Raw genomic sequence first — 57,671 nt, 5'->3', positions numbered from 1 at the left:
TTATCCTAATAATTTTTCGACTAATGGGTAAACGAGAGGTCGGCGAATTGTCTGTAATAGATTTAGTCGTATCCATTTTAATGGCTGAGGTTGCTGCATTTGCACTTGATGATTTCGAAAGTCCTTTATTTAAAGTAATTTTACCCATCATCATATTGTTTTTCATTCAAATAATAACGGCATATATTTCACTCAAAAATAAAAGATTCCGTGACCTAGTTGATGGTGATCCGGTATTGCTTATAAGGGATGGTGTCATTTTAGAAAGTGAAATGCGCAAGCAACGCTATAATTTAGATGATTTGTGTCAACAATTACGCGAAAACGGAAATGCTTCCGTTACAGATATTGCTTATGCCTATCTAGAGCCCTCCGGCAATTTGTCCGTATACCAAAAAGATGAAAAGGCATTTGTTTACCCACTTATTATCGACGGTGATATTCAGGATAGGCATTTAAAGGTCTTGCATAAAGATACTGATTGGTTAATGGCAGAGCTTGCTAAAAATAATATTACAGATAGTAACACTGTATTTTTTTGTGTTTGGGAGGAAGATAGGCTTCATATCCAGCTGAAAGAATCTTAAACTTTCTTGGCCAGCTTACGAAGGTAGCGCAAATCAGTTATGCGCAACTGATTGGTAAATAGTAAGAAAGTAAATAGTAAAAACAAGGTTACACAGCTACTTAAAATAAAGGGCAGTGGCATTATTTGCATCAGGAAATACTGAGTAACACAAACAGCAATAAAGCAGCTATATGGCACTACAAACATTCTAAAGCCAGCACGCAAATTTTTGCGCTGTCTTACTGTTGCGATATGCAAGAATGAAGTTAATAAAACGCCAAAGCCAATTGCTACAACGGCACCTTTTTCTTGTATTCCAGGCTGAGAAGCAAGTACGAACATAACAAAAAGTTTACCAAGACCTCCATAAATGGAGTTCATCATTGCTGCACGAGCCTCACCGATTGCTTGTAAGATAGAATTCAATGGACTCTGTATATAATAAAAATAAAAAATGGGGGCCAATATTTTCACATACCCACGATTTTCTTGTAAGTGAAAGAGCTTCATAGCTAAGTCGTCTCCATGAACGAAAAAGTATGTAGCAGCCACACAGCCCACTAAGGATGATAGTCGTAATGATACAGAAATGCGCTCCTGTAGAAGCGGTATATGCTGGCGTGCAACGGCATCACTAACAGCCGGTATAAGGACGATCGAAAGTGCAGCAGATACAAAGGCTGGGAATAATAATAGTGGGACTAGTACACCCGAAATAACCCCATATAAAATGGTTGCTGCGGAGGCCGTCAACCCAGCCATTGTTAAAGCCTTTAAAAAAATGATTGGCTCTAAAAACCAAGTAAAAGATCCAAACAGCCTGCTTCCAGCAGAAGGAAGGGCAATCCGTAACATCGGGGAGGCAGGATAAGCCTCGATTTTGTTTTTCCGTGTCAATAATCTTTTCTTTGAGACAATATAATGCATCCATAAATACAAGAAAGCAACAACTTCAGCTAGAAGCGTAATACCCATAGCAGTGGCGGCTGTAACGGCAGCGTTATCATAGGCAGCGACAAACGGCAGTGTAAATGTGATGAAGCTAATGCGAATAATTTGTTCAATCATTTGAGCCCAAGCTGTTGGTGTAATTTTCGCAATACCCTGTAAATAAGCGCGCAATAATCCAGAACCAACTGACACTGGTACAGCAAAGAGTGCAATCCAAAGCGTGAATGTTGTTTGTTCATTATGTAAAAGAGTAGTCGATATATATGGTATAGTAAGTGCAACAATCGGCATAAAGATGATCATTCCAATAAATGACCAAAGTGTAGCCGTACGCATAACACCAAAGATGCCTTCGCGTTTGTTTTTTGCTAGTAACTCTGCTACAATTTTTGCCACAGCGATAGGTAGTCCAAGTTGAATGAGTGAGATGAAGAAAATGAACGCCGGATAGACGGTCATATAAATGCCGACTGCCTCTTCACCAGCGATACGCATAAACTGCATTCTATAAAAGAAGCCAAAGAGTTTCGATAAAAAAATTACGAACATTAAAAATAGTGTACCCCGTACAAAAGAACTCATGCCATCCGTCCCTTCTCAAGCCACAAAAATTCATTTACACTATTTGTATGCAGACATGTCTTACGATACAACTTTGATTGGAGATGATTCAAAATGAGTATGCAGTATGAGCAACTATTTGAAAAAATTCGTCCTGCAATTGATAGTAAGATGGAAGAGTTTAAACATTATCAATACGATGCGATTACAGCAGAAGAGCTATGGCGTTTCTGTATAGAAAAAAAATGGCGCAAAAAAAATATTGAACAATTACGTATACATGAAATTATCTCCACTATTTTTTCAGTATCACCATCCGATATCGTATCATTTAATCAAGTAGAATTTTTACAAAGTAATGATTGGTTTACAGAATTAAATACGGAAGAGTTAAAAATGCTACTTGGTCCGGTTAAAACTTAAGAAGAAAGTGTGAAATTTGTCAAATAATAAAAGAATACTAAAAGTGTTGAATTGACACCAAGCGCAACGTGTTTCATAATGAGTGTGTTGCGCTTTTTTTATTTGTATAAGTATATTTATTCAAAAACCTCCTAATAATTCTTTTGTAAATTTGGAGGATTACACCTATACAAATACAGAGATAAATTTGCGCGTTATGAACGATTGAAATAAGTAGAGCAACCTTTTTGAAGCACAGGCAACATTATTCTAAAGGAAAAGGAGGAATAAACGTTTCAAAAGGACTTGCTATTATACTTGTTTGTAGTGTAAGGACTTGCCTTACACAATTCGAGGAGGATTTATAAATGAAACTAAAAAGTCGTATAGTTGCATTCGTACTACTAATGGTTATTTTTACAGCAACCATCGGTACGACTGTAGGCGGCGTCTTAAAGGACATTAAGCTAGGTCTTGACTTACAGGGCGGGTTTGAGGTTCTTTATGAGGTGAAAGAATTACACAAGGGAGAAGAAATTACACAGGGTGTTTTGTCGGCAACAGCAACAGCGCTTAGCCAACGTATAAATGCTATCGGAGTAAGTGAACCGAGCATTCAGGTTGAAGACAAAAATCGAATTCGTGTGCAATTAGCGGGTGTCGAAGACCAAGAATCAGCACGTAAATTATTGTCTACAACTGCAAATTTAACATTCCGAGATGTCGATGACAATATTTTGCTGGATGGTAATGACTTAAAGCCAGGTGGCGCTAAGGATTCCTTTGACCAGCAAAATCGTCCAATTGTTTCCCTAACATTAAAAGATGCGAAGAAATTTGCTGATATAACTAGTAAAATTGCCGCTAAACCAGCAGGTCAAAATTTACTCGTTGTATGGTTAGACTTTGAAGAAGGTGTTGATTCGTATAAAGCTGAATCACAAAAAGCGAAGCCTCGCTATGCATCTGCAGCAACAGTTAACCAAACATTAAATACAACAGATGTAATGATTAGCGGGAATTTCACAGTTGAAGAAACAAAAAATCTAGCGGGTATTTTAGATGCTGGAGCACTACCAGTAAAGCTTAATGAAATTTATTCTACTTCAGTAGGTGCACAATTTGGTGACCAAGCACTGAAAAGTACAATTTTCGCAGGTGTTGTGGGCGTAGTAATAATTTTCTTATTTATGCTATTCTACTATCGTTTACCTGGCTTTATATCCATTATTACACTTGCGATTTTCACATTCCTAGTACTAGTTGTATTCGATTGGATTAATGCCGTGTTAACACTTCCAGGTATTGCAGCTATCGTGCTCGGTATAGGGATGGCAGTTGATGCGAATATTTTAGCAGCGGAGCGTATTCGTGAAGAACTACGAGTAGGTTATTCAGTTAAACAAGCATTCCAAATTGGCTCGAAGCAATCTTTATCAGCAATTGTTGATGCACAGCTAACTACATTATTAGCAGCTGCTGTATTATTCCAATTCGGGACAAGCTCTGTAAAAGGGTTTGCGACAACTTTAATTATTAGTATTTTACTAAGCTTCTTAACTGCTGTTTGGGGTTCTCGTGTACTATTAGGTTTACTAGTCAACAGTGGCTATTTCAACAATCCAGCGTGGTTTGGTATAGCCAAATCTAAACAGCATAGCTTAGATGAAAATATCGGAACATTAGATTTATCAACGAAATTTGATCGTTTTGACTTTGTACACAACCGTAAGAAATTCTATACATTCTCATTAGCTATTCTTGTAGCCGGTTTAGTGGTTCTTGGTATATTCCGTCTAAACCTTGGTATTGATTTCCAAAGTGGTACTCGTGTGCAAATTGAAACGGATCAAACTTTAACTAAAGAAGAAGTATCTAAATACTTAGATAGCATCGGCTTCCCATCTGAAGATATCGTTTTGGCAGGTGAAAAGAACAACTCTGCGGTTATCCGTTATAAAGATGATCTATCGCAAGCAGAAATTTTAAAATTCAAAAAAGAAGCGGGCGAAAAATATGGTCATGAACCTGGCGTAAGTACAGTATCACCAACTGTCGGTAAAGAGCTTGTGAAAAATGCTATTAAAGGATTATCATTTGCAGCTATCGGTATCATTATCTATGTAGCGATTCGTTTCGAATGGCGCATGGGTGTTGGAGCAATTGTCTCGTTACTACATGACGTATTCTTAATAGTTGCTGTATTTAGCTTTATGCGCTTAGAAGTCGATATTACGTTTATTGCAGCTGTACTAACAATTGTCGGTTATTCGATTAACGATACGATCGTAACGTTTGACCGGATGCGTGAAAACTTAGATCGATATGATACGATTAAAGACCGTGAAGTATTAGCGGATATCGTTAACAAATCATTACGTCAAACGATGGGTCGATCTGTTAACACAGTGTTAACGGTTATCATTGTTACTGTGTCACTTCTTATTTTAGGTGCACCGTCGATTCAAAACTTCTCAATCGCGTTATTGATTGGTTTAATCACAGGTATGTATTCTTCCATTTGTATTGCTGCACAAATCTGGTATTCACTTAAAGTTCGTCAAATGAAAAAATCAGATGGGCAAATACACAAAAAAGAGAAAAAACAATGGGGTACTGACGAACCTACTGTTTAGCATAACTCTATAAACAGGGAAAGGAAACATTTCTTTCCCTGTTTTCTTATAAAAAAGAATCTGTTACTTTCTTAGGAAAGCAGCAGATTCTTTTTAAATTTTGCCCCATAATTCCGTAACATCCGCCGGAGACTTTAGACCGATAGATGTTTTTTGCGACAGCGGCAGATATTTTTTGCGCGACAGCAGCAGATATTTTTGTTTTCGCTACGAAATCATTTACTGAATGAAGGTAAATGGTTTGAATTCACTATTATATAAATTCAAAAGTTCTTTCAACATTTTCTTTTTCTCTGAATTGATTGACAATTTTAAAAGTTTGGCATAAAATAAGGCTAACTTTTTTGTTCGATACAAGGTAGTTGGTCTCGGGAGCGAGGTCAGCCTTAGAACAGATGAGCTGAGTTTAGATGAGAATAGCTGAGAAATTGTTGAATAAGAGTAGTAGCATAAGTGGGCAATTAAGAGAGTCAGTGGATGGTGCGAACTGATTTGTAGCTTATGTGAATGGACTTATGAGAGTCGCTAATGATCTTCATCCAGTAGGTTTACAAACACCTACTGAATAAAATGAATGCCTCTGGATGTTATTATGCCAAGGCGAAATTTGATGATAGCGAACGGATTCCCCACGTTATAGGGGGTGCTTCGACTTAGACAAATCTTTTTGCTAAGAAAAAAGGTATGTCAATTTTATTGACGAACTAAAGTTGAGCACATAAGGGAGAGCAAATATGCTCTAATATGAGGTGGCAACGCGGTCTTGATCGTCCTCTGCAATTAGGAAAAATCCTTTTTGCAGAGGACTTTTTTTATTGCTTTATACTTCCAAAAGCTAGGATATACAGGGAAGGACCCCATCCGGAACGGAAATCAACCCACACAATGATGCTGATCCTTTTTATTCAAAAAACGATTCAGCTGCTAAACAGTTGTAAGTCCAAGGGCAGTGATTTTAAAGAAAAGGAGCTTGGTAATTATGCAATCGACGAGTTCAAGAATAAAAATGAAAACAATTAATGCCGATTCTTTAACGCCGATTTTAATTTTTAGACGCCTAAAAGGAAATCTAAAATTTTTACTTGAAAGTTCAGCGCAGCATGAAGGAGCAGGTCGTTTTTCTTTTATTGGTGCTAATCCAAGAAAAACGTATAAAGGCTTTGGAGATGAAATTCAGGAATATTCACATAAGACCGGAAACACCTATACACATAAGGGCGACATGTTTGTATTATTGAAAAGATTAATGCCACGTATTTCCAATACGATACAATTCCCATTCTCAGGCGGAGCGGTTGGCTATGTTGGTCGTGATGCCATAACAACATTATCGACTGATCAGGATAAAGTGCAACTACCAGATGTGCATTTCCATGTGTATGAGACGATCATTGTGTTTGATCATGTAACAGATGAAGTTACTTTAATTTATACGAATATTGATGCAGAAAAAAAAGAACCCAATTTAGAAGAGTTGGCAGAGCAGCTTTTAAAAGGTAGAGAGGATGAGGATAAAAGTTGTAGTTATGAAACTTTTGAATCGTCTACGAATGAACAATTTACAACAACTCTAACATCTATCAAAGCTACATTAGATGAAAATATGACAAGGGCCATCCTATCAAAGTGTTTGTTAGCAAATTTACAAGGAGATGCTTTCGCTTTATATCGTCAATTGCGTAAAAAACAACCTGCCCCGTATATGTATTATGTAGAGTTTGAGGATCATGTTGTTTTAGGAACATCTCCTGAAAGCTTAATTCGTGTAAAAGGTGAGCGTGTGATGGCAACACCAACAGAGGGGACATTTCCTAGAAGTTCCACAAAAGGTGAAGATTTAGAACTTGAACGAAAGCTCTATGAAAACACAAATATTAGGAAGTCACATGCTGTACTTGTTTCAGCCGTGCAACATGAATTACAGTCTGTGTGCTTCCGAGATTCCATTCAAATCATAGAGGCGATGAGAATTGAGCGTTCAAAGCATGCATTACACATGACATCGAGAGTTGAAGGACAAATATTACCGATGCTTCATGCACTTGATGTATTAGCTGCGACATTACCATCCTTTGCATCAACAGTTATTCCGAAGGATCAGGCAAAGGACTATTTAGAAAAATCTAGTCGAACTTTAAGAGGAGCACTTGGATTTATTGGTTTTAACGGTCATCTTGATTTTGCTTTAACAGGGAAATCCATTGTTATTGAAAATGAAACGATGCATATGCAAACAACTGTAACGGTGACCAAATACACAAATGTCGATGAAAGTTTAACACAAATAGAAGAGGACGAGCAGGAATTTTTGCAGCTACTTGAAAAAGAAGGAGGCTCACATTAATGGAAGATATTCGTCAAAAAGTACAACGACGAGAGCATTTAATGTATGAGGAAATGCTACAGGCAGCAACATGGATATTCCAAAATGACACACCGAAGGAAGAAATCGCAAGCTTTTTAACGGCATTATCTGTCAAAGGTGAAACAGCACATGAAGTAGCGGCATTAGCTACCATTATGCGTTCGTTTGCACTAGACGTACCAGCAAAGGCAGGTGTCTATATGGATAATTGCGGCACTGGTGGTGATGGTCTTAATACATTTAATATAAGTACGGCTTGCGCCTTTGTGTTAGCAGGGGCAGGTGTCAAAATGGCGAAGCACGGTAATCGTAAAATTTCTTCGGCATCAGGAAGCGCTGATGTTTTGGAAGCACTCGGTATTCATACGAATATTTCCATTGAGCAAACTGTTGAGCTATTAGAGAAAGAAGGAATTGCCTTTTTATATGCTCCAAATGTCCATCCAAAATTAAAGCGAATTGGTGAGGTCCGTCGCGCACTAGGCAAGCCAACTATATTTAATCTTGTCGGCCCACTTACGAATCCAGTGCCTTTATCGACGCAATTTACCGGCATTAACCGTCCGAATTTTGTCATGGAGTATGCTTCCGTATTACAAATGCTCGGGCGTAAACGTGCAATGGTCGTTTCTGGGCCACTAGGTTTAGACGAGGCGTCATTAGCTGGCCAAAATACTTTTGTCTTAGTAGATAAAGGAGACTTGATTCCTTTTTCTTTAACTCCAGAGGATGCGGGTCTTAGCTATGCACCAATAGAGGCCATTCGTGGAGGCAATGCGGATGAAAATGCCGCAATTATGCGTCAATTATTAGCTGGTGAACAAAGTGCTTACTTTGACACAGTTTTATTGAATGCTGGTATTGGGTTGTTCAGCTATGGAATTGCTGAAACCGTTAAAGAAGGTGTAGAAATGGCGAAGGATAGTATTTTCAGCGGGCGTGCCCTTCAAAAATTAGAGGCAGTCGTTGCTTATAGTGAGCATATTAACAGAGTGGAGGTCCAACAATGAATATCTTAAATAAAATTCTTGAACAAAAAAAGATAGAAGTTAGTGCTTTACTTGAACAGCCCGATCCGTTAGCTAATTTTACAGAAAAGCTACGACCGTCTTTATTTGAACGATTGAGAAAGGCTGAGACATTACAGGTTATTTCTGAAATGAAGCGCGCCTCCCCCTCAAAGGGGCTAATCGCACAAGGGGCAGATCCAGTGGCGCAGGCAAAAACTTATGTAGAAGCTGGAGCGGCGGCCATTTCTGTTTTAACAGATAAAAAGTTTTTTAAAGGCTCCTTTGATGATTTAGCCGCAGTTGCAAATGCTGTTCAAACGCCACTTCTTTGTAAGGACTTTATGATTGAGCGTGTTCAAATTCGATTTGCAAAGGCAGCAGGTGCATCTATTATTTTACTAATTGTAGCCGCGTTAACAGATGAGGCATTACGCGATTTATATAGCTATGCAATAAGCTTAAATCTAGAGGTATTAGTGGAGGTGCATGATTTAGAGGAACTTGAACGTGCTATTGCAATTGGTGCCAAGCTGATTGGCGTCAATAATCGAGACTTACGTACGTTTGAAGTGAACTTAGAGCGAACACGTGAAATTGCTAAAGTTTTTCCGTTCGGGGAAGAGAAAGTTTTAATAAGTGAAAGTGGGATTTGGACGCAAGAAGACGCTAAAGCGGTGGCGGCTATGGGAGCTAGTGGCGTTCTTGTAGGTGAGTCATTAATGCGCAGTGGTAATCCAGGTATTACGCTAAAAAGTTTACAGGTCAATAAGGTAGGTGCATCTGTATGACGAAGGTGAAAATTTGTGGACTGAAGGAACAACAGCATGTGCAGGCGGCAATAGAGGTAGGAGCGAATGCCATTGGTTTTGTCTTTGCGCCAAGTAAACGACGAGTGACGGTTGAACAGGCACAGCAACTAGCAAAACATGTACCGGAGGGCGTTTTGAAAATCGGCGTTTTTGTCAATCCAAGCGTAGAGGAATTACGCACAGCGGTAGAAAGTGTACCTTTAGATTATGTGCAGTACCACGGAGAAGAATCTCCAGAGTTTATTCGTCAGCAAGGTTATCCGGCCATTAAAGCTTTGTCTATAAGAAGTGTTAAAGATGTTCAGGCTGCTGCTAAATATGATGCAGACTATTACTTATTTGATGCACCAGGGACAGATTTTAAAGGTGGTAGTGGTCACACGTTTGATTGGACCCTTTTAGAGACGGTAGGGATTCCGCGAGAAAAGCTAATTTTAGCAGGTGGTTTGCAAGCTGAAAATATAGAAGAAGCCGTATCACTTGTGTCGCCATTTATGGTAGATGTATCGAGTGGTGTAGAGACAGACGGTGTAAAAGACATAGCCAAAATAAATGCATTTTTACAGGCAGTGAGAAAGGGTGAGCATAATAGTGAATTCAATTACAAATAGTGTACCGACAAAGGAAGGGCGTTATGGAAAATTTGGTGGACAATTTGTTCCCGAAACATTAATGACCGCTTTGTTGGCATTAGAGACGGCCTATGATGAGGCAATGAATGATCAAACTTTTACTGAGGAATTGGCCTATTATTTACAACAATACGTTGGTCGTGAGACGCCATTGTATTACGCAGAAAATTTAACAAAAGAGCTAGGCGGCGCGAAGGTTTATTTAAAGCGTGAAGATTTAAATCATACTGGAGCCCATAAGATTAATAATGCGATTGGTCAAGCGCTTCTTGCTAAACGAATGGGTAAAAGGAAAATAGTGGCAGAAACAGGTGCGGGACAGCATGGAGTGGCTACGGCAACTGCATGCGCATTATTGAATCTTGAATGTGTTGTATTTATGGGTGCCGAGGATATAAAACGCCAACAGTTGAATGTGTTTCGCATGGAGTTACTCGGTACAAAAGTAGAGTCTGTAGAAACAGGATCAAAAACATTAAAGGATGCTGTCAATGCTGCGTTGCGCTACTGGGTGACAAATGTTGATGATACTCATTATATTTTAGGATCAGCTTTAGGACCGCATCCATTCCCGAAAATCGTGAGGGATTTCCAGCGTGTAATTGGTGTTGAAACTAGGGAGCAGATTTTAGCTAAGGAAGGATGTTTACCAGATGCAGTTGTTGCTTGTATAGGTGGTGGTAGTAATGCAATCGGTATGTTCCATCCTTTTGTCGACGATGAAACTGTTGCGCTATACGGGGTAGAGGCTGCAGGTAGTGGTATTGAGACAGGAAAGCATGCAGCAGCAATTGCCGGTGGACAGCTAGGCGTTTTACACGGTGCATACATGTATTTATTACAAGATGAAAATGGCTTCGTGCAAGAAGCACATTCTATTTCAGCTGGTTTAGATTATCCAGGGAAGGGTCCAGAGCATTGTTATTTACATGATATTGGGCGCGTTAAATTTGATGCGATTACAGACAATGAAGCACTTGATGGTTTGCAGTTACTGTGTAGAACAGAAGGTATACTACCTGCACTAGAAAGCTCTCATGCCATTGCCTATACAGCAAAACTTGCGAAGACAATGTCTACAGATGACATAATAGTTGTGTGCTTATCCGGCCGAGGAGATAAGGATGTTCATACTGTCCGTAAAGTATTAGGAGGAGATATGTTATGACAACATTACAGCAGGCAATTGAAGAAGCGAAAATCGCTGGGAATAAAGCATTTATACCATATATTATGGCCGGGGATGGAGGGCTAGAAACTTTGAAGCCTACGATTTTGAAGCTACAGCAAATGGCTGTAACGGCCATTGAAGTTGGTATACCGTTCACGGATCCTGTAGCGGATGGACCTACGATAGAGCAAGCAGGTGAGCGGGCTTTAGCAGAAGGTGTGACATTACGTAAAGTGCTAGAAGTATTAGCTTCATTTAAAAAAGAAATTCAAGTTCCGTTAGTTGTTATGACTTATTTTAATCCTGTTTTAGCTTTTGGGTTAGAGGCTTTTGCGAAGGCTTGTGTAGCTGGGGGCGTTAAAGGATTAATCGTTCCAGATGTACCGCTTGAAGAAAGTGCCGTTTTATGTGATACATTAAATCCTCATGGTATCGACATCGTTCAACTTGTCTCGTTAACAAGTCCTCCAGAGCGAATTGCACGTATCGCGGCTGCCAGTCAAGGCTTTGTCTATGCTGTGACAGTCAATGGAATCACAGGGGCTCGTACAACCTTTGCGAATGATTTACATGATCATTTTGCTCGCTTACGTGAAGCCAGTCAAATACCAGTACTAGCTGGCTTTGGAATATCAACGCCCGAGCAAGTGGTAAATATGGGGGCGCTTAGTGATGGTGTAATCGTTGGCAGTGCGATCGTGACAGCATTGCATGAAGGTAATTTGGAGAAAATTGAGGCGTTAGTGTCTGCTTCAAAAGATGTGATTCATAAGTCTACTCTTTAATGGAGTAGGCTTTTTTCTGTTGAGACTGATTTCCAAGGCTTTGACGGTTCTATTTGTCGCTCTGATTGCTTTCATCGGGTAAAAATCTGATGGTTAAAACTATCAATCTGACAGATAGTGCGGATAGGCTAGATTTTCGGTATAATAGCTTTCGTGAGGAAGTGAAAAGATGATTCTATCAAAAAAGAGATGGCGAGTAGAGCGCCCAGACGCTAAACTTGTCCAAACATTACAAAATGACCTACAACTTTCTGCAATTGCAGCAAAAATTTTAGCAGCGCGTGGCTGTGAAACAACTGCTGATGCAGAGAGTTTATTAAATATGACAGAAACAAGTATCCATGATCCGTTTTTAATGCAAGGTATGGCAGAAGCTGTAGCACGTATTGAGCAAGCGCTTGATAATGGAGAAAAAATCCTAGTTTATGGAGATTATGATTGCGATGGTGTCTCAAGCACGACAGTCATGCTGAATGTGTTGCTTGATCTCGGTGCCGATGTATCGTTTAAAATACCAAATCGATTTATTCACGGTTATGGACCGAATGAAGCGCTATTTCGTGAAGCACATGAAGAGGGCGCTCAGCTAATTATAACCGTTGATAATGGTATTTCAGGTATTGAACCGATTCGTGTCGCGAAGGAACTAGGTATGGATGTTATCGTTACAGATCACCATGAACCAGGCGATGAATTACCACCTGCCGATATTATTTTACATCCTCGTATACCAGAAGGACATTATCCATTTGGCGAGCTTGCAGGCGTGGGGGTAGCTTTTAAGTTAGCGCATGCTCTATATGGAGAACTACCAACGCATTTAATGGAATATGTAGCTGTTGGAACAGTAGCGGATTTAGTACCATTAGTTGATGAAAATCGCTACCTAGTAAAACGCGGAATAGAAGAACTGCGCCGATCACTCAGCCCTTGGGTACAAGCAATGTGTGAAGTAGCCAGTGCAGAGCAAGCAAAAATTAACGAAGAAACAATCGGTTTTTACTTTGGACCGCGCTTAAATGCAGTTGGTCGACTAGGAGAAGCGGCGCCAGGTGTCGAGCTATTAATGGCTGAGGATAACGCTAAAGCAATAGAATTAGCGAAGCAGCTTAATACGTGTAATAGTGAACGCAAAGATATTGTAAAGAGCATTACAGATGAGGCGATTGCTCTCATTGAATCAGATAAAAAAATCGGGGATTCACTCGTGTTAGTTATTGCTGGAGAAGGCTGGAATGCTGGGGTAGTAGGGATCGTCGCGTCTCGACTTGTCGAGCTCTATTATCGTCCTACGATTGTACTGTCACTAGACTATGAAAAAGGAACAGCTAAAGGCTCAGCTCGTAGTATTGAGGGCTTCCATTTATATAATGAATTAGCGAAGAATCGTGATATATTACCTCATTTTGGTGGGCACCCTATGGCAGCAGGGATGACATTATCCATTGAGCATGTGGATGAGTTAAGATCACGCTTAAATGACCAAGCAAGAGCGTGTTTATCAGAGGAACAATTGACACCCGTACTTAATATTGACATACCGTTAAAAATGGATGAAATTTCAGCGGATGCTATTGAAGAAATTTCAACGCTTGGTCCATATGGTACTGATTTTCCGAAGCCTGTTTATGTGCTCGAGGATGTGGAGATATCCTCCATGCGGAAAATTGGAGCAGCAGAAAATCATATAAAAATGGAATTGACGGATGGCTATGAAAAATTGGATAGTGTCGGATTCAATAAAGGACATTTACATGACGAATTAACCTATGGAATTAAAGTATCATTTACAGGGGATTTACAAATTAACGAATGGCAAGGGCGTAAAAAAGCACAATTTATGATTGAGGATGTCCAAACGACTGAATGGCAATTATTTGATATTCGTGGTATTCGCCAAACATCCCGCTGGTTAAATACGGTTCCAAAAGAGGAGGCAACATTTATCGCCTTCCGTTCAGAAACAGTTACTTACTACCAGTCGTTAATTGGTGTACCAATCCTAACAGTGGATCCTACGCTTTCAAATGTAGAACAAAGCAATTATATCGTCCTACTGGATTTGCCACAAAATGTTCAAATGTTAGAAAGTGTCTTACGAAAAACTGCTCCTTCCCGTTTATATGCACATTTTTATATGCCTGATTCTCAGTACTTCAATGGATTGCCTACACGTGAGCAATTCTCCTGGTATTATAAGTTTTTAAAAAATCGCCCTGCCTTTCCATTAAATATGCATTTGGCGGAATTGGCTAAACATACAGGTTGGCCGTTAGACGCATTAAAATTTATGACACAGGTGTTTTTTGAACTTGATTTTGTTAAAATGGAGAGTGGACTGACGACTGTCAACGTGAATGCACCAAAACAGGCACTTACAGAGGCACCGTCTTACAAACAGCGTTCAGAACAGATTGAAATGGAGCAAAAGCTAGTATATGCCCCTTATATAGAATTAAAACAATGGTTTGATGAACGATTACATTAATATACGATTAAGTTTCGTAGGAGGAACAATAACATGGATTTAAAGCAATACGTAACAACGGTTGAAAACTGGCCGAAAGAGGGCATTAGCTTCAAAGATATTACAACAATTATGGATAATGGTGCTGCATACAAATATGCAACAGACCAAATCGTAAGTTACGCAAAAGAATTAGGTGCTGAAATTGTGGTAGGTCCTGAGGCTCGTGGCTTCATTATCGGATGTCCAGTTGCTTATGCGCTTGAAATTGGTTTTGCGCCTGTTCGTAAGCCAGGAAAATTACCACGTGAAGTGATAAGTGCTGACTACGGTCTTGAGTACGGTAAAGATACGCTAACAATGCACAAAGATGCGATTAAACCAGGGCAAAAAGTATTAATCTGTGATGATTTACTTGCGACTGGCGGTACAGTTGAAGCGACAGTGCGTTTAGTTGAACAATTAGGCGGTCAAGTTGTTGGCTGTGCCTTCCTAATCGAGTTAAAAGAGCTGAATGGTCGTGCAAAACTTGGCGACTTAAACATAAAAACACTTATTGAATATTAAAAAATGATTTGGACGATTGGAGTAAGACTGACGTCCCACAGAGAAAGCGCTTAGCCGGAACGGAAATCAATCTCTCGTTTTATAGAAGAGTCATACAATAATATGAAAAGCGTCACATTTTTGTGGCGTTTTTTTATTTTATATTAATCGATATAGTGAACATTAAAAATTTTTAAATTCAAAAATAAGGGAGAGTTAGCTTTGTCATATTAGGTAATTGATGCTTTTACAGCAACAAAATTTGGTGGTAATCCAGCAGTTGTAGTGATCCATGAAATTATGAAAAATCCATTTTGAACAATCATTTTTCAAAATGGATTCTTTTGTTTAGGTTCGTTTTTATTCTTCATCATTAGATTGAATTATTTTTTGGATAGTTTTCAATGTTTCATAAAAATCATTGTATTTTTCTAAGCCGATATCATTGATAATTCTTTCTTGGATATCTTGCCAAATAGGAGCAGCCTCGTTTAATTTTTCAACCCCTTTATCAGTTAGTGTAATGACCTTTGCTCGAGCATCTTGCGGATCTCTTGTTAATTCTACATAGCCATTTCGCTTTAACAAATTAATATTACGTGTAATGGTTGTTTGATCGAGCAGTAAAATTTCACCTAGTCGACTAATGGAAACTGATTGTTGAAGATCGATATTTGCTAGCATTGAGTATTGTGTAACTTTTAAGCCAGTGGGCTGTAGTAAATTATCATAAAATTGTGTTACGAGTCGCGTTTTTTTTCGAAGGTTTGCACATACACATATTTGTGTGTAATCTTTATTCTTCATTGGTCCGTACTCCTTTTCGAGTTGGTTCACTATTATAGTAGCCCTATTGATTTATTTTGTTAAGTTGGAAAATGTTTCTTGACAGTAATAAAAGTGATTACTAAGATTATATATGTATATACATGATTTTAGGAAGTCATTTACCCTAGTAATACATGCATATACATATAATTGAGCTGTAATCTTTTTCATTAAAGAGCATATTAAAAAATCTTATAAGAATTGAAGGTGTCAAGATGAGGCGTATTCATTATAGCTGGTTTATTTTAGTCGTAACCTTTTTCTCCATTATTGTTGCAGGGATTACAATGTCGTCATCAGGAGTTTTTATAGACTCCTTTGAAAAAGAATTTAATTGGGATCGATCTATAATTGCTTTAGCTTTTGCAGTGAGTCTATTTTTATATGGTTTTTCGGGTCCGTTTATGGCGGCGTTACTAGAAATAACGGGTTTAAAGAAAATGATGCTAGGTGCAATGGCTACATTATTTATTGGCATGATGCTTACGCTTTTCATGACTCAATCATGGCAGTTAATCGTTTTATGGGGCGGTATTATTGGTTTAGGAGCAAGTCTTTTTTTAACGGTGTTAAGTCCTTATGTAGCTAATCATTGGTTTGTGAAAAGTAGAGGATTGGCAGTAGGGATTTTAACGGCGAGTACTGCAACAGGGCAGTTAATTCTCTTACCATTATTGGCGATTATTATTGAATATCATTCCTGGCGATGGGCGATTGGTTTAATGCTTATTCTAAGTATTGTTATGTTCATCACCATTTCAATATTTATGAAAAATAAACCACAGGATATAGGGATTCTTCCTTATGGACTGGAAGAAGATCTAGAAATGCAACAAGAGAATCATAAGAAAAATCCGATTAGTATTGCTTTTAATGGTTTATTTGAGGCAATAAGGAAGAAAGAATTTTGGCTATTAGCGGGAAGTTTTTTTATTTGTGGACTGTCAACTAGTGGGTTAGTTGGTACTCATTTTGTTTCTTACTGTATTAGCTTTGGTGTCCCTTTAGTAACCGCTGCATCCTTTCTTTCCTTTATGGGAGTGTTTAACCTTGTAGGTACTACTTTATCCGGGTGGCTGTCTGATCGTTTTGATAATCGATGGTTATTGTTTTGGTATTACCTTTTAAGAGGAATGTCTCTGCTTTTACTCCCGTATGCATTAATGCAAGGGTCGCTAACTTTACTGACAATCTTTACAATATTTTATGGATTAGATTGGATTGCTACAGTACCTCCAACGATTAGCATTTCTAGACAAATTTTTGGTACGAATAAAAGTGGCATTATTTATGGGTGGATTTTCGCATCACATCAAGCAGGAGCTGCAGTTGCTGCCTATGGTGGAGGCCTCATTTATAAGTTTTTCAATTCATATACTTGGGCCTTTTTCCTTGCTGGAATGTTCTGTGCATTGGCAAGTTTATTTGTCATCATCGTGAAAAAACAAACGCCCCATCATGCCAATATTTGAACTAGCTACTGGCTTTGCTTAGGGCGATACACTTGACTATCGTCGGTTCTCAAATTTTGTCAGCTAATATTGATATGCGCCGCAAACAGAAGAAAGAACGCTGCTAAAGTATAAAGATGCGCCGCAAACGAAAGGAAGACCGCTGCTAAAGTATAAAGTTGCGCCGCAAACGAAAGGAAGACCGCCGCAAAAGCAAAAAGTCGCGCCGCAAACGTTAGCCGCCGCTAAAGTATAAAGCTGCACCACTAACCGAGCAAAGAACGCAAGAAAACCCGAATTTCCGCAGCTATCGATTTCACGTATAGAAAACATTTGTTGCTGTTGCATAGTGACAGCTTCGTTTTCGCACCACCTGACACCTTAATTTCATTGAAGCAATAGCTATCACAACATGAAGTTGAAGCCAATATCATATTGGTTTCAACTTTTTTCATTAAAAATTTTTTGACACCGTCCAAACAAAAGTTTATAATGTAAACAAATATAACAAAAGGTGATGCTATGAATGAAAGAGAACAGGCGGTCCTTGCATTAATTCGCCAGAATCCGTTTATGTCTCAACAAGAGATGGCCGATAAGATGAATCTGTCTCGACCAGTCCTTGCTAATTTAGTATCGAGCTTGACGAAACAGGGGAAAATTGTAGGCCGTGCGTATATTTTACCTGAGGAAAATGAAATCATTTGTATCGGTGGAGCCAATCTTGACCGAAAATTTCATGTGAAGGGGAATGTCCAGTTCGGTACATCTAATCCTGCAAGCTCTTCATTTAGTGTAGGGGGTGTTGGACGAAACATTGCTGAAAACTTAGGCAGATTAAATCATCAAGTAACATTGCTGACTACTGCCGGCAAAGATGCTGATTGGCAAGTGATCCAAGAAGCTTCGGAGCCATTTATGAATTTACGTTATGTGGAGCAGTTACCAGACGCTTCGACTGGTTCCTATACCGCGATTATGGATGAGCAGGGCGAGCTAGCATTAGCGGTAGCGAATATGGAAGTATATGATCTTTTATTGCCAAGTTTGCTAAAAAAACATGAGGCAATGCTCATGAACGCAGGCTGCTTTATTATGGACTTGAACTGTCCAAAGGAAACAGTGGCTTACATACAGCAGGTTGCAATTGCCCGTGACATTCCGTTTGTCATCGTACCGGTATCTTCGCCAAAAATGAATCGATTACCTGATACGTTGCAAGGTGTAACATGGTTTATTTGTAACACAGATGAAGCAGAGACGATTGTTGGTCAGAAAATCGAAAACTCTGTGCATTATGAAAAGGCTTTACAGCAACTTCTTACATTAGGTGCTGACCACGTAATTATTACAGCGGGTAGCAAGGGTGTGTATGCAGCTTCCGTTACAACGAAGCCAAGCAATTACGTGGCGAAAGCTATAGAAAAAATTGAAGATGTAACAGGTGCCGGGGACGCCTTTGTAAGTGCTGTAATCCACAGCTGGCTTACTGGGCAATCCTTTGCAACATGTATTGACGCAGGCTTAACGAATGCCAAAAATACGCTTGCATCCCCATATACAGTAAGACCTGAGCTATCAGTTGATTTGTTAAACAGTGAAATGGAGGAATAACAACATGAAAGAATTCATCGTATTATCAGAAGAAGTAAAAGCAGGACAAGCAAAAGGCTTACCAATTGTAGCATTAGAATCAACAATTATTTCTCACGGAATGCCATATCCACAAAATGTTCAAACAGCACGTGAAGTAGAACAAATTGTTCGTGATAATGGTGCAGTACCAGCAACAATTGCTTTAATCGATGGTAAAATTAAAATTGGTTTATCAGATGAAGAACTTGAAATGTTCGGTAATGCTCAAGGCGTAGCAAAAGCATCTCGTCGTGACTTAGGCTATCTGTTAGCAACAAAAAAATTAGGAGCGACGACTGTAGCAGCAACAATGATTTGTGCGGAGCTAGCTGGTATTGAAATTTTTGTAACTGGCGGTATCGGCGGGGTACACCGTGGTGCTGAAACAACAATGGATATTTCAGCAGATTTAGAAGAATTAGCACAAACAAATGTTGCCGTAATTTGTGCGGGTGCTAAGTCTATTTTAGATATTGGTTTAACTTTAGAATATCTTGAAACAAAAGGTGTACCAGTTGTTGGATATGGTACAGATGAGCTACCAGCATTCTATACACGTCAAAGTGGTTTTGCTGTAAACTTCAAGATTGATACACCAGAGGAAGTGGCAGAAATGCTACGTGCAAAATGGCAATTAGGCTTAAAAGGCGGAGCTGTCATTGCTAACCCAATTCCAGAGTCTGACGCGCTTGAGCATTCATTTATTACAGGAATTATTGAAAAAGCTTTAGTAGAAGCAGAAGAAAACGGTATTCAAGGTAAAAACGTGACACCGTTCTTACTTGGAAAAGTGAAAGAATTAACAGAAGGTAAAAGCCTTGATGCCAATATTGCATTAGTAAAAAATAATGCGGTAGTTGGGTCAAAAATTGCTGTAGCGTATAATAAATTAAGTAAATAACCTATGGATATAGAAAGAGACCCTTTGCGGAATATTGCATTCGCAAAGGGTCTTTTTATTCATTTCCTAGAATATATTTCCCATTTCTCACATTGTTCACGAGAATAACTAAACAAAATGACACAGTTACTTTACAATAGCCCATAATATTTTATACAATTAAGTTTATATCTAATCTGAAAAATTTGACGAGCAAGGTGGACATGTTATGGCGAAAGAGCAAATTTTGACTCCCGAGGACGTTTTTGAGTTAGTCAAATCCTACATGAATGAGGAAAATGTCGCATTCGTAAAAAAAGCATATGAATTAGCAAGGGATGCCCATATTGAGCAATTCCGAAGCTCAGGTGAACCGTATATTATTCATCCTGTGCAAGTAGCTGGTATTTTAGCTGAATTGCAAATGGATCCTGCAACAGTTGCGGCTGGTTTTTTGCATGATGTTGTCGAGGATACGGATTTTACGCGTGACGATTTGGTTCGTGAATTCGGCGAAGAGGTTGCGGTGCTTGTAGATGGTGTAACAAAGCTAGGAAAAATTAAATATTTATCTAAAGAAGCGCAACAAGCAGAAAATCATCGAAAAATGTTTGTAGCGATGGCGCAGGATATTCGTGTCATTTTGATTAAACTGGCAGACCGCCTACACAATATGCGCACGTTAAAGCATTTACCTGCCGAAAAACAACGCCGTATTTCAAAAGAAACGCTTGAAATTTTTGCACCACTTGCGCATCGTCTTGGGATTTCGACTGTTAAATGGGAGCTTGAGGATACGGCACTTCGTTATTTAAATCCACAGCAATATTATCGCATTGTCAGTCTTATGAAGAAAAAACGTGATGAGCGTGAGGCATATTTAGATAATGTAATGGGTGAGATGAAGTCACAGCTTACAGATGTTGAAATTGAAGCAGATATTTATGGTCGCCCAAAACATATTTACAGTATTTATCGTAAGATGGTGTTACAAAAGAAACAATTCAACGAGATTTATGATTTATTAGCCATTCGTGTACTTGTCGATAGTATTAAAGATTGCTATGCCGTACTTGGAATTGTGCATACATTATGGAAGCCAATGCCAGGACGTTTTAAAGATTATATTGCGATGCCAAAACAAAATCTATATCAATCCCTGCATACAACAGTAATTGGTCCTTATGGTGACCCGCTAGAAGTTCAAATTCGTACGAAGGAAATGCATAAAATTGCCGAGTACGGGATTGCAGCGCATTGGGCTTATAAGGAAGGTAAAAAAGTTGATAATGAAAAACAAAATGTCGACCAAAAATTAACGTGGTTCCGAGAAATTTTAGAATTCCAAAATGAATCTTCTAATGCTGAAGAGTTTATGGAATCTTTAAAATTTGATTTATTTTCTGATATGGTCTATGTTTTCACGCCTGAAGGAGATGTTATTGAATTACCAGCAGGCTCTGTACCTATCGACTTCGCATACCGTGTGCATTCAGAAGTTGGAAATCGTACAATTGGCGCGAAAATTAATGGTAAAATGGTACCGCTCGATACACCGTTGAAAACGGGCGATATTATTGAAATTTTAACGTCTAAGCAATCATTTGGTCCGAGTCGTGATTGGCTGAAAATAGCTCAATCTTCTCAGGCGAAAAATAAAATAAAGCAATTTTTCAAACGTCATCTTCGTGAGGAAAATATCATCAAAGGTAAAGAGATGATAGAAAAGGAAATCCGTGCTCAAGGTTTTGATGTAAAAGAAACAATGTCAGCGGACAATTTGAAGCGAGTATGTGAAAAATTTAACTACACAAATGAAGAAGATTTATATGCTGCTGTCGGCGTGAATGGAATTACAGCTCAGCAAGTTGCTAATCGTCTAGCGGAAAAGCGCCGCAAAGAGCGTGAACAGGAAGAAGCACTTGAGAAAATTGAGCAAAAAATGAAAAACCCTATTCCGCAAAAACGTACAGAATCGGGTGTTATCGTAAAAGATATCGACAATATGCTAATTCGACTTTCGCGTTGCTGTACGCCAGTTCCTGGAGATGAAATTGTAGGCTTCATTACGAAAGGAAGAGGTGTTTCAGTGCACCGTGCTGACTGTCCAAATATTCAAGTTGATGATGAGCAGGAGCGCTTAATAGAAGTTGAATGGGAACATGGGCTTACTCCAGAGAAAAAAGAATACCCTGTCGATATTGAAGTTTCAGCTTTCGATAGACCAGGGATTTTAAATGAAATCATGCAAATTGTTAGCGAAACAAAAACGAATATTTTAGCAGTGAGTGGTCGTGCAGATCGTGATAAAATGGCAACAATTCATTTAACGATTTCAATTTCAAATATTTCGCATTTGCATAAAGTAGTGGAACGTATTAAGCAAACACCTGATATATATTCAGTACAACGTGTTATTAACTAATTCGTTGGTTAGGCAGAAGCAACTTTGTTATGTACTTTTTGTTGCATACAATAGGAGAATTGAGGTTTTAAAAAATGAAAGTAGTTTTACAACGTAGTAAAGCAGCCTCTGTTACGGTTGACGGAAAAGTAACGGGAGCTATTGATAGCGGTTATGTTCTTCTTGTTGGCATTACACACGGGGACACGCAAGAGGATGTTGAATATTTAGCGAAAAAAGTAGCAAATCTCCGCCTTTGGGAAGATGCTGATGGAAAAATGAATCATTCTATTTTAGAGCATGGAGGAGCTATTCTATCCGTCTCACAATTTACATTGTATGGAGATGCGAAAAAGGGGAATCGCCCAAGTTTTACGAGTGCAGCAAGACCAGAAGTTGCAGAACCGTTATGGGAGGCTTTTAATAATGCCTTATGTGAACACGGTTTACGTGTGGAAAAAGGAATTTTTGGTGCAATGATGGATGTTGCACTGACAAATGATGGCCCTATCACCATACTTCTTGAATCTAAATAAATGGTACATTTCCTATGATTCCTTCATACATTAAATAGTATGGTTAGTTTTGTAGGAAGGAAGTGTATTAAGAATGACGCAGGTAGGAAGCATATCAAATCCATATTTATATGAAACTCTTAATATGATGATTGGTCAGGTAATTGTAGTGCAAACGAAGAAAAATATTCAGCAAGGAAAATTAATCTCTGTATTACCTGACGATATTGTTTTAGAGGTTAACCGTACGCCATTATTTATTAGTATGAAGGAAATGGTATGGGTTACGCTAGCAACAATGAAAAAATAAGCGCATAAAGGACCTCTATACTCTTAGACTATGAGTTGGAGGCCTTTTTTCGTTTTAGCAAGTGTAAGTACTTGATAGTGAGTACTGAAGATAAACATAACTTAGAATTGATTAGTTCCATTAACGAATACTTCTATCAAGGAAGAGTCATATACTCTTAATGAACTAGTAAAAAATAAATAGCTGCAAAGGAAGTACTAATCTACTGTCCTTTGCAGCGTATTTATCTCATGCAAAAAGTATAATGGATTTTTATTGCTCTTCGTTAAAGTAATTTAAAATACCTTGGTAGATACCGAGAGTAGCTTGTTCACGAAATTTAGCACTTGTAATAACACGTTCCTCACTACCATTACTTAAGTAGCCTAGCTCAATGAGAGCAGCTTGTTGACGATTTTCTCGTAAAACTAAATAATTTCCTTGTTGGGTTCCACGATTCTTTAAATCGATTTTATTGGAAAGTCCTTTATTTATTGCCTCTGCAAGACCTTGTTGATTACTATTCATATAATATGAGGTGAAGCCATTAATGGAGCTATCGTCTGTTGCATCATAATGAATACTTATAAAAGCATCTGCCTCGTACTGGTGTGCAATTGATACACGTTTACGAAGTGCAACATATTCATCAGATTCTCTTGTCATGACAACATTTGCCCCAGCAGCACTCAACTTTGAAGCAAGAAGAGATGCCGTTTTCAATGTAACTTCCTTCTCATCTGTGCCTCGTTGTCCGGTTGTGCCATGATCATTTCCTCCATGTCCAGCATCTACGACAATCGTTAGCCCATTTAAAGTGCCTTTCTTGCGTGGTTTAGATTTATCTTTTTTACTAGCAGTAGAGGCTTTGCTCGACGAAGTAGTAGTAACGACCCAGTTTGCCACAAATGCAGTTTTGTCATCTACTTGTATTTCATAAAAATCATTTTTAGCGCCTACAATAGGGTAGGTTTCACCAGCATCTACTCGTGCAACAACATCAGCAGTTGTTGTTGAATCTGTTCGTAGGTTTGTCCCATTATAAATGATTGTGACAGATTCAAGCTCTGAGGAAGAAGAAGCAGATTTTGATGTCGGTTTTTCTTTATTTGAAAAAGTACCATAAAAGCTATAAACCCAACCTGCTTTATTATCGTTATATTGAATTTTTACCCAGTTATGTTCTTGAGCCAGCACTTTAAAGGTTTGTCCATTTGAAGCTGTTCCTATTTTTTTAGCATTTAAGTCGTGATTTTGGCGCACATTAAGTGCATCCACTAAAACTGTAAATGTTGTATCTTTGTTGATTTTTTTTGCAGATACCTCAACTTTAGGTTCATTAGCCTCAGCCGTAACCTTTTTTTCAGGTAGGTCATTGATTGTAACATAGTCAGTAGATACCCACCCAACTAGTCCGTTCCAATCTATTTTTGCCCATTCGCCATTTTTTTCAATGAGTTTAGCTTGGCTGCCTATAGATAATTGTCCAAGAACTGCTGAAGATATGTCAGGCTCAGTACGAATATTTAGACGATCGACTTGTGAAATCAACGTTTTATCAACTGTTTGTTTATCGTTTATGGAAGCTGTTAGCCAAGATGCTACCCAGCCTTCGTAATTGCCTGCTTTTACTTGAATCCAGTCACCCTCACGACTAATAGAAGTTAGCGAATCACCCTCATCTAATGTCGTAATGATTGGATAAGACAGTCCAGGTCCCTCACGTAAATGAAGAATCGTTCCAGTTACTTTTAAATCACTGGTGTCTGCTAGTGCTCTTTGAATATTATTCATACTTGGAATCGCGATCATTAACACTAGTACGAAGATGATACTAATATTTAAAAGTTTTGTCCTCATCAGATTCCTCCTATCTTGTGCTATTTTACCATGCTTTAGTAATAGAATTCGTGGGAAAAAGGTAATGGAATTTGTTATTTTATCGAATGTATTGTAAAAAAAATAAAAACAGTTGACATTGCCTTTTGTTGTGACTAACATAAAGGGTAATCAAAAAATGATTAACCGCTTATGACCAAGCAAGTAGCAGATACCTCTATTGGAGAAGAGAGGGAAAGACCTAGGCTGAAATCTTTCCTACAAAAATGTATATTGTGAATAACACTTGAGAGGCTTTTTTCTGAAAAGTAATGCTTAGTAGGAAAAAACGGAATCGGCCGTTATCCGATTAGGAGGAGGACGCATGAATTTGATGCGTCAACTAGGGTGGAACCGCGGAAGCTTGTACAGCTCTCGTCCCTTGCAAAACGCAAGGAGGCGAGGGCTTTTTTTGTGGACAAAAAACGAGAAGTCCAGAAGACAGCTTGCTCATAAGCAATTTATAAAGGAGGTTTTTTTCTATGAGTTTTAAAGTGCCACGAGGGACACAAGATATTTTACCTGGTCAATCAGAAAAATGGCAAAAGATAGAAGCGGTTATCCGTGATATCTGTCGTGTCTATCGCTACAATGAAATTCGTACACCAATTTTTGAGCAAACAGATTTATTTGCACGTGGTGTCGGCGAAACAACAGATGTTGTTCAAAAAGAAATGTATACTTTTGAAGATCGCGGTGGCCGTTCGTTAACATTACGTCCGGAGAATACAGCTGGTGTAGTTCGTGCTTATGTTGAGCATAAAATGTTTGGTGCACCTGATCAACCAGTAAAGCTTTCATATTTAGGACCAATGTTCCGTTATGAACGTCAACAAGCAGGGCGCTACCGTCAATTTGTTCAATTTGGAGTAGAAGCAATTGGTTCAGCTGACCCAGCGATTGATGCAGAAGTTATTGCACTAGCAATGGATGTCTATGAATCAGCAGGTTTAAAGGATTTAAAATTAGTCATTAATTCACTTGGTGACAAAGAAACACGTGATACACACCGTACAGCACTGTTACAACACTTCGAACCACATATTCATGAGTTTTGTTCAGACTGCCAAAATCGTTTACAAAAAAATCCACTGCGTATTTTAGACTGTAAGGTAGACCGTGAGCACCCATTAATGCAATCGGCACCTGCATTAACTGATTTCCTAACAGAGGAGTCAGCAGCTTATTTCGCTCAAGTTAAAACATATTTAGATACATTGGGAATTTCGTATGAGGTCGATCCAAATCTTGTAAGAGGTCTTGATTATTACAATCATACGACTTTTGAAATTATGTCAACGGCTTCTGGCTTTGGAGCAATTACTACACTATGTGGTGGGGGTCGCTATAATGGCCTTGTGCAAGAAATTGGTGGACCGGAAGTACCAGGTATCGGTTTCGCATTAAGTATTGAGCGTTTGTTACTTGCGCTTGAAGCTGAAGGTGTTGAATTAGATACAGCATCAGGACTCGATGTCTATATGATCGCTATGGGCGAAGAAGCGAAGCTAAAAACTGTAGAATTAACAAGTACCTTCCGTGCTAAGGGCATTTCCACAGAAATGGATTATTTAGATCGCAAAATGAAAGCTCAAATGAAATCAGCAGACCGTTTAGGTGCAAAATATACGATTGTTTTAGGGGAAACGGAGCTTGAAGAGCAAGTAGCTACTGTTAAACATATGGAATCAGGTGAACAACAAAAAGTAGCGTTCTCAGAGTTAGTGAACTACCTATTAAAACAATAAGCGAAACTGTTAAAACGTAAATCGTTTTATAAATCAATACAGGATTATCTGTTCATCATTTGGACAGATAATTCATCTAATGAACCCGCTCATTTTCCTTGGCATCCATTCACTACCTAGTAGGAACTGTATGCTACATAAGTAAAACAAACGGTTCATCACTTGAAAATGGGGAATGACATTTTATGAAAACGTATGTCATGTGGATAAATCAACCCTAAGTAATGATGAGCCAAATAAATTTTGGAGGAATTAAATAATGGCAACAAGAACACATGCTAGTAATGAACTTTCAGAAGCATTAAAAGGCGAAAAAGTCGTACTAAAAGGTTGGGTACAACGTCGTCGCGACCTAGGTGGTTTAATTTTCATTGATTTACGCGATCGTACTGGAATCACTCAAGTAGTATTTAGTCCTGATGTTGCAGAAGCGCATGCTCTAGCCGATAAAGTGCGTAGTGAGTACGTAATTGAAGTAGAAGGGACAGTTATTCTTCGCGCAGAAGATCAAATTAACCCAAATGTACCAAACGGCAAAATTGAAGTAGAAGCAACAAAATTAGTCGTTATTAATACAGCAAAAACAACACCTTTCCAAATCGAAGATCGCACAGATGTATCCGAAGATTTACGTTTGAAATATCGTTATCTTGACCTGCGTCGTCCTGTGATGTTTGACACTTTCAAAATGCGTTCAGATGTGACTCGTACAATTCGTAACTTCTTACAAAACGAAGGCTTCTTAGAAGTAGAGACACCAATTTTAACAAAATCATCTCCAGAAGGAGCTCGTGACTATTTAGTACCATCACGTGTTCATGAAGGTGAATTTTATGCACTACCACAATCACCACAGCTATTTAAGCAATTATTAATGGTGTCTGGTTTCGAAAAATACTTCCAAATCGCACGTTGTTTCCGTGATGAAGACTTACGTGCTGACCGTCAACCAGAGTTTACACAAGTTGATATTGAAACAAGCTTTTTAACACAAGAAGAAATTATTGAAATGAACGAACGCTTAATCCAAGCAGTTATGAAAGAAGTAAAAGGTATTGATATCCCTGCTCCATTCCAACGTATGAAATATCAAGAAGCTATGGATCGTTATGGCTCAGATAAACCTGACGTACGTTTCGGCTTAGAGCTAGTCGCTTTAAATGATATTTTTGATGGCTGTAATTTCAAAGTGTTTGCTGATACAGTAGCACAGGGCAAGCAAGTAAAGAGTATCAACATTAAAGGTGCGGCAGACAAATACTCTCGTAAAGACATGGACGAGCTAACAAAATTCGTTGGTATTTACGGAGCAAAAGGTCTGGCTTGGTTAAAAGTAACGGAAGAAGGCTTAAACGGACCGATTGCAAAATTCTTTGACGAAGCTTTAGCAACTGCATTAATCGAACGAATGAAAGCTGAAGTGGGCGATATTTTAGTATTCGTTGCTGATAAAGCATCTGTTGTAGCAGCATCTTTAGGTGCACTTCGTACGAAATTAGGTCAAGATTTAGGCTTAATCGACGAATCAGAATTTGCATTCCTATGGATTACAGATTGGCCATTATTAGAGTACTCTGAAGAAGACGGTCGCTATTATGCAGCGCACCATCCATTCACACGTCCATTTGATGAAGATATTCCATTAATGGAAACTGATCCTGCAGCTGTCCGCGCGCAAGCATACGATATCGTATTAAACGGCTATGAGCTTGGTGGAGGCTCGCTACGTATTTATGAACGTGAATTACAAGAAAAAATGTTTAATTTACTTGGTTTCACAGAAGAAGAAGCAAGAGCTCAATTTGGCTACTTATTAGAAGCATTTGAATATGGTGTACCGCCACATGGAGGTTTAGCATTTGGTCTTGACCGCTTCGTAATGCTACTTGCTGGCCGCACGAACTTACGTGACACAATTGCATTCCCGAAAACAGCAAGTGCAAGCTGCTTATTAACAAATGCACCAAGTGAAGTTTCTTCAGAACAATTAAATGAGCTAAATTTAGCAATAAAAACATTTAAAAGATAATGAATACTCCTAAATACCTGGATTCTCTAGCAAAATTTGTTGAGAATCTAGGTATTTTTTGCGTTTTCGCATGGCTGGAGATTTTTTTGAGAAAATAGATTGAATTATCAGATAAAGAGTGCTATTATTACTGTAATACGAATCCTGATGTGTTTGTTTAATTGCTAGCTCTACTTAATAGTTTTGACCGAACACTTTAGAAACGGGAGCCTTCATTTTGTAGTCGCAAACAAGCCCCACGCGGAGCGGGACGTTTAAAGCTGCAAAGCGGGCACCCCCCTGCGAATTGCGGGTTCAAGACGAATGTTTCTTGGCATAACGGCACAATCGGGATTCGTCATACATAGTAAATAACCACAAAGAGGAGCAAAAATTAGCTCCTTTTTTAGTGCGAAAAAATGGTTATTCAAAAAGAGAACGGAAAATAACTCCAAGTTATGGCGATAAATCTAAAAAATTTAGAAAATATAAAAAATACTTTTTATTTTTGTAAAAGTGTCATATAATTGGTATAGACAACTATACCAAGTTAAATAATAGCTTGGAAACTTCAGCAAGCTCCTCAAAAAAGATTAGGGGGTGATTATTTGAAGCATACACTTTTAATTTCCAATGTTACGATAGTCAATCATGATGAAGCACCGTTTAAGGGCGATTTATTTATTGATAATGGTAAAATTATTAAAATAAGTAATAACTTATCTGACCAGGCTGAGCATTATATTGATGGCAAAGATAAAAATTGGATACTACTACCTGGCTATATTGATATGCACATACATGGCTCAGCTGGGCATGATGTGATGGACGCTACACAAATAGCATTACATCAAATGGCACGTTCTTTAGTACAAGAAGGCGTTACAGGCTTCCTTGCTACTACAATGACACAATCTATAGAAGCGATTGAAAGCGCTTTATCCAACGTTGCTCAATTTGAAAATAATGATGATGAGGCAAGCTTATTAGGTATACATGTAGAGGGGCCATATGTATCGAAAAAACGGGCAGGAGCTCAGCCAATAGAATACATTATATTACCGTCTGCTGAGCAATTTACATTCTGGCAGAAAATAAGTAAGCAACGTATTAAACAAGTTACAATTGCGCCTGAGGTAGAGGGAGGCTTTACGTTTATTGAATCGTTAAAAGATTTAAATGTTATTGCTTCCATTGGCCATTCTGACGCATCAATTGAGGAAGTGGATAAAGCAGTAGCATTGGGAGTAAGGCAGGCCACACATTTATATAACCAAATGCGCCCTTTCCATCATCGCCAACCGGGTGTCGTTGGTGCAGTGCTATTAGAAGATCAGGTGAAGACTGAAATTATAGCTGATTTCGTGCATAGCCATCCTCAGGCTGTAAAGCTAGCGTATCGTATGAAAGGAGCGAATGGTATCATTTTAATTACAGATGCGATGCGGGCAAAAGGCTTACATTATGGTGATTATGATTTAGGTGGTCAAACCGTTCATGTTTCTAAGGATGGGGCTCATTTATCTAATGGGGCTTTAGCGGGCAGTGTGCTAACGATGGAGCAGGCAGTTAAAAATATGAAAGCAGTTACCGATTGCTCATTGCAGGAAATTGTCGCAATGTCCTCTACGAATGCTGCTAAGCAATTACAGCTTGCAACTAAAGGTCATATTGCAGAAGGATATGATGCAGATTTTGTATTACTTGATGAACATTTAAATGTACAAAAAACTATTTGTCGGGGTAAAGTTGTATTTGAGAAATGAAAGTAAAGAGGCGATAAGGATGGTGCAACACTTGTTAGATAAAAATTCTCATATACCTATCTATATACAAATAGAGGAAATCATTAAACAACGTATTTATTTAGAAGAATACAAAATCGGTGAAAATATACCTTCTGAGCGAGAGCTTTCTATGCAGTTTGATGTTAGTAGAATGACTGTTCGTCAATCAATCACAAATTTAGTGAATAGCGGGTTGCTGTATCGTGAAAAAGGGAGAGGTACATATGTCGCTAATCCAAAATTAGAACAACCACTAAAAGGATTAACAAGTTTCACAGAGGATATGCGGGCTAGAGGGATGGAACCAAGCAGTAAAGTTTTACGCTTTGAAAAAATCGTACCACCAATTGATATTGCTAGAGATTTAATGTTAGAGCCGGGCGAAGAGGTGTTCTTCGTTGTACGAATCCGTAGTGCAGATTCCAAGCCAATGGCAATCGAAAGAACGTATATTCCTGTGAAAGTATATCCAGAATTAGATGAAAAGAAAATAATGGGGTCATTGTATGCGTTAATCGAAGCAAAATTCCATCAAAAAATTGGAAATGCTATTCAGCAAATGGAGGCAGCTATTGTTCCAAAAGAGGATAGTAAATTTTTGCAAATTAATCATACTGCACCTGTGTTAATTATTAAACGTACAAGTTATTTATCTGATGGAGTTCCGTTCGAGCTTGTGCGAAGTACTTATCGAGCTGATCGATACAAATTCATTAGTGAAATTAAAAGGTGATCCAATGGATGCATATTTTTTAGAAATTCAAAAGTTAATGCAGGTCGTGAGGGAGCAAGAATATGCCCAAATAAAAGAGGCAGCACAATTAATTATCAAAAGGCTTCAATGCGGAGGAATTGTCCAATTATTTGGTTGTGGCCATTCTCATCTTTTAGCACAGGACGCATTTTATCGCGCGGGAGGACTTGTACCTGTACGTCCTATCATCATTGAACCTTTAACTTTACATGCAGGAGCAATGACATCATCTAAAAACGAGAAGGACCCGACTATCATTGAACGGTATAAAGATCATTTTGATTTTCATGAAAATGATGTTTGCATTGTTATTTCAACATCCGGACGAAATCAAGCACCGTTAGATGTGGCTTTTTTAGCGAAAGAAACAGGAGTGCTAGTCATGTCCCTGCAATCACTTGCTTATTGCGAACAGCCGACTCGTCATCAAAGTGGACAGCGCTTAGAGGATGTAGTAGATATAGTTATCGATACGCATATACCAATAGGAGATGGGTTGCTGCATCACCATGATATACAGTATGCACCATCCTCTACAGTGATCGGTTCATTTATTTTAAATGCATTATTTAGTGAAATCATAGAGAGTATGGCTTTGTCTGACAAAATATTACCAGTTTTTAAAAGTAATAATGTTGATGCTGATTTGTCTCATAATGAGGCTATGATTACCAGTTATCAACATCGTATTAACTTTAAATGACATGCGGAGGGATATCGATGAAGAAAATGTTTAAAATAACTGCGCCAGAGGGACTACATGCTAGACCAGCAGCATTATTGGTAACGGCTGTAACACCGTTTGAGTGTGACGTTCAGTTAACGTATAAAGAGAAATCGGTCAATTTAAAATCAATTATGGGTGTTATGGCACAAGGGGTAGCACCTGGAAGCATTGTAGAAATTTCAGCAGAGGGATCTGATGTCGAGAAGCTATTTCAAACAATAACAGAAGTAATGGTTTCAAAAGGAATTGGTGAGGAATGTTAGAAATACAAGGAATTGCTGTTTCTCGAGGCATTGCCTTTGCAAATGCGTATTGTTTAAAGGAACCAGATTTAACTTTTGAAGAAGTTAAGATTACTGATGTCCATGCTGAACTGGAAAGATTTAAGGCAGCTATTATAAAAACGAAAGTGGAGCTACAAGAAATCCATGAAATAGCGCAAGAGAAATTCGGTGCTGAAAAGGCGGCTATTTTTGCGGCACATCTATTAGTGCTAGAGGATCCTGAAATGCTTTTATCTATTGAAGCGAAAATTCAATCTGGGGTGAATGCCGAATTTGCATTAAACGAAGTATCGAATATGTTCATTGCAATGTTTGAAGGGCTTGATAATGTTTATATGCAGGAGCGAGTCGCAGATATTCGAGATGTGTCTAAACGGGTATTAACCCATTTGTTAGGGGTTGAAATGGTGGATATGAATCGTTTAACCTCTGATGTTATTATCGTTGCTAGAGACTTAACACCTTCCATGACTGCGATGCTAGATACAACGTATGTCAAAGGGTTTATAACGGATATTGGTGGCAAAACATCTCATTCTGCTATTCTCGCACGAACGTTAGAGATTCCAGCAGTAGTTGGGACGAAAAATGCCACGGAAGGTATTCAACATGGAGCACCAATTATTTTAGATGGGACAAATGGCAAGATTTTTGTCAACGCTTCATCGGAAATAACTAGCTTTTATTTGCAGCAACAACATTTACACAATGAGGAGAATGAAGAACTTCTTCGCTATCGTTCATTACCAAGTTTGAGTGCAGATGGTTTTTCAGTAGAAATTGCAGGGAATATAGGAAACCCTGAAGATGCGGATATGGTCATCAATGCTTGCGGAGATGGTATCGGCCTGTTTCGTACAGAGTTTTTATATATGGAACGTCAGGAGCTACCAACTGAGGAGGAGCAGTTTCAAGCATATAAAAGTGTACTTGAGAAAATGCAAGGCAAGCCAACGATTGTTCGGACATTAGATATTGGTGGCGATAAAAATCTACCATATTTAAAGCTTGCTGATGAGATGAACCCTTTTCTTGGCTATCGTGCAATTCGGATTAGTTTAACTCAACAAGAAATGTTTCGCGTACAGATTCGTGCATTACTAAAAGCAAGCGCTTACGGCAATTTAAAAATTATGTTTCCGATGATTGCTACATTGGACGAATTTAAAATGGCGAAGGCAATATTGCTTGAAGAACAACAAAGTTTGAAGAGTGATGGATACCTTATATCTGAAAAGCTAGAAGTAGGAATGATGATTGAAATTCCATCGGCAGCCATCATTGCAGATGTATTTGCAAAGGAAGTAGATTTTTTCTCAATCGGTACAAATGATTTAATCCAATACACGTTAGCAGCGGATCGCATGAACGAAAATGTTTCTTATTTATATCAACCGTATCATCCTGCTGTTTTAAGACTGATAAAAAATGTCATTGATGCAGCACAGCATCATGGAAAATGGGTAGGTATGTGTGGTGAAATGGCAGCAGATGAAATAGCGTTACCGATTTTACTAGGATTTGGATTAAATGAATTTTCCATGAGTGCTTCCTCTATATTAAAGACTCGTGCACATCTCGCTAAGCTTTCTAAACAGCAGCTAACACCACATAATGAGCGCATTTTACAACTGTCTACGGCCTCAGAGGTCGAGGAATATGTCAAAAATAATCTATTAAGTTTATCTTGAATTGCACGAATATTCAGTATGGAGAAGGGGTGATCTAGCGTATGGAAATAAAAATAATACCGCCAAATGATTATTTACAAATACATCAATTAAGAGATTATTGTTTTCCGAATAAGTATACGGGTGCGCGGCGCGATGATTTTCACTATTGGATTGAGCATAGTACAACATTGGGTGCTTACGATGAAAATAAAGTAGTTGGACAGTTATTCATATTGCCACTAAATATGACAATTCATGGTGAAAATTATAAGATGGGCGGAATTGGTTTTGTTGCAACATATCCTGAATATCGGCAACAAGGTATTATCAAAAAGCTTATGACAGAGGCCCTGAAGAAAATGCGAGAGAATGGGCAGAGCATATCTGTGTTAGCACCATTTTCGGTATCCTTTTATCGTTACTTCGGCTGGGAATTATTTTTTGAAAAGCTATGTTACACCATTCCACAAATGCTGTTTCCTTCTTTCGGAAAGCAGCTGGACGTAGTAAAACGTATGAGCTTTGAATGGCCAGATCGTGATCTTTTTCAGGCGATTAAAGATTTTCATAATGCACAGGCGTTGTTCAATAATGGAAGTATGTTACGAGATGATGCTTGGTGGAAAAGGATAGAGAGAAGGATGCCTGATAGTCATTTTGCGGCATATTTTAAGGATGATAATATTGCAGGTTATATTCGCTATATCATTCAGGATGGAACGTTTGAGATTCATGATTTTATAGCTGAGGATTTACTAGCAGAACAAGCGATTTGGCGTTTTATAACGTCTCATGCAGCGAGTGTGAGTAACATTAAAGGAGTTACTTCAAACAACCATCAATTTGGCTTTTATTTTAATGAACCACAGTTTAAAAAGGAAGTCGTTCAGGATGTAATGGTAAGAATAGTAGATGCTTTGATGTTCATGCAACATTATCCGTGGGGCGATATTCAGGAGCCATTATATATTCAAATTAAAGATATATTTTGTAGCTGGAATGAGCATGCATATAAAATAAATAAAAGTGGAGATGTCTCCATAATTGAGACAAATTCTAGTCAAAAAGTGCATATGTTAACATTACCAATTAATCTTTTTTCAGCGATGATGGTGGGCTATCTTTCTGTAAAGGATGCTGCCTTGTATGCAAATGAAGAATTGGCTGAAGACATTATTGATCGCTGGCAGCAAGCGTTACCCTCTAATAAACCCGCATTCTATGAATACTTTTAAGTCGTGTATATGTTGAAAAAGTAGGTATGAATGTAGTTGGTTCTGAAAAATTAAATTTTTTTGAACTTTTTTCTGGACTATACCAGTTAGGTGAATCCATTCTGTAGTCTGTAACAGAGTTATAGCCCAATTTTTAAAGTCTTTGTATAAGGGAGTAAATGGTGTTAAAAGTATATTGTGGTATATACCAATTGATGCTATTCTCATCTTAAGAAAGCGATTTCATAGTTAAAAAATCATAAAAATAAAGTTAGTCAAAAAGACAATCTTATCATGAAAAGGAGTGCTTTTATGAAAAACATTATGCTAGTTTGCGTGGCGGGAATGAGTACTAGTTTATTAGTATCAAAGATGCAAAAAGCTGCACAAGAACAAAATATTGAGGCAGATATTTATGCGATTGCTGAAGGTGAGGTTGACAAAGTATTAGCTACTAAGACGGTGGATGTGCTGCTACTAGGTCCACAAGTCCGTTACTTAAAAGGAACATTTGAAAAAAAATACAAGGCAATGAATTTTCCGATTGATGTCATTAATATGGCGGATTACGGCATGATGAATGGCGAAAATGTTTTAAATCAAGCGTTACAGTTGATTGGTTAAGGGGGCAACGACAATGGAAGAAACAGTTTTGATGGAATCCATAATGGGACTGATTGTGCATAGTGGTAATACGAGAAGTGAATGTATGGAGGCTATCCAGCTAGCAAAAAATGGACAGATTCAAGAAGCAAAGGAAAAAATACAGGTAGCTAACGATGCATTGATTGAAGCGCATCATTCTCAGACGGCTCTACTGTCACAAGAAGCAAGGGGAGAAAAAGTAGAAGTGTCAATGTTGTTAATTCACGCACAGGATCATTTAATGAATGCCATCACGTTTCGTGATTTAGCAACTGAAATGATAGAGTTGTATGAACGAATCAAAGGGGAATAGCATCAAACCTTGATGTCACAATAAAAAGTAAAGGGAGTGTGTGAAATGTTCCGTTTTTTAGAAGAAAAATTTGTGCCAGTCGCAGCTAGAGTAGGGAATCAGCGTCATTTAGTTGCCATTCGAGATGGATTTATTACAATCATGCCATTGACAATTGTTGGATCACTTGCGGTACTTGTTAATACTTTGCCTATCAAATTCTATCAAAATGCGCTCGATGCCATCTGGAAGCATGAAACTTGGACACAGTGGGGCGGCAATGTTTGGGGAGCAACATTTGGAATCATCTCTCTGTTATTAGCTTTTACAATTGCTTACCATCTTGCTAAAAGTTATGACAAGGACGGACTTTCTGCCGGTGTAATCAGCTTTTCAACTTATTTGACGTTTGGTACCTTTGGTGAAGGTGGATTAACAGGGTTAACGACAGGTACTGGTGGTATATTTATTGCCATTATTATTGCGTTGCTGTCAACTGAATTATTTTGTAAATTGACTGGAAATCCTAAGCTGCTAATTAAAATGCCGAATGGAGTACCACCGGCTGTTTCAAAATCTTTCGCCGCGTTATTACCTGCTATTATTACAATTGGTGTATTTGCTTTAGTTCGTACAATTATTTCGGCAGGCTTTGATATTCCTGATATCGTCGGTTCATTCTACTCAACTATTCAAGAGCCGTTTATGGGCTTAACGAATTCATGGATTGCGGCTTTACTTTTAGCATTCATTCCTACGTTTTTATGGACATTAGGTGTTCATGGTGCTAACATTATCGAACCATTTATGCAAACGATAAATTTACCAGCTATTGAAGCGAATGTAAGAGCGATTTCATCTGGTGAAGTAGCACCATACATCGTAAATAAACCATTCTTTGATGCCTTCATCAATATGGGTGGTTCCGGGACAACAATAGCACTTATTATTGCTATCTTCCTTTTTGCTAGAAAGAATAAACAATATAATACCGTCGGAAAATTATCGGCGGCACCAGGGCTTTTTAATATTAATGAACCGTTACTTTTCGGTCTTCCAATCGTGTTAAACCCAGTGTTATTTGTACCGTTTATTTTGACACCTATGGTGAACGTAACAATTGCTTTCTTTGCAACGAAGTGGGGCTTTGTGCCAGCAGCTACTGTTTCACCAACATGGACAACGCCACCAATTATTAATGGATTTTTAGCAACTCAATCTTGGCAAGGAGCTGTTCTTAGTATTGTTTTAATTATAGTCGCAGTGTGTATTTATTTACCGTTCATTTCGGTGGCAAACCGCATGGCGAAACAGAGCGAACAGCGAGCTGCTGAAGCAGAGTCTCAAAACGAACGGCAAAATACAAAATTAGAGAGTCAAAAAGTAGAAGTGTAATTGTGAGCTAACGGAGGTATTTAAATTGAAAAGATTAGGGATTTCACTATATCCTCAGCATAGTACACTAGACGATATGAAGCGATATGTTCAGCTTGCTCATGACAATGGTTTTGATCGAATATTTACTTGTCTTATGTCGTTAAATAACGATCAGGAAAGACAAAAATTACAGCACATCAATAAATTTGCGCAGCAGCTTGGCTTTGAAATTTCAGCCGATATTGCACCGGCTGTTTTTGAAGATTTAGACTTAACATATAAAGATATCGGTTACTTTAAAGAGCATTATTATTTAGCGGCATTGCGCTTAGATATGGGTTTTTCTGGCCAAGAAGAAGCGTTTATGTCTCTCGATGCAAGTAATTTAAAAATAGAATTAAATATTAGTAACGGTACTAAATATGTAGAAAACATATTATCCTATCAACCGAATAAAGATAATATTATTGGTTGTCATAATTTTTATCCGAGACGTTTTACAGGTCTATCACGTCAACATTTTTTACAAACATCTCAACTATTTAAAGCAAATCATATTCGAACAGCAGCAATGATTTCATCGCAGCATGCTATGTTTGGACCTTGGGAAGAAACCGAGCATGGCTTGCCAACATTAGAAGAGCATCGTCACCTGCCAATTACTGTGCAAGCAAAGGATTTATGGCACACTGGTTTAATAGATGATTGTATTATTGGCAATATGTTTGCTTCCGAGGAAGAAATACGTGCATTAGGTCAACTAAATCGCCATAAGCTAGAGCTGAAGGTTGAGCAGTCTGTTGAAACGTCTGTTTTAGAAGAGGCCATCCTTTTTAAGGAGCCACATTTTAATCGTGGCGATGTTTCGGATTATGTTATCCGTAGTACGCAATCTCGTGTTAAATATAAAAATGGTGACTTCCCTGTACATGATACCGATCTATTAAAATTGGGCGATGTGACAATTGATAATAATTTAGATGTACGTTATAAGGGTGAGCTACAAATTGTTTTAAAGGAAATGCCGAATGCCGGATCGACAAATGTTGTGGCAAGAGTTGTAGAAGAAGAACAATTTTTATTAGCACATATTCAGCCTTGGGCATCATTTGGCTTTACGAAATGATGACAGAAGAAGGGATTAAGCCATTAGTGATAGTGCTTAATCCCTTTTTATCTTTAGTAAGCAGATGTTTTTTTGAGGAACAGCTAAGGTGAAATTGACGAGAAAGGAGTAAGGATATGATTGTATTAGCGATTGACGGTGGTGGAACGAAAACGTCAGCAGTAATTTGTGATGAATTGGGCAATGTTTATGCTAAAGTAGTAACGACTCGCAGTAACCCAACTGCTATGGGTATTCCAATTTTTAAGTCAACGATTCATGATATACTACAAAATTTGCAACAACAAAATCCGCAAGTATTTGCTGCCATAGATAGTTGTTTTGCTGGCATGGCTGGCGTTAAGGAGCTACAGGCTGAAGAAGTTGTAGAATCGATAGTACGTCAATACGTTCCTAAGACAGCTCATGTGATTGTTGATAATGATGCTCTAATTGCACTTTATGCAGGTACACTTGGGCAGGCAGGTATTGTGCAAATTGCAGGGACAGGCGCTATTACAATGGGCTACGATCGTGAGCAACGCTTTCATAGAGTAGGCGGCTGGGGTTATCTTTTTGATGATGAGGGCAGTGGCTATGATTTAGGTATGCAAGTGCTGAAGGCTATTTTTCAAAGCTATGATGGACGCGGAGACCCAACAGCTTTGACAGCTGTCATATTGCGTTATTTTTCTGTAGAAAATGTACCACAATTAATAGAGTGTATATATGGAGAAGAGCATCCTCGGACCGTGATTTCACCGTTAAGTAAATATGTTTTTGATGCGGCAGAAGAAGGTGATCGTGTTGCTATTCAGATCATTGAGGATGCTTGTAAGAAATATTATGTGGCGATTAAAGCATGTTACGCTCATATGACTTGGGAGGAAGGGGACGTGCCTGTCGTATTAGTCGGTGGCGTTTTTAATAATGAAGCATATTTTTTACCGAAATTACAGCAATTCGCACAGGCTGACAAAATACCATTGCAATTTATGGCACCAGTTTTACAACCGATCGGCGGGGCGGTAATTGCGGCTTTTAAGCAAATAAATGCCCAGCTCGGCTTAGATTTTGCAGCATGTTTCTCCAAAAATTATGAACAAGAATAGTGTTGAGACTAAAGGCAATTGGATGACGATTTATTCAATTGCCTAAATTTTTTACTTTAAGCTGTAAACATTTAGATTTTTAACGGTTCAAGTCAAACTTTACATAAATTCTTTCAGTGGATGTCACGGGATTGGAGAGGAGTTACTAAAGGATGTTAGCCTAAAATCATTGTATTCATGTGATAACAGCTAACCTGACCTGCATCACGCCGCTACGCTTTCGTGCAAAAAACATCCGCATGCTAAAGCACAAAGCGAATACGAGACGCATTGTTTATCTGTACGAATGCGAAGCGACAGCAACGATTATGCCGAGGCATAATTGCTTTAGTAGGAATACTTAATTTTTTTAGTTATAATTTTTACTTGATGAATATCGTAATAAAATGTAAGATAGGTTTGATTTTATCTTAGTATTTAACTAGGTTTACTAATAAAGTGATTAGTGGGATGCATTATCCAACGCTGATCATCAATCGGGCTTTATATAATTGCCCGTTAAAGCGTACTAAAAATTCAATAGACGGAGAGTGTAAGGATGTTACATCAATTTTCACGTAATGAGCTCGCAATAGGAACAGAGGGACTCGAAAAATTAAAAAATACAACGGTAGCCATTCTTGGTGTAGGCGGTGTAGGTTCATTTGCTGCTGAGGCTTGTGCACGAAGTGGTATTGGCCGCATTATTTTGGTGGATAAGGATAATGTAGATATTACGAATGTTAATCGTCAATTAGTTGCCTATCTTTCAACGGTCGGAAAATCTAAGTCAGGTGTCATGAAAGAGCGTATTGCTGATATTAATCCACAATGTGAAGTAATTGATATGCATATGTTTTACACGGAGGAAACATATGAGGAATTTTTCGCACAGGGCATAGATTATGTCATTGATGCGAGTGACACTGTGATGTATAAAATTCATATTATGAAGGAATGTCTAAAGCGTAATATTCCAATGATATCTAGCATGGGTGCAGCCAATAAAATGGATCCAACTCGGTTCAAAATTGCAGATATTTCTAAAACGCATACAGACCCATTGGCTAAAGTAATCCGTACAAAATTACGTAAGGATGGTATTCATAAAGGAGTAACGGTCGTGTTCTCAGATGAGAGTCCTATTGTTGTTCGTCCAGATGTCGTAGAGCATGTCGGAAAACCGGATGCAGCTATCCGTAAAGCAAAAATGCCTCCATCTTCCAATGCCTTTGTTCCTTCAGTGGCAGGCTTAATTGCTGCCAGCTGGGTAGTGAATACAATCTTAAAAGATGTAAAAATTACACGTGTACAAGGCTAATATTTCTGTAGCGAAAGCGAAGCGGCAGCTACAAGTGTTTGTGTCAAAAACTTTCATCGTTAAATTAACAATAACTTTTTCGATAAGCTTAAATAACTTTTCGATAAAATAAAAGCGGAACGAAATCACCCTCGGAACTGGTGATTGGCCATTTTATGGAAGTAGCTGTCTCGTTTGCAGACGGCTACTTTTTCTATGTTACAATAGGAACGTTGTAAAAAGGGGAGCTACGATATTTAGTAAAATATCTATACAATTTATGTTGAAGAGACATATTATGATCCTTCAACATTTGCTGTAGAACCTATTAAAGGAGGCGTTTTATTGTGGAGCAAATCTATCAAATGGAATATAGGGGCTTAAATCTATTCGATGAAATTAGTACAGTAGAATTAGCTATTGATGAAGAAGGACAAACAATTCACATTTTTGATATTGGACAAGTTGTTAGTCCTATTTTTAATTTTGATGTTTCGGCCTACGAGCTATCAGATGGTTTTTATAAAATGGCGGATATACTTCGACATAAACGTATATTGACAAATCAACAGCCAGGTAATGAGCTAACACTTAGTGAGTGGTTAATTACAAATACGGCCTATTTCTATATGCCACAAAAAAGAATAAAAAAATATGCTCAAGGAAGTATTATAGAAATTATTGACCGAACGAAAGAGCAATCTTTATTTGATGATTATGTACAAAAAATATAATTCTACCAAAATAGTTCGCATTCGGTGCTCAAAATGCTAATAATTCACTATATTGTCTTATTTTTTTCATGTACCCACTTCTTTATTTGGTTTATTGCTATAATTTTAATAATTCCAATAGATGATGAAAAAGTTTGTTTGGATGTGCAGGACTGCCTAGGGGAGTAGGAATGACGTTTAGAAAACAAATGACAATATGGGAGAGTGGGAAAATGGAAATTCAAGTAATTCGTGATCATTTAGACATTGTAAAACTTCAGGAGAAAATGAATAATATTGTATTTGACTATTTGGATACATCTAATAATTATCCAAAGGCTATGAGAGAACTAAACCCTTTATATACACAAGCTACAACATTTTATAAAGAGTATTTGGACAATAGAGCGGGTGAATTACCAAGTGCCAATACATATTGGCATTTGTTTATAGATTGCTGCGCAAAGCTGTGCTACTTTTTAGCGGCATCAACGTATTATTCATCCAATGAGTTACAAAAAACACCTGAAAAAGTTGAGCAATTATTAACGATTGCTGCCTATTCTTTACCTAGCATTGACCAAGAAGAGAATGAACAATTATTATCAGCAATTTTTGCGCTTTATCGTGAAGTAGTAGGGGATGAAGAGAAAACATCATCATTACGAAATGCTGTGCTTGAACAAAAAGGTGCAGTCAAACAATGCTTACAACAATTAAAAGTATTTGTTAATAATGAAATGACACAATAATTCAAGAGTGCTTGAACATTTTTTAAAAATAATATAGCAACTAGAATCTGCTTACTTTTTGCGGTTGATTCACCAATTCTTACAGTACACTGCTTTGTGAGGGTAATTGGGTTTCAAGTTCTCAAAGTATTGCAGATTTTTTTTGTAAATGTTAATAGACTATTGTATGAAGACCGTGAAATCCATTATTGTAGTGATAAAGTTTTAGTGTGTGAAATTAAAAAAGGACTTTTTACTTAAAAGGTATTTATAGATTTTTGTCGAAATATAGTTAAAAATTGCAAATCTATTTGCAAGCATTAGCATCAATAGTAACGGAAATAACTATATGATATGGTGATGATAAAGATTTATTCCGTGCTGTATGAATTTATAGGAAAGGGGCAGTTCAATGTTAATAAACGGTATCGAAATCAATTTGGCGAAATTAGAAAAACCGCTCTTATTAGTAAGTGAGAGTGAGGAACTTCTATTTCGACAGCTTATACAAGAAACACTTGAACATGAGCTTACCCAATGTCAATTAGCCCTATCAACAAGGAAGTCTATCTCATTAGTAAGGGATTTTTGGTTCGCTATGTATAAAGATCGAGAGAAATTATATATCAACAGCGGACATGCGCTCTTGTATCCAATTCGTTTAATCATATTCGAAGTTGTGACACAAGACGACTCCTTTAAACGTTTGTCCAAAAAATCTTTTGGAGATGAGTGTCTGTCACTTATTTATGCCATTGTCCTATTACACTTTGTCTTATTGTGGATAAAGGAACGTTTTAGTGATAACAAGGAAGTATATGAGTCATTAAAATTTTTATATAGAACAATTGATGATAATATAGATGATCAAACCTCTCCATCAAGAGAGCAATCAATTGGCCAAGCTATTGCTGTAAAAGCAATTCGTTCTGAAGTCCGGGAGAACGCCCAGGAATTTGCTAGTCTACTCTATCAAACCTACAATTTTCTTCATTATTTACATGAAATCGAAAAGGACAAAGAGGAGAAAGAAACGACGAGACAGACATCGATGAAAGATGTGGAAGATGCATTGAACCGATTTTACGAAACACGCTACACTACAAATAAGGCAACCTTCACAGGATGATTATTTAGTAGTCAGTCCGGTTTTTTAGCGAAAGTAATAAGATAAAAAAATAAGGCGCTTCTTGTTAAAATTGAAGTGCCTTATTGTTTTTCAGTACTATTATTATTTTTTATCCCTATGAAAAGATTTAAGCTTTTCGTAGATTCCTGCCATTCGTTTTTCTTCACCCGCAATAACAGGTTTATAAAATTCTGTGCCTACAAGATCATCCGGTAAATATTGCTGGTCTACCCATCCACCAAATGTTCCGATAGGGCTGTTGTGGGGATATTGATAGCCTACATGACCTAAATCTTTTGCCCCTTCATAGTGAGCATCGCGTAGATGATGTGGAATATCGCCTGTTTTTCCTGCATGAATGCTGGCAATGGCGGCATCAATTGCCACAATTGCAGAATTGGATTTAGGCGCAAGGCACATTTCAATAATAGCACTTGCAAGCGGAATACGCGCCTCTGGTAGTCCTAGACGCTCTGCCGCTTGTACAGCCGCAAGCATATGCGGTCCTACCTCAGGGTTGGCAAGGCCTATATCTTCATAAGCCATAACTAGTAAGCGTCGACTAACAGCTACTAAATCACCTGTTTCCAATAAATGAGCTAAATAATACATTGCTGCATTCGTATCACTTCCACGAACTGATTTTTGTAATGCAGATAGCAAATTATAAAAATGGGATCCTTTTTTATCACCATAAACACCAATTCTGCCTACAAGATGCTCAATGATATGATCAGCAGCGATTGTTTGACCGTCTACTTCATCACTTGCATAATAAATTGATTCAAGCAAAGTTAATGCCTTCCGTGCGTCACCATTAGCTGCTTCAGCAATTTGATTAATTTGATGATCTGTTACTATAAAGTGATATTTACCTAGCCCGCGCCTTTCATCAGAAAGTGCTTTTTTTAGAAGCTCGATTATATTTTCGTTCGTTAAACGTTTTAGTTGATATATTTCTCCACAACGTGATCGGATAGCGGGATTGACATCATGGTACGGATTTTCCGTTGTAGCTCCAATTAACACGATGGAGCCGTTTTCAACATGTGGCAACAAAGCATCCTGCTGTAATTTATTAAAACGATGAATCTCATCCAAAAAAAGAAGGACTTTTCCTGAGATTCTAGCTTCCTGTACAATATCCTCGACGTCCTTTTTACCAGCGCGAGTAGCATTAAGCGCGAAAAAGGGGAGCTTCGAGCTTCCTGCTATGGCATTCGCTATTGACGTTTTGCCGATACCTGGCTCACCGTATAGCAGCATGGATGGAACATGTTCATTTTGAATCATTTTATAAAGAGCGGTGTTAGGACCGATAAAATCCTGGTGTCCTACAATTTCATCAAGGGTTAAAGGACGCATGCGATAAGCGAGTGGTTCATTATGCATTAAAATTCCCCCTTTCAACTGTTTTCAATGATTTTTTGTGCTTAGAATGAAGCGTTACATAATATTTTGCCTAACTATACTAAGGCGCAATTAATAGTATATCATAACCTTCCGAGAGTATTTCCGAGTTCTTCGAGAGGAGATTATGATATACTGTTGGTAGTATTTTTGACTAGACTATTTGAGGGTGATAAAATGAAAATTTCTACAAAGGGCCGTTATGGTCTAACGATTATGATTGAATTAGCAAAGCATTATGGAGAAGGACCTATTCCACTACGCAAAATTGCTGCTGAAAAGGATCTTTCTGAGGCATACTTAGAGCAGCTAGTGTCACCATTACGTAATTCAGGCTTAGTGAAAAGTGTACGTGGTGCATATGGTGGGTATATGCTAGCAAATCCACCAAGTGAAATTTCAGCAGCTAATGTTATTAGCGTGTTAGAGGGTCCAATTCAACCTGTAGAAGGTATTGAAAATGAAGAGGCACCTCAGCGAGAGTTATGGCTCCGCATTCGTGATGCTGTGAAAAATGTATTAGATACAACGACAATTGAGGATTTGGCTCAATATACTGAGGAAAATGTAGCGGAAGGCTATATGTTCTATATTTAAAATTAGGCTAAAGCACATCTCTCTACCCTGAGGAAGGGAGATGAGTCTTTAGCGCTTTTCGTACAAAGGAGTTTTCAACATGAATTCATATATTTATCTCGATCATGCAGCGTCATCACCAATGAATGACAAAGTAATAGACGCTATGACTACAGCAATGCAACAGGTTTATGGGAATGCATCCAGTATTCATGGGATAGGTCGAGAGGCACGTAAATATTTAGATAATGCACGTGAAATACTTGCCCAATCAATTGGTGCTCAACCTGGAGAAATTATTATAACAAGTGGTGGAACAGAGGCGGATAATACGGCTATTTTTGGCACTGTTTATGCAAGGGCTGCTGAAGGGAAGCATATCATTACCACACAAATTGAACATCACGCGGTGTTACATACTTGTGAAAAGCTTGAGCGAGATGGCTTTGATGTAACATATTTGCCGGTTGATGGGAATGGCCGTGTTTCTGTAGAAGATGTGCGAAATGCATTAAGAGAGGATACAATTTTAGTAACGATTATGTACGGCAATAATGAAGTTGGTTCGATTCAACCGATTGCTGAAATTGGTGACTTGTTACGTGAACATAAGGCCATTTTCCATACAGATGCTGTTCAGGCATATGGTTTAGAGTCAATTAATGTTGCTGATCTACATGTTGATTTACTAAGTGTTTCTGCACATAAGATTAATGGTCCTAAAGGTATTGGTTTCCTATACCAAAAAGCAGGGACGCCATTCACTAGTTATGCATTAGGGGGAGCACACGAGAAAAAACGTCGTGCAGGTACTGAAAATGTTCCTGCAGTGATTGGTTTTGCGACTGCAGTGCAAATTGCAAATGAGTTGCGAGAAGAAAAGCGCGCGCTATACAATCGCTTTAAGCAAATTATGCTGGATGTTTTCACGAAAGAAAATCTAGCATTTCATATGAATGGAGATTTAGACAATACGCTCCCACACGTTTTAAATGTAAGTTTTTCTGGTATGGAAGTAGAGTCATTCTTAGTAAATCTTGATATGGCGGGTATTTGTGTATCGAGTGGTTCTGCTTGTACTGCTGGTTCCATTGACCCATCACACGTTTTAGTTGCGATGTTTGGACAAGGGGCAGAGGAATTACGTAACTCGATCCGCTTTAGCTTCGGTCAAGGTTTAACAGAAGATGATGTACAACATGCCGCAGAAAAAACAGCAGCGATAGTGAAAAGACTCGCGAAAAAGTAGTTTGCTGATAAATTTAGGCGTGTTGATTAAAATAGGTTTATTATTGAGCTTTGTTGCTATTTTGCTAATATTTTCCCTTTTTAACTGTTTGTAGCCCGTAGCGGAAATCAGCCTCTTCGAATTAATTTGAATGTGTAAAAATAGGATTAATCAACACATCTTTTAAAAATCGGGTTTATAACCAAAAATTGTGGGTGACTTTTGTTAAAACGTCTACTATGTAAATAAGTTGATTGGAGTGGAGACTAGACGACTCCTTGGGGATTAGCGATAGAGGAACGAAGGCTAAAATCATCACATCCTGTGATAACGCCTTCGTGACCAACATCGTGTTGGCCCGAGACCCTGCAGCGAAGCGGATGTTTTCTGTGCGAAAGCGTAGTGTTAACGTAGCGGCAGCACCAAAAGCGGCTCATCGGACGCCCCCAGGAAGCTTTGCTCTGTGCGAAAGCGAAGCGACAGCAACAAAGCGCCCAGTCGGAACGGAAATCAACCACTCGTTTTGGTAATGATTCAAAAAAATTATATATTTAATAGAAATTGAATAAAAGAAAAGGTGACCATAATGAAAGAAACACGTGACCCCTCACAAATTCGTGTTGTTGTCGGCATGTCGGGTGGGGTAGATTCTTCGGTTGCTGCATATTTACTGAAACAACAAGGATATGAAGTAATCGGGATATTTATGAAAAACTGGGATGATACAGACGAAAATGGCGTTTGTACAGCTACAGAAGACTATGATGATGTGATTAAAGTATGTAATCAAATCGGGATTCCATACTATGCAGTGAATTTTGAAAAGCAATATTGGGATAAAGTTTTCGCATACTTTTTAGAAGAGTATAAAGCAGGACGTACGCCAAATCCTGATGTTATGTGTAATAAGGAAATTAAATTTAAAGCGTTTTTAGAGCATGCGATGGATCTTGGAGCTGATTATTTAGCGACAGGTCACTATGCTCGAGTTGATCGTAGTAGCGATGGCGAAGTTAAAATGCTTCGAGGCATTGACAATAATAAAGATCAGACGTATTTCTTAAACCAATTATCACAGGAACAATTGTCGCATGTAATGTTCCCAATTGGACATATTGAGAAAAAAGAAGTCCGTAAAATTGCGGAGGAAGCTGGGTTAGCAACAGCGAAGAAAAAAGATTCAACAGGAATTTGCTTTATTGGAGAGCGTAATTTCAAAGAATTTTTAAGTCAATATTTACCAGCACAACCTGGTAAGATGGAGACAATGGATGGTGTTGTAATGGGTCAACATGACGGATTAATGTACTATACCCTTGGTCAACGTCATGGTCTTGGAATTGGTGGCGACGGTGAACCTTGGTTCGTGTTAGGGAAAGATTTGGCGCGCAATGTGCTACTAGTTGGGCAAGGCTTCAATAATGATTCGCTATTTTCAACTTCACTGACTGCTGTGAAAATGAGCTATACTTCGACAAAAAAATTACCCGGGAAATTTTCATGCACAGCAAAATTCCGTTATCGTCAAACAGATACACCAGTAGAAGTGGAAATTTTAGAGGATGGACGTACACATATTACGTTTGCTGAGCCAGTACGTGCGATTACACCTGGACAAGCTGTGGTACTATACGACGGTGAAGAATGTTTAGGTGGAGGTACAATCGACGAAGTCTTTAAAAATAATGAAAAACTAACATATGTAGGTTAATTTGCGAAAAGATTGCTCATACTCTTTCCTAAAGCGTATAGAGTTTAGGCAATCTTTCGCTACATAGAGGTGAGGAATAACAATGGATTTTAACGAGCAGGGCATTCAAGCGTTTCAAGAAAAGCGCTATGAGGATGCTGCACAACTTTTTACACAAGCAATTGAAGCAGAGCCTAAAAACCCAATTGGTTATGTGAACTTCGGAAATCTTTTAGCGGTCTTAGAGGATACTGAACGTGCAGAACGTTTTTTTCAAAAAGCAATTACAGTTGATGAAACGGCAGCAACTGCTTATTATGGTTTAGCAAATTTATATTATAATGCGGAACGATATGCGGAAGCAGTAAAGCTTTATGAGCAAGCACTAAAACATAAAATTGAAGGCGCAGATGTGTATTATATGATGGGCAAATGCTTTGAACGAATGGAAAGTCCGAAGCTTGCACTGCCTTATTTACAACGAGCTTCAGAGCTTGCACCAGAAGACGCACAAATTCGTCTAGCATATGCCATCGTGCTATGTGCGCTAGAAATGTTCGAAGAAGGTAAAAAGGAATTAGACTATTTGATCGAACAGGATTGGAATAACGCAGATGCACATTATAATTTAGGTGTACTATATGCGGTATCTACTGAGCAAACAGAAGATGCTATGTATCACCTTAAACAAGCCTTTACATTACAGCCAGAATACGACCAAGCACGTTATATCTATGATATGATTGCTCAGCGATTTAACTAAAATAAATGCTCACAAATACGGAAAGGATGCCAAAATTATGTTGGCATCCTTTTAAATTATCTACAAGAGAACATATATTAAAGTGTATCAATAAACAAAGGTTGATTTTCACTCCGAGTTGGCGCTTTCTGCGGGCTTGGCTTCAATCTCCTCGTCACTACGTTCCTGCGGGGCTTTCAGCGCAAGCAATCCCGCAGGAGTCGCCACTCTCCGTGAAAAATCAACAGTTCCTCAGCAAAAGTATTATTATTATAAATAACATCCTATGCTAAATAATACATGCTAGGTGAATTGGTTGATTGGAGTGGAGGCTGGGCGACTCCTTGGGGATCAGCGTCACAGATGAGACCCTGGAGCGAAGCGAAGCGGCTCATCGGACGCCCCCAGGAAAGCGCCCAGCCGGAACGGAAATCAACCCCTCGTTGTTCCGAAGAGTAATACTATTCATTTACGTAATAGGATTTCAACAAACTAAAAGGATGCCGAAACTAGTTCAGCATCCTTAGTTATTTTAGTCTTCATCTGAAGGATTATCAAATGGTAGTTGATATATATATTGTGCTAAATGTGCAATTGGGGTAGTTTCTAAAATCGATGATTCTGTTTCGTTCGCTTTTAGAATATTGATTTCTTTATTAAGTCGCTCCATTTTTCGATCCAACTCAGCTACTTGAATAGCAGCCTCCTTCAATTCAAAACGGATATGTTCAGGTACTTCCTTGTTGTATTTATAATAGATTTTATGTTCAAGGCTGGCCCAAAAGTCCATTGCAATTGTACGAATTTGAATTTCGACATAGACCTTTTCCATACGATCGGACATAAAAATAGGGATTTTTATAATAAGATGCAAGCTTTGATAGCCATTTCCCTTTGGATAGGCAATATAATCCTTTACATCCACAACTTCAATATCATTTTGTGCCTGTAGCATTGCACTCACTTTATATATGTCTTCTACAAAGGAGCAAGTGATTCGAACACCTGCGATATCACGAATATCTTCTCGAATCGCTTCAATAGATGGCTCAAGGTTCTTTTTCTTGACCTTCAATAATATGCTTTTCGGTGATTTTACGCGAGTTGATAAATGCTCTATCGGGTTATATTCATGAATGAGCTTAAACTCTTCTTGTAAAATAGTTATTTTCGTTTCAATTTCCTGCAGGGCAAATTTATAGACTAAAAAGAAGCGTGTTAATTCTGTTTGTAAAGTTTGTAAAGTGGTTGCTTCAAGTTCATTTTTCATACTTCATAAAATCCTTTCTTTTAGTAGTAACTAAATTATTTTATATTCAATATTAGCTTAACAAAAATAGTTACTAAATAGAAATAAGGGCTCTGAATCTATGTATACTATTCTTGAGTCATAAATTTACTTTGTAAAAATAAAAAAGGGGTGTCTAGTCCCCTTAGTAATTAAACGATAATTTCAGCCTTAGGGCTCTGTTTCTTGATCACATAAGAAGCAGCTTTATAGATTTTGAAAACGCAAGTAGCATTTGTTCATCATCTAGTTGTCCATGCAACGAAAGAGAATGATCCGTAGTTCCTTGAAATTTTCACCTTTATAATTCATTTTAAATTTCGCCTTTTTTGCAATATTTCACCACATCTGAATAAGGTAAATCTCCACCAAAAATTGAAAGAGCGCTACCGATTGTCACATGAAGTCTACCATTTGCGATATTTTCAAATTTCTTTAAGTCGTCCAAAGAACGAACCCCACCAGCATATGTTGTTGGAATTGTTGTCCAAGTGGCTAAATCATGCACTAAGCTTTCTTGCATACCGCCTTTTTTTCCTTCCACATCAACTGCGTGAATAAGTAGTTCATCACAGAAATTTTCGATAAATGCAATAGACTCAGCATTTACTTCAAAGTCACTAAACTTTGTCCATTTATCAGTAACAACAAACCATTTTCCATCGCGCAAACGGCAGCTTAAATCGATGACAAGATGTTGTTTACCAACAATCTGAACTAATTGCTTTAGTCTATCTAAATGGAGCTTACCATCATAGAAAATAAATGATGTGACAATAACATGGGTAGCTCCCGCATCAATATACTTATTTGCATTTTCCGTGGTGATGCCGCCACCAACCTGCAACCCTTTGGGATATGCTGCTAATGCTGCTAATGCGGCTTCTTCGTTTCCATCACCTAGCATAATAATGTGACCACCTGTTAATTGATCCTTAGCAAACATTTTTGCATAATAACTAGAGTCATGATTTGAAATAAAGTTCTCGATAACTTCTTGATCTTTATGACCTAGTGTGCTGCCAACAATTTGTTTTACTTTACCATCGTGTAAATCAATGCAAGGTCTAAATTCCAATAGTTTCACAATCCTTCCGTGCGACAAATTCACCTATATCATAGCATGGAAAGGATGATGAAAACCGTGAAATGTTTTTATCAATAAATTTTAACAAGCAAATGTTTTTATGTAGCAACAGCTAAGTGAAGTCTCCCGCCTTTATAAGTGGTGAAACAAGGGTTTTAAAACATCGCTGAAATAGAGGAACGTAGCTTAGGGCATCAAATCCGGTGAAAATGCCTGAGTGACTAACATCTTGCTGCTGCGCTTCGCTTTCGCGCAATGGAAGCGGATATCCTTGATTAAAATGGATGAATATTGATAGAAATTTATTGAATTCTCTTTTTAAACGATTTTTCACGTTATGGTGTGGTAAAATAATATGGTTGAAATGAACACGAAAGGACGAACCGAGAATGGCAGAGAACCTGGATTTATTTGAATTAAATAAATTTTTTATACTCGGACGCCCAATTGTCTCTATCTTTCATAATGCACAAAATATGTATTCGATAGTTCGTGTGAAAATTCAGGAGACCAACTTACAGTATGAAGATAAGGAAATAATAGTTGTTGGATATTTTCCGCCGTTACAGATGGATGAACAATATCGTTTTACTGGTTTATTGAAACAACATCCAAAATATGGTGTGCAATTTCAAATTGAGACATTTACAAAGGAAGTACCAGCAACAGAGCAGGGCATTATTCATTACTTATCGAGTGATTTGTTTGTTGGAGTCGGAAAAAAAACTGCTGAAACAATCGTAGAAAAATTAGGAGCAAATGCGTTACGTCTTATTTTAGAGGACCCAAATGCTCTTGATGCTGTGCCTCGTTTATCTGCTGAAAAAAAAGAGGTTATCCATCGTACCATTGAACAAAATTTAGGCTTAGAACGAGTGATGATCCAACTTAATGAATGGGGTTTCGGACCACAGCTTGGCATGAAAATTTACCAAACATATCGAACAGAGGCCGTTGAATTATTAACTGAAAATCCATATCGCCTGATTGAAGATGTAGAGGGTGTTGGTTTCTTTCGTGCCGACGAGCTAGGTGCAAAATTAGGGATTACTGGCAATCATCCAGACCGTATTAAGGCGGCGATTTTACATACTCTAAATACAGCAGCTTTATCAGATGGGCATGTGTATTTAGATGCAGAAAATGTTTTACCATTAGTAAAAGATATGCTTGAGCAAAGCCAACGAGAGGAAATTCCCTTTGAGATCATTTCTAAAGCTTGTATCGAATTGCGTGAGGAAAGTAAAATTTGTGGAGAAGAAACAAGACTATATTTACCATCCCTATATTTCTCAGAAGTAGGAATTGCATCGAAAATATTAGCTTTAATCGAACGTAACAATAAAGCTGAACATTTTAGTAAGGACGAAATACGTAAAGCAATTGGTGAAACAGAAGAATTTCTTAATGTCACATATGCTGAAACGCAAGCGAATGCGATTGAACAAGCATTAAATTCCGCCGTTATGATTTTAACTGGTGGACCTGGGACAGGTAAAACAACTGTTGTTCGGGGTGTGGTAGAAGTGTATGCAAAGCTACACGGATTATCATTGAACCCGAAGGAATATGCACAAAAAGAAGAACCTTTTCCGATTATTTTATGTGCTCCAACAGGACGTGCAGCCAAGCGTCTATCGGAATCGACAGAACTTCCAGCAATGACAATTCATCGATTATTAGGTTTTACAGGTCAGGAAAAAGAGGAAGAAACTGAGCGTGAGGTAACAGGAAAACTCATTATTGTAGACGAAATGTCGATGGTCGATACTTGGCTCGCGCATCAACTATTAAAATCCTTGCATGAGGATGTACAAGTCGTTTTTGTAGGAGATCAAGATCAGCTTCCACCAGTAGGACCAGGACAGGTGTTAAAGGATTTGTTGGCATCCGGGCAAATACCTACTGTGGAATTGAAAGATGTTTATCGACAAGCAGAGGGCTCAACGATTATTGAACTTGCGCATCAAATTAAACGTGGTAATATCACAAATGATCTAACAGTAAAAACGTCTGACCGTTCATTTATTAAAGCCTCCTCAGATCAGGTAGCAAGCGTTGTCACTCAGGTTGTGAAAAGTGCGGTTGCGAAAGGTCAAGAAATCCGTAATATCCAAGTGTTAGCACCTATGTACAAAGGTCCAGCAGGAATAGACAATTTAAATAAAATGATTCAAGAACTTATTAATCCAAACGATACTGGTACTAGAAAAGAGCTCGTTTTTGGTGATGTCACATATCGCATAAAGGACAAAGTTTTACAGCTTGTCAATCAACCAGAAAGCAATGTTTTTAATGGTGATATGGGTGAGGTAATTAGTATTATTAAGGCAAAGGAAACGATTGAGAAACAAGATTTGCTTGTTGTGTCATTCGACGGTATTGAAGTAACTTATCAACGAAGTGATCTCAATCAATTGACACTTGCCTACTGTTGTTCTATTCATAAATCTCAAGGCTCAGAGTTCCAAACTGTTATTATGCCGGTTGTACGTGGTTATTCTAAAATGCTGCGTCGTAATTTGTTATATACGGGTATTACGCGTGCTAAAAATTTCTTAATTTTATGTGGCGAGCCGGATGTGCTAGCAGATGGCTTACAGCGTACGGATGATTTACAGCGCTTTACGTCTCTTCGTGCAAGACTCAATCCAATGGAAGTTACAGAGGAAATTGTAGAAGTAGAAACGATTCCATTAAATGAAAATTTACAACATGAAAAATCCATTGATTTCAAACTAACGGTAGAAACAGAACCATATATCCATCCATTGATTGGAATGGAGGGTGTCTCGCCGTATGATTATTTAGATAAGTGAGTGAATGCACCAAGATTTCTGAAACAATAAACGGGCACCTCTCTAATAAGCTCTTGGAAAAATATGATTTATGAAATTAATACCAATAACTTTTATAGGTTAGAAAATCGTCTAATGATTGCAGTAAAAGATAATTAAAATTTTTTTGAGGTGAATAAAGTGAAACGCTTATTATTATTGCTTCTATTCATGATGCTATTACCTTTTGCAGAAAAAGCATATGCAAAAAATACTGTCATCCAGATGAATGAAGAAGCAACTGTCTTTGATAATCGTTCAGGCTCACTAGTTCAGGTGGGGACATTATCTGCAGGACAAACTTTTGAAGTAACAAAAGATTATGGAGCAAATTGGTGGCAAATTCGTTGGGGTGGTTATTATGGTTATATTGAAAAACGTTATACAACTGTTGTTCCAGCAACCACTTATAAAAATACAGTCCCAGCTACTGCTAAAATAACGGATTATATTGTTGCAACAAAGGTTGCACCGATTTACGATAATACTGGCAGTAAACTTGTTCAATTTGCTACATTGTCTGAGGGAGTTCGCTTCCCTATATATAGCGGAATGGGTAATTGGTATGGAATTGCTGTGAACGGACGCTTAGGCTTCGTACATAGTAATTTTGTAGTGAAAGAAAATGGTCAAAATTCAACAAATACAGATACAAATACAACAAAGCCTGTTGAAAAACCAACTACAACCCCTCCTAGTAAACAAAATGGCTATATAGAGGCGTTAGAAAATGTCATTCTTTATGATTTCCGCCGTGAAAAAGAGATGGCTATTGCTACGCTAATGAAAGGGCAGCAGCTAGAAGTTGTAGATTCAATGGACCCAATGTATGTTCAAGTTCGTTGGGGGAAATCATATGTTTATGCAGAAAAATCAAAGGTGAAATTTTTAAATACACCTTCATATAAAAATGTTGGTAAGGACAATGCCTTGAAAAATGAGTATTTCATCCCTACTTCTGCAAACAGCGAGATTTATGATAATAAAACAAAAGCGATGCAGCCATTTGCTAAACTAGATACAAATCGCCGTTATCCGATATTGCGGAAAGAAGGTGCTTGGTACGTAACAGTACTTGGCGGCCGTGAAGGATATATCCATAGCTCTAAAGTAGCGATTGATCGTGGTGTCCCAGTAATGATGTATCATCATGTATTAAAAGAGCACGAGCTTGGGCGTTTCAAAAATTTAAGTACTACGGTAACAGATGTTCAATTTACAAAAGAAATGCAGTATTTAAAAAGTAAAAACTACGAAACGATTACTGTAGACGAATTATGGCGTTTTATGCGCAATGAAATTACATTGCCTGCCTATTCAATTGTTTTGACTTTTGATGATGGCCTATTGTCGACACGTGAATATGCGTATCCTGTACTTAAAAACAATGGCTTTAAAGCTACACAATTTTTAATTACGTCCCGTAATGAAAGTGCGAAAGATGGGCAAATTTTTAATTATAATGATTTACAGCCCCTTTCACGTCAAGATATAACAAATATGCAAGATGTTTTTGCATTTGAATCACACACTTATAATTTACATGTTTTAGAAGGGAATAGAGGCAAAATGCTTCTAACTCCTTATCGTGAGGTTGTTCAGGATTTACAGCGTAGTATAGCAATTATTCCGAATGCTAAAGCTTTTGCTTATCCGTTTGGGCAATACAATGCGAATATCATTAATGCGGTAAAGGAAGTTGGATTCACAATGGCATTTTCAACGAAGCATGGCTACAACAATCCGTACGATGATGTCTATCAAATTAAACGCTTATCTAGTAATCAACAAACAACAAATACGCAATTCCAAAAAATGGTTCTTCCGTACGCGCAGTAAAATAAAAAACCCGATCAATTCTGAAATTGATCGGTTTTTTTTATGCGATTTTTTAATTGGGAGTCCAAACATTGCAGCTGCCGCTGCCGCTACGCTTTCGCACAATTTAGTGAATGCCAACTAAATGATGTTTAACGACTTCATATGCTTGGCAAACATTTTTAAATTGATCTTTTTCTTTGGCAATCATATCTGAAGCAATAGAAAATAAAAGATTTTCTTCATTATGATCCTCCATTTTATTCATTAAAGCAGCTTCCATTTCCGCCACGTATGAGATGATTTGTTTATTCATATATATTCTCCTTTTATAAAAAGATGTTGTTGTTTTGGTTACGAAGCTATCTTACACCTGCCTATACAAAAAATCTAGCGAATCTGTACTAGTTGAAAAGTACTTTTTTGTGAATGTGTCGCAAAATTGAACACGTTAAAAAAGCGCTAATTGAAACCGTTTTTATCTAAAGTAACTGAAAAATCAAGCAATAATTGCAGACTTTTAACTGTGTTTTAAAAGTAATACAGTATAGAAAAACTGAGGGTTTGCTATAATACAGTTGCCGTAATCGGAACCTAATATTAGGAAAATTCATATACTATCAAGTATAAAAATATTTGTAACGTTTAGGGGTGACTGCATGCCAGTAATTACAGGAAAACAATATATTGACCGTATTGACGCTTTACAAACTTATATTTCGATTGATGGGAAAGTTGTCACAGGGAAGGTGTCTGAGCATCCAGCATTTATGGGAGTAATGCAGAGTCAGGCAAAGCTTTTTGATTTACAAAATGAAGAGGCATTGCTTGAAAAGATGACATATGTTTCACCAACAAGCAATAAGCGTGTAGGTATGTCTTTCCTTCAAGCGGTCACAGTCGATGATCTCGTGAAAAGACGTAATGCAATACGAGAGTGGGCATTATCCAATAATGGCCTTATGGGGAGAAGCCCAGATTACATGAATACGACATTAATGGCGCTAGCATCAGTGGCAGAATATTTGAAAGATAAGCCAAATTGTTTCCCGCAGCATTTGTTAAAATTTTATGAGTATGCTCGTGAGAACGATTTGACGATGACACATACATTTATCGAGCCACAAGTAAACCGTGAAAAATTTTATTTTGAAGATGAAGATGTAACAATTGCTGCTAAAATTGTAGATAAAACGAGCGAGGGATTAGTAATTAAAGGTGCGAGATTACTAGCGACACAGGGAGGAATTACAGACGAACTCCTTGTTATATCAACAAATGGTTTTGATGAAGGAAAAGGCTTTGCCTTCTCAATCCCAAGTAATACAAAAGGTTTGAAGTTTTTATGTAGGCAATCATTTGTCGGAGGAGAATCGGTTTTTGATTATCCATTAAGTAGTCGTTACGAGGAAATGGATGCAATCGTTGTGTTTGATAATGTTGTAGTGCCGTGGGAACGCGTCTTTTATTATGAGAATGTGGAAGTTGCCAATAGCTTTTTGAACGTAAGTGGTTTTCAAACATATGGTTTACATCAAGTTCTGACACGTCAAATTGCTAAAACAGAATTTGTCTTAGGTGTTGTACAGTCAATTGTAAATACGATAAATATTGGCGGGTATCAACATGTGCAG

50 protein-coding genes, 1 other RNA gene and 2 other annotated features (2 of these 53 running past the window's edge) are annotated in these 57,671 nt (G+C 38.0%); of the genes, 43 read left to right on the top strand and 8 right to left on the bottom strand.

Going from position 1 to position 57,671, the window contains the following annotated elements:
- A protein-coding gene (locus tag ACIQ7N_RS04965) for a DUF421 domain-containing protein (RefSeq protein ID WP_132356974.1) crosses the window boundary here: on the top strand, window positions 1-587 show its 3' portion. The gene continues 49 nt to the left of window position 1, outside the view; 587 of the gene's 636 nt are visible here — the last part of the coding sequence; its start codon lies off the left edge, out of view; the stop codon is at window positions 585-587.
- Here the strand turns inward: ACIQ7N_RS04965 and ACIQ7N_RS04960 are convergent.
- The gene (locus ACIQ7N_RS04960) at window positions 584-2,101 is read right to left on the bottom strand and encodes a putative polysaccharide biosynthesis protein (protein WP_402930564.1); all 1,518 of its coding nucleotides are present in this window, start codon (window positions 2,099-2,101) and stop codon (window positions 584-586) included. The two genes, ACIQ7N_RS04965 and ACIQ7N_RS04960, sit on opposite strands and share 4 nt — an antisense overlap.
- 93 nt (window positions 2,102-2,194) lie before the next feature.
- On the opposite strand from ACIQ7N_RS04960, the gene ACIQ7N_RS04955 reads away from it, so the two are divergent.
- The 10 genes from ACIQ7N_RS04955 (at window position 2,195) to ACIQ7N_RS04910 (ending at window position 14,924) form a co-directional block, all read left to right on the top strand.
- Complete coding sequence (locus tag ACIQ7N_RS04955) at window positions 2,195-2,503, top strand: post-transcriptional regulator (protein ID WP_132356972.1); 309 nt, start codon at window positions 2,195-2,197, stop codon at window positions 2,501-2,503.
- 347 nt (window positions 2,504-2,850) lie between these two features.
- On the top strand, window positions 2,851-5,118 hold the full coding sequence (gene secDF / locus ACIQ7N_RS04950) for a protein translocase subunit SecDF (protein ID WP_402930563.1): 2,268 nt from the start codon (window positions 2,851-2,853) through the stop codon (window positions 5,116-5,118).
- Between the two features lie 422 nt (window positions 5,119-5,540).
- Window positions 5,541-5,896, top strand: a binding site (T-box leader).
- Window positions 5,897-6,097: 201 nt separating this feature from the next.
- Entirely contained in the window at window positions 6,098-7,462 is a 1,365-nt protein-coding gene (locus ACIQ7N_RS04945) for a chorismate-binding protein (RefSeq protein ID WP_402930562.1), read from the top strand.
- Window positions 7,462-8,493, top strand: coding sequence for an anthranilate phosphoribosyltransferase (trpD, locus tag ACIQ7N_RS04940; RefSeq protein ID WP_402930561.1), 1,032 nt, complete (start codon window positions 7,462-7,464; stop codon window positions 8,491-8,493). The genes ACIQ7N_RS04945 and trpD overlap by 1 nt, the downstream gene beginning before the upstream one ends.
- Window positions 8,490-9,281 (top strand): indole-3-glycerol phosphate synthase TrpC, encoded by a 792-nt coding sequence (gene trpC, locus ACIQ7N_RS04935; protein ID WP_402930559.1) that lies wholly within the window; start codon window positions 8,490-8,492, stop codon window positions 9,279-9,281. The genes trpD and trpC overlap by 4 nt, the downstream gene beginning before the upstream one ends.
- The gene (locus ACIQ7N_RS04930) at window positions 9,278-9,913 is read left to right on the top strand and encodes a phosphoribosylanthranilate isomerase (RefSeq protein WP_402930558.1); all 636 of its coding nucleotides are present in this window, start codon (window positions 9,278-9,280) and stop codon (window positions 9,911-9,913) included. The genes trpC and ACIQ7N_RS04930 overlap by 4 nt, the downstream gene beginning before the upstream one ends.
- Window positions 9,894-11,102 carry a tryptophan synthase subunit beta gene (trpB, locus tag ACIQ7N_RS04925; RefSeq protein ID WP_402930556.1) on the top strand — a complete coding sequence of 403 codons (1,209 nt, stop codon included), beginning with the start codon at window positions 9,894-9,896 and terminating at the stop codon, window positions 11,100-11,102. Before ACIQ7N_RS04930 ends, trpB begins: the two co-directional genes overlap by 20 nt.
- Window positions 11,099-11,890: a tryptophan synthase subunit alpha gene (trpA, locus tag ACIQ7N_RS04920; protein WP_402930555.1), complete on the top strand. Its 792-nt coding sequence runs from the start codon at window positions 11,099-11,101 to the stop codon at window positions 11,888-11,890. Before trpB ends, trpA begins: the two co-directional genes overlap by 4 nt.
- 169 nt (window positions 11,891-12,059) lie before the next feature.
- Window positions 12,060-14,378 carry a single-stranded-DNA-specific exonuclease RecJ gene (recJ, locus tag ACIQ7N_RS04915; RefSeq protein WP_402930554.1) on the top strand — a complete coding sequence of 773 codons (2,319 nt, stop codon included), beginning with the start codon at window positions 12,060-12,062 and terminating at the stop codon, window positions 14,376-14,378.
- Between the two features lie 33 nt (window positions 14,379-14,411).
- Window positions 14,412-14,924, top strand: a complete 513-nt coding sequence (locus tag ACIQ7N_RS04910) for an adenine phosphoribosyltransferase (protein ID WP_132356963.1) — start codon at window positions 14,412-14,414, stop codon at window positions 14,922-14,924.
- Window positions 14,925-15,263: 339 nt separating this feature from the next.
- Here ACIQ7N_RS04910 and ACIQ7N_RS04905 read toward each other — a convergent pair whose 3' ends face one another.
- Window positions 15,264-15,710, bottom strand: coding sequence for a MarR family winged helix-turn-helix transcriptional regulator (locus tag ACIQ7N_RS04905; RefSeq protein WP_402930553.1), 447 nt, complete (start codon window positions 15,708-15,710; stop codon window positions 15,264-15,266).
- 236 nt (window positions 15,711-15,946) lie between these two features.
- Between ACIQ7N_RS04905 and ACIQ7N_RS04900 the strand changes: the two genes are divergently transcribed.
- Complete coding sequence (locus tag ACIQ7N_RS04900; protein WP_402930551.1) at window positions 15,947-17,203, top strand: MFS transporter; 1,257 nt, start codon at window positions 15,947-15,949, stop codon at window positions 17,201-17,203.
- A gap of 63 nt (window positions 17,204-17,266) precedes the next feature.
- Here the strand turns inward: ACIQ7N_RS04900 and ACIQ7N_RS04895 are convergent, their stop codons facing one another.
- Window positions 17,267-17,530 (bottom strand): hypothetical protein, encoded by a 264-nt coding sequence (locus ACIQ7N_RS04895; RefSeq protein WP_402930550.1) that lies wholly within the window; start codon window positions 17,528-17,530, stop codon window positions 17,267-17,269.
- Between the two features lie 174 nt (window positions 17,531-17,704).
- Here ACIQ7N_RS04895 and ACIQ7N_RS04890 point away from each other — a divergent pair, with 174 nt between their 5' ends.
- The 5 genes from ACIQ7N_RS04890 (at window position 17,705) to ACIQ7N_RS04870 (ending at window position 22,926) form a co-directional block, all read left to right on the top strand.
- Entirely contained in the window at window positions 17,705-18,796 is a 1,092-nt protein-coding gene (locus ACIQ7N_RS04890; protein WP_402930549.1) for a carbohydrate kinase, read from the top strand.
- A gap of 4 nt (window positions 18,797-18,800) precedes the next feature.
- Entirely contained in the window at window positions 18,801-19,718 is a 918-nt protein-coding gene (locus tag ACIQ7N_RS04885; protein WP_402930548.1) for a pseudouridine-5'-phosphate glycosidase, read from the top strand.
- 208 nt (window positions 19,719-19,926) lie between these two features.
- Entirely contained in the window at window positions 19,927-22,122 is a 2,196-nt protein-coding gene (locus ACIQ7N_RS04880; protein ID WP_132356956.1) for a RelA/SpoT family protein, read from the top strand.
- Between the two features lie 74 nt (window positions 22,123-22,196).
- Complete coding sequence (dtd, locus tag ACIQ7N_RS04875) at window positions 22,197-22,637, top strand: D-aminoacyl-tRNA deacylase (RefSeq protein ID WP_402930547.1); 441 nt, start codon at window positions 22,197-22,199, stop codon at window positions 22,635-22,637.
- Between the two features lie 73 nt (window positions 22,638-22,710).
- Entirely contained in the window at window positions 22,711-22,926 is a 216-nt protein-coding gene (locus ACIQ7N_RS04870; RefSeq protein ID WP_402930546.1) for a DUF2642 domain-containing protein, read from the top strand.
- A gap of 252 nt (window positions 22,927-23,178) precedes the next feature.
- Here ACIQ7N_RS04870 and ACIQ7N_RS04865 read toward each other — a convergent pair whose 3' ends face one another.
- Window positions 23,179-24,765, bottom strand: coding sequence for an N-acetylmuramoyl-L-alanine amidase family protein (locus ACIQ7N_RS04865; protein WP_402930545.1), 1,587 nt, complete (start codon window positions 24,763-24,765; stop codon window positions 23,179-23,181).
- Between the two features lie 162 nt (window positions 24,766-24,927).
- Window positions 24,928-25,169, top strand: a binding site (T-box leader).
- Between the two features lie 96 nt (window positions 25,170-25,265).
- On the opposite strand from ACIQ7N_RS04865, the gene hisS reads away from it, so the two are divergent.
- From hisS to ACIQ7N_RS04775, 18 genes are all read left to right on the top strand, one after another.
- A complete protein-coding gene (hisS, locus tag ACIQ7N_RS04860; RefSeq protein WP_402930544.1) occupies window positions 25,266-26,531 on the top strand; it encodes a histidine--tRNA ligase in 1,266 nt (421 codons plus the stop codon).
- A 259-nt stretch (window positions 26,532-26,790) separates the two neighbouring features.
- The gene (gene aspS, locus ACIQ7N_RS04855; RefSeq protein WP_132356951.1) at window positions 26,791-28,560 is read left to right on the top strand and encodes an aspartate--tRNA ligase; all 1,770 of its coding nucleotides are present in this window, start codon (window positions 26,791-26,793) and stop codon (window positions 28,558-28,560) included.
- Between the two features lie 138 nt (window positions 28,561-28,698).
- A non-coding RNA gene (ssrS, locus tag ACIQ7N_RS04850) (6S RNA) lies at window positions 28,699-28,898 on the top strand.
- 249 nt (window positions 28,899-29,147) lie between these two features.
- Complete coding sequence (gene nagA, locus ACIQ7N_RS04845; RefSeq protein ID WP_402930543.1) at window positions 29,148-30,305, top strand: N-acetylglucosamine-6-phosphate deacetylase; 1,158 nt, start codon at window positions 29,148-29,150, stop codon at window positions 30,303-30,305.
- A gap of 31 nt (window positions 30,306-30,336) precedes the next feature.
- Window positions 30,337-31,059 carry a GntR family transcriptional regulator gene (locus ACIQ7N_RS04840; protein WP_132356949.1) on the top strand — a complete coding sequence of 241 codons (723 nt, stop codon included), beginning with the start codon at window positions 30,337-30,339 and terminating at the stop codon, window positions 31,057-31,059.
- Between the two features lie 4 nt (window positions 31,060-31,063).
- Window positions 31,064-31,783, top strand: a complete 720-nt coding sequence (locus ACIQ7N_RS04835; protein ID WP_483869813.1) for a sugar isomerase domain-containing protein — start codon at window positions 31,064-31,066, stop codon at window positions 31,781-31,783.
- Window positions 31,784-31,800: 17 nt separating this feature from the next.
- Complete coding sequence (locus ACIQ7N_RS04830; RefSeq protein ID WP_132356948.1) at window positions 31,801-32,070, top strand: HPr family phosphocarrier protein; 270 nt, start codon at window positions 31,801-31,803, stop codon at window positions 32,068-32,070.
- A complete protein-coding gene (ptsP, locus tag ACIQ7N_RS04825) occupies window positions 32,064-33,782 on the top strand; it encodes a phosphoenolpyruvate--protein phosphotransferase (protein WP_402930541.1) in 1,719 nt (572 codons plus the stop codon). The genes ACIQ7N_RS04830 and ptsP overlap by 7 nt, the downstream gene beginning before the upstream one ends.
- A 41-nt stretch (window positions 33,783-33,823) precedes the next feature.
- Window positions 33,824-34,999 (top strand): GNAT family N-acetyltransferase, encoded by a 1,176-nt coding sequence (locus ACIQ7N_RS04820; protein WP_402930540.1) that lies wholly within the window; start codon window positions 33,824-33,826, stop codon window positions 34,997-34,999.
- A 291-nt stretch (window positions 35,000-35,290) separates the two neighbouring features.
- The gene (locus tag ACIQ7N_RS04815; RefSeq protein ID WP_132356945.1) at window positions 35,291-35,602 is read left to right on the top strand and encodes a PTS sugar transporter subunit IIB; all 312 of its coding nucleotides are present in this window, start codon (window positions 35,291-35,293) and stop codon (window positions 35,600-35,602) included.
- Between the two features lie 13 nt (window positions 35,603-35,615).
- Window positions 35,616-35,936, top strand: a complete 321-nt coding sequence (locus ACIQ7N_RS04810) for a PTS lactose/cellobiose transporter subunit IIA (RefSeq protein WP_402930539.1) — start codon at window positions 35,616-35,618, stop codon at window positions 35,934-35,936.
- Between the two features lie 45 nt (window positions 35,937-35,981).
- Window positions 35,982-37,310 carry a PTS sugar transporter subunit IIC gene (locus ACIQ7N_RS04805; protein ID WP_402930538.1) on the top strand — a complete coding sequence of 443 codons (1,329 nt, stop codon included), beginning with the start codon at window positions 35,982-35,984 and terminating at the stop codon, window positions 37,308-37,310.
- A gap of 25 nt (window positions 37,311-37,335) precedes the next feature.
- The gene (locus ACIQ7N_RS04800; protein WP_402930537.1) at window positions 37,336-38,418 is read left to right on the top strand and encodes a DUF871 domain-containing protein; all 1,083 of its coding nucleotides are present in this window, start codon (window positions 37,336-37,338) and stop codon (window positions 38,416-38,418) included.
- Window positions 38,419-38,534: 116 nt separating this feature from the next.
- The gene (locus tag ACIQ7N_RS04795) at window positions 38,535-39,509 is read left to right on the top strand and encodes an N-acetylglucosamine kinase (protein WP_402930536.1); all 975 of its coding nucleotides are present in this window, start codon (window positions 38,535-38,537) and stop codon (window positions 39,507-39,509) included.
- Window positions 39,510-40,047: 538 nt separating this feature from the next.
- A complete protein-coding gene (locus ACIQ7N_RS04790; protein ID WP_053484771.1) occupies window positions 40,048-40,809 on the top strand; it encodes a tRNA threonylcarbamoyladenosine dehydratase in 762 nt (253 codons plus the stop codon).
- A gap of 326 nt (window positions 40,810-41,135) precedes the next feature.
- A complete protein-coding gene (locus tag ACIQ7N_RS04785) occupies window positions 41,136-41,522 on the top strand; it encodes a hypothetical protein (RefSeq protein WP_402930535.1) in 387 nt (128 codons plus the stop codon).
- Between the two features lie 170 nt (window positions 41,523-41,692).
- Window positions 41,693-42,253, top strand: coding sequence for a hypothetical protein (locus ACIQ7N_RS04780; RefSeq protein ID WP_248716649.1), 561 nt, complete (start codon window positions 41,693-41,695; stop codon window positions 42,251-42,253).
- Window positions 42,254-42,644: 391 nt separating this feature from the next.
- A complete protein-coding gene (locus ACIQ7N_RS04775; RefSeq protein ID WP_402930534.1) occupies window positions 42,645-43,361 on the top strand; it encodes a hypothetical protein in 717 nt (238 codons plus the stop codon).
- Between the two features lie 102 nt (window positions 43,362-43,463).
- Here ACIQ7N_RS04775 and ACIQ7N_RS04770 read toward each other — a convergent pair whose 3' ends face one another.
- Complete coding sequence (locus ACIQ7N_RS04770) at window positions 43,464-44,753, bottom strand: replication-associated recombination protein A (RefSeq protein ID WP_402930533.1); 1,290 nt, start codon at window positions 44,751-44,753, stop codon at window positions 43,464-43,466.
- A gap of 195 nt (window positions 44,754-44,948) precedes the next feature.
- Here ACIQ7N_RS04770 and cymR point away from each other — a divergent pair, with 195 nt between their 5' ends.
- The 5 genes from cymR (at window position 44,949) to ACIQ7N_RS04745 (ending at window position 49,028) form a co-directional block, all read left to right on the top strand.
- On the top strand, window positions 44,949-45,368 hold the full coding sequence (gene cymR / locus ACIQ7N_RS04765) for a cysteine metabolism transcriptional regulator CymR (RefSeq protein WP_132356936.1): 420 nt from the start codon (window positions 44,949-44,951) through the stop codon (window positions 45,366-45,368).
- Window positions 45,369-45,447: 79 nt separating this feature from the next.
- Window positions 45,448-46,596: a cysteine desulfurase family protein gene (locus tag ACIQ7N_RS04760; RefSeq protein ID WP_402930532.1), complete on the top strand. Its 1,149-nt coding sequence runs from the start codon at window positions 45,448-45,450 to the stop codon at window positions 46,594-46,596.
- Between the two features lie 368 nt (window positions 46,597-46,964).
- A complete protein-coding gene (locus ACIQ7N_RS04755; protein WP_402930531.1) occupies window positions 46,965-47,105 on the top strand; it encodes a hypothetical protein in 141 nt (46 codons plus the stop codon).
- Between the two features lie 56 nt (window positions 47,106-47,161).
- Window positions 47,162-48,286, top strand: a complete 1,125-nt coding sequence (mnmA, locus tag ACIQ7N_RS04750; protein WP_402930530.1) for a tRNA 2-thiouridine(34) synthase MnmA — start codon at window positions 47,162-47,164, stop codon at window positions 48,284-48,286.
- Between the two features lie 82 nt (window positions 48,287-48,368).
- The gene (locus tag ACIQ7N_RS04745) at window positions 48,369-49,028 is read left to right on the top strand and encodes a tetratricopeptide repeat protein (protein ID WP_402930529.1); all 660 of its coding nucleotides are present in this window, start codon (window positions 48,369-48,371) and stop codon (window positions 49,026-49,028) included.
- Window positions 49,029-49,539: 511 nt separating this feature from the next.
- On the opposite strand, the gene ACIQ7N_RS04740 is transcribed toward ACIQ7N_RS04745, so the two are convergent.
- Both ACIQ7N_RS04740 and hisA read right to left on the bottom strand, forming a co-directional pair.
- Window positions 49,540-50,277: a GTP pyrophosphokinase gene (locus ACIQ7N_RS04740; RefSeq protein ID WP_402930528.1), complete on the bottom strand. Its 738-nt coding sequence runs from the start codon at window positions 50,275-50,277 to the stop codon at window positions 49,540-49,542.
- A 331-nt stretch (window positions 50,278-50,608) separates the two neighbouring features.
- Entirely contained in the window at window positions 50,609-51,373 is a 765-nt protein-coding gene (gene hisA / locus ACIQ7N_RS04735; RefSeq protein WP_402930527.1) for a phosphoribosylformimino-5-aminoimidazole carboxamide ribotide isomerase, read from the bottom strand.
- A 398-nt stretch (window positions 51,374-51,771) separates the two neighbouring features.
- Here hisA and recD2 point away from each other — a divergent pair, with 398 nt between their 5' ends.
- Both recD2 and ACIQ7N_RS04725 read left to right on the top strand, forming a co-directional pair.
- The gene (recD2, locus tag ACIQ7N_RS04730) at window positions 51,772-54,201 is read left to right on the top strand and encodes an SF1B family DNA helicase RecD2 (RefSeq protein ID WP_402930526.1); all 2,430 of its coding nucleotides are present in this window, start codon (window positions 51,772-51,774) and stop codon (window positions 54,199-54,201) included.
- Window positions 54,202-54,360: 159 nt separating this feature from the next.
- Window positions 54,361-56,058 (top strand): polysaccharide deacetylase family protein, encoded by a 1,698-nt coding sequence (locus ACIQ7N_RS04725; RefSeq protein WP_402930525.1) that lies wholly within the window; start codon window positions 54,361-54,363, stop codon window positions 56,056-56,058.
- A 106-nt stretch (window positions 56,059-56,164) separates the two neighbouring features.
- On the opposite strand, the gene ACIQ7N_RS04720 is transcribed toward ACIQ7N_RS04725, so the two are convergent.
- Entirely contained in the window at window positions 56,165-56,353 is a 189-nt protein-coding gene (locus tag ACIQ7N_RS04720; RefSeq protein ID WP_132356928.1) for a hypothetical protein, read from the bottom strand.
- Window positions 56,354-56,696: 343 nt separating this feature from the next.
- Between ACIQ7N_RS04720 and hpaB the strand changes: the two genes are divergently transcribed.
- Window positions 56,697-57,671, top strand: the 5' portion of a protein-coding gene (hpaB, locus tag ACIQ7N_RS04715; protein WP_132356927.1) for a 4-hydroxyphenylacetate 3-monooxygenase, oxygenase component. The gene runs 462 nt beyond the window's last position; only the first 975 of its 1,437 coding nucleotides appear in the window; the start codon lies at window positions 56,697-56,699; its stop codon lies beyond the right edge, outside the window.

Source organism: Lysinibacillus sp. NPDC095746 (assembly GCF_044763535.1).
Classification (GTDB): Bacteria; Bacillota; Bacilli; order Bacillales_A; family Planococcaceae; genus Lysinibacillus.
Note: the sequence above shows the minus strand (reverse complement) of the source record. Positions and strands in the feature narration are given on the sequence as shown.

Bases quoted from the DNA above. Each gene is read 5' to 3' on its own strand.
- ACIQ7N_RS04960 (WP_402930564.1), bottom strand. From the start codon at position 2,101: ATGAGTTCTTTTGTACGGGGTACACTATTTTTAATGTTCGTAATTTTT.
- ACIQ7N_RS04955 (WP_132356972.1), top strand. From the start codon at position 2,195: ATGAGTATGCAGTATGAGCAACTATTTGAAAAAATTCGTCCTGCAATT.
- secDF (WP_402930563.1), top strand. From the start codon at position 2,851: ATGAAACTAAAAAGTCGTATAGTTGCATTCGTACTACTAATGGTTATT.
- ACIQ7N_RS04945 (WP_402930562.1), top strand. From the start codon at position 6,098: ATGCAATCGACGAGTTCAAGAATAAAAATGAAAACAATTAATGCCGAT.
- trpD (WP_402930561.1), top strand. From the start codon at position 7,462: ATGGAAGATATTCGTCAAAAAGTACAACGACGAGAGCATTTAATGTAT.
- trpC (WP_402930559.1), top strand. From the start codon at position 8,490: ATGAATATCTTAAATAAAATTCTTGAACAAAAAAAGATAGAAGTTAGT.
- ACIQ7N_RS04930 (WP_402930558.1), top strand. From the start codon at position 9,278: ATGACGAAGGTGAAAATTTGTGGACTGAAGGAACAACAGCATGTGCAG.
- trpA (WP_402930555.1), top strand. From the start codon at position 11,099: ATGACAACATTACAGCAGGCAATTGAAGAAGCGAAAATCGCTGGGAAT.
- recJ (WP_402930554.1), top strand. From the start codon at position 12,060: ATGATTCTATCAAAAAAGAGATGGCGAGTAGAGCGCCCAGACGCTAAA.
- ACIQ7N_RS04910 (WP_132356963.1), top strand. From the start codon at position 14,412: ATGGATTTAAAGCAATACGTAACAACGGTTGAAAACTGGCCGAAAGAG.
- ACIQ7N_RS04905 (WP_402930553.1), bottom strand. From the start codon at position 15,710: ATGAAGAATAAAGATTACACACAAATATGTGTATGTGCAAACCTTCGA.
- ACIQ7N_RS04900 (WP_402930551.1), top strand. From the start codon at position 15,947: ATGAGGCGTATTCATTATAGCTGGTTTATTTTAGTCGTAACCTTTTTC.
- ACIQ7N_RS04895 (WP_402930550.1), bottom strand. From the start codon at position 17,530: ATGCAACAGCAACAAATGTTTTCTATACGTGAAATCGATAGCTGCGGA.
- ACIQ7N_RS04890 (WP_402930549.1), top strand. From the start codon at position 17,705: ATGAATGAAAGAGAACAGGCGGTCCTTGCATTAATTCGCCAGAATCCG.
- ACIQ7N_RS04885 (WP_402930548.1), top strand. From the start codon at position 18,801: ATGAAAGAATTCATCGTATTATCAGAAGAAGTAAAAGCAGGACAAGCA.
- ACIQ7N_RS04880 (WP_132356956.1), top strand. From the start codon at position 19,927: ATGGCGAAAGAGCAAATTTTGACTCCCGAGGACGTTTTTGAGTTAGTC.
- dtd (WP_402930547.1), top strand. From the start codon at position 22,197: ATGAAAGTAGTTTTACAACGTAGTAAAGCAGCCTCTGTTACGGTTGAC.
- ACIQ7N_RS04870 (WP_402930546.1), top strand. From the start codon at position 22,711: ATGACGCAGGTAGGAAGCATATCAAATCCATATTTATATGAAACTCTT.
- ACIQ7N_RS04865 (WP_402930545.1), bottom strand. From the start codon at position 24,765: ATGAGGACAAAACTTTTAAATATTAGTATCATCTTCGTACTAGTGTTA.
- hisS (WP_402930544.1), top strand. From the start codon at position 25,266: ATGAGTTTTAAAGTGCCACGAGGGACACAAGATATTTTACCTGGTCAA.
- aspS (WP_132356951.1), top strand. From the start codon at position 26,791: ATGGCAACAAGAACACATGCTAGTAATGAACTTTCAGAAGCATTAAAA.
- ACIQ7N_RS04835 (WP_483869813.1), top strand. From the start codon at position 31,064: ATGGATGCATATTTTTTAGAAATTCAAAAGTTAATGCAGGTCGTGAGG.
- ACIQ7N_RS04830 (WP_132356948.1), top strand. From the start codon at position 31,801: ATGAAGAAAATGTTTAAAATAACTGCGCCAGAGGGACTACATGCTAGA.
- ptsP (WP_402930541.1), top strand. From the start codon at position 32,064: ATGTTAGAAATACAAGGAATTGCTGTTTCTCGAGGCATTGCCTTTGCA.
- ACIQ7N_RS04820 (WP_402930540.1), top strand. From the start codon at position 33,824: ATGGAAATAAAAATAATACCGCCAAATGATTATTTACAAATACATCAA.
- ACIQ7N_RS04815 (WP_132356945.1), top strand. From the start codon at position 35,291: ATGAAAAACATTATGCTAGTTTGCGTGGCGGGAATGAGTACTAGTTTA.
- ACIQ7N_RS04810 (WP_402930539.1), top strand. From the start codon at position 35,616: ATGGAAGAAACAGTTTTGATGGAATCCATAATGGGACTGATTGTGCAT.
- ACIQ7N_RS04805 (WP_402930538.1), top strand. From the start codon at position 35,982: ATGTTCCGTTTTTTAGAAGAAAAATTTGTGCCAGTCGCAGCTAGAGTA.
- ACIQ7N_RS04795 (WP_402930536.1), top strand. From the start codon at position 38,535: ATGATTGTATTAGCGATTGACGGTGGTGGAACGAAAACGTCAGCAGTA.
- ACIQ7N_RS04790 (WP_053484771.1), top strand. From the start codon at position 40,048: ATGTTACATCAATTTTCACGTAATGAGCTCGCAATAGGAACAGAGGGA.
- ACIQ7N_RS04780 (WP_248716649.1), top strand. From the start codon at position 41,693: ATGACGTTTAGAAAACAAATGACAATATGGGAGAGTGGGAAAATGGAA.
- ACIQ7N_RS04775 (WP_402930534.1), top strand. From the start codon at position 42,645: ATGTTAATAAACGGTATCGAAATCAATTTGGCGAAATTAGAAAAACCG.
- ACIQ7N_RS04770 (WP_402930533.1), bottom strand. From the start codon at position 44,753: ATGCATAATGAACCACTCGCTTATCGCATGCGTCCTTTAACCCTTGAT.
- cymR (WP_132356936.1), top strand. From the start codon at position 44,949: ATGAAAATTTCTACAAAGGGCCGTTATGGTCTAACGATTATGATTGAA.
- ACIQ7N_RS04760 (WP_402930532.1), top strand. From the start codon at position 45,448: ATGAATTCATATATTTATCTCGATCATGCAGCGTCATCACCAATGAAT.
- mnmA (WP_402930530.1), top strand. From the start codon at position 47,162: ATGAAAGAAACACGTGACCCCTCACAAATTCGTGTTGTTGTCGGCATG.
- ACIQ7N_RS04745 (WP_402930529.1), top strand. From the start codon at position 48,369: ATGGATTTTAACGAGCAGGGCATTCAAGCGTTTCAAGAAAAGCGCTAT.
- ACIQ7N_RS04740 (WP_402930528.1), bottom strand. From the start codon at position 50,277: ATGAAAAATGAACTTGAAGCAACCACTTTACAAACTTTACAAACAGAA.
- recD2 (WP_402930526.1), top strand. From the start codon at position 51,772: ATGGCAGAGAACCTGGATTTATTTGAATTAAATAAATTTTTTATACTC.
- ACIQ7N_RS04720 (WP_132356928.1), bottom strand. From the start codon at position 56,353: ATGAATAAACAAATCATCTCATACGTGGCGGAAATGGAAGCTGCTTTA.